Source organism: Nakamurella endophytica (assembly GCF_014646215.1).
Classification (GTDB): domain Bacteria; phylum Actinomycetota; class Actinomycetes; order Mycobacteriales; family Nakamurellaceae; genus Nakamurella; species Nakamurella endophytica.
In genome coordinates this window covers 1-57,671 of sequence record NZ_BMNA01000012.1, presented here as the reverse complement: position 1 = coordinate 57,671, position 57,671 = coordinate 1, and the positions used below count along the sequence as shown (strand labels likewise).

49 protein-coding genes and 4 tRNA genes (1 of these 53 running past the window's edge) are annotated in these 57,671 nt (G+C 74.3%); 25 read left to right on the top strand and 28 right to left on the bottom strand.

The window, feature by feature from the left end; all coding sequences use genetic code 11:
* The 8 genes from IEY37_RS18455 to IEY37_RS18420 form a co-directional block, all read right to left on the bottom strand.
* A protein-coding gene (locus IEY37_RS18455; protein ID WP_188944238.1) for a glycosyltransferase family 4 protein crosses the window boundary here: on the bottom strand, window positions 1–457 show its 5' end (the start). The gene continues 677 nt to the left of window position 1, outside the view; the window shows 457 of its 1,134 coding nt (coding positions 1–457); its start codon is at window positions 455–457; its stop codon lies off the left edge, out of view.
* On the bottom strand, window positions 454–1,539 hold the full coding sequence (locus tag IEY37_RS18450) for a phosphatidylinositol mannoside acyltransferase (RefSeq protein WP_188944236.1): 1,086 nt from the start codon (window positions 1,537–1,539) through the stop codon (window positions 454–456). The genes IEY37_RS18455 and IEY37_RS18450 overlap by 4 nt, the downstream gene beginning before the upstream one ends.
* The gene (pgsA, locus tag IEY37_RS18445; protein ID WP_188944234.1) at window positions 1,536–2,264 is read right to left on the bottom strand and encodes a phosphatidylinositol phosphate synthase; all 729 of its coding nucleotides are present in this window, start codon (window positions 2,262–2,264) and stop codon (window positions 1,536–1,538) included. Before pgsA ends, IEY37_RS18450 begins: the two co-directional genes overlap by 4 nt.
* Window positions 2,265–2,469: 205 nt before the next feature.
* Window positions 2,470–3,024 (bottom strand): HIT family protein, encoded by a 555-nt coding sequence (locus IEY37_RS18440; protein ID WP_188944304.1) that lies wholly within the window; start codon window positions 3,022–3,024, stop codon window positions 2,470–2,472.
* A 47-nt stretch (window positions 3,025–3,071) separates the two neighbouring features.
* Window positions 3,072–5,141 (bottom strand): threonine--tRNA ligase, encoded by a 2,070-nt coding sequence (thrS, locus tag IEY37_RS18435; protein ID WP_188944232.1) that lies wholly within the window; start codon window positions 5,139–5,141, stop codon window positions 3,072–3,074.
* Window positions 5,142–5,421: 280 nt separating this feature from the next.
* The gene (locus IEY37_RS18430) at window positions 5,422–6,186 is read right to left on the bottom strand and encodes a ferritin-like domain-containing protein (RefSeq protein WP_188944230.1); all 765 of its coding nucleotides are present in this window, start codon (window positions 6,184–6,186) and stop codon (window positions 5,422–5,424) included.
* A gap of 17 nt (window positions 6,187–6,203) precedes the next feature.
* A complete protein-coding gene (locus IEY37_RS18425; protein ID WP_188944228.1) occupies window positions 6,204–6,872 on the bottom strand; it encodes a ferritin-like domain-containing protein in 669 nt (222 codons plus the stop codon).
* A 639-nt stretch (window positions 6,873–7,511) separates the two neighbouring features.
* Window positions 7,512–7,586: transfer RNA gene (locus IEY37_RS18420), tRNA-Val, on the bottom strand.
* A 256-nt stretch (window positions 7,587–7,842) separates the two neighbouring features.
* On the opposite strand from IEY37_RS18420, the gene IEY37_RS18415 reads away from it, so the two are divergent.
* The 8 genes from IEY37_RS18415 to IEY37_RS18380 all read left to right on the top strand — a co-directional run bounded on the left by IEY37_RS18415 (window position 7,843) and on the right by IEY37_RS18380 (window position 14,420).
* A complete protein-coding gene (locus IEY37_RS18415; RefSeq protein WP_188944226.1) occupies window positions 7,843–8,289 on the top strand; it encodes an SsgA family sporulation/cell division regulator in 447 nt (148 codons plus the stop codon).
* A gap of 163 nt (window positions 8,290–8,452) precedes the next feature.
* Window positions 8,453–8,525: transfer RNA gene (locus IEY37_RS18410), tRNA-Gly, on the top strand.
* Window positions 8,526–8,564: 39 nt separating this feature from the next.
* Window positions 8,565–8,635: transfer RNA gene (locus tag IEY37_RS18405), tRNA-Cys, on the top strand.
* A gap of 25 nt (window positions 8,636–8,660) precedes the next feature.
* Window positions 8,661–8,735: transfer RNA gene (locus IEY37_RS18400), tRNA-Val, on the top strand.
* Window positions 8,736–9,685: 950 nt separating this feature from the next.
* Window positions 9,686–10,924: a mandelate racemase/muconate lactonizing enzyme family protein gene (locus IEY37_RS18395; protein WP_188944224.1), complete on the top strand. Its 1,239-nt coding sequence runs from the start codon at window positions 9,686–9,688 to the stop codon at window positions 10,922–10,924.
* A 232-nt stretch (window positions 10,925–11,156) separates the two neighbouring features.
* Window positions 11,157–12,629: an extracellular solute-binding protein gene (locus IEY37_RS18390; protein WP_188944222.1), complete on the top strand. Its 1,473-nt coding sequence runs from the start codon at window positions 11,157–11,159 to the stop codon at window positions 12,627–12,629.
* A gap of 28 nt (window positions 12,630–12,657) precedes the next feature.
* Window positions 12,658–13,590: a carbohydrate ABC transporter permease gene (locus IEY37_RS18385; protein WP_188944220.1), complete on the top strand. Its 933-nt coding sequence runs from the start codon at window positions 12,658–12,660 to the stop codon at window positions 13,588–13,590.
* A complete protein-coding gene (locus IEY37_RS18380) occupies window positions 13,587–14,420 on the top strand; it encodes a carbohydrate ABC transporter permease (protein ID WP_188944218.1) in 834 nt (277 codons plus the stop codon). The genes IEY37_RS18385 and IEY37_RS18380 overlap by 4 nt, the downstream gene beginning before the upstream one ends.
* A gap of 39 nt (window positions 14,421–14,459) precedes the next feature.
* Here IEY37_RS18380 and IEY37_RS18375 read toward each other — a convergent pair whose 3' ends face one another.
* Window positions 14,460–16,070: a DUF885 family protein gene (locus IEY37_RS18375; protein WP_229674627.1), complete on the bottom strand. Its 1,611-nt coding sequence runs from the start codon at window positions 16,068–16,070 to the stop codon at window positions 14,460–14,462.
* 148 nt (window positions 16,071–16,218) lie between these two features.
* Between IEY37_RS18375 and IEY37_RS18370 the strand changes: the two genes are divergently transcribed.
* The 9 genes from IEY37_RS18370 (at window position 16,219) to IEY37_RS18330 (ending at window position 25,006) form a co-directional block, all read left to right on the top strand.
* Window positions 16,219–17,235, top strand: a complete 1,017-nt coding sequence (locus tag IEY37_RS18370; RefSeq protein ID WP_188944214.1) for a LacI family DNA-binding transcriptional regulator — start codon at window positions 16,219–16,221, stop codon at window positions 17,233–17,235.
* Between the two features lie 142 nt (window positions 17,236–17,377).
* Window positions 17,378–19,045: an ABC transporter substrate-binding protein gene (locus IEY37_RS18365; RefSeq protein WP_188944212.1), complete on the top strand. Its 1,668-nt coding sequence runs from the start codon at window positions 17,378–17,380 to the stop codon at window positions 19,043–19,045.
* Complete coding sequence (locus tag IEY37_RS18360; RefSeq protein WP_229674626.1) at window positions 19,032–20,135, top strand: ABC transporter permease; 1,104 nt, start codon at window positions 19,032–19,034, stop codon at window positions 20,133–20,135. Before IEY37_RS18365 ends, IEY37_RS18360 begins: the two co-directional genes overlap by 14 nt.
* A complete protein-coding gene (locus IEY37_RS18355) occupies window positions 20,132–21,073 on the top strand; it encodes an ABC transporter permease (protein WP_229674625.1) in 942 nt (313 codons plus the stop codon). Before IEY37_RS18360 ends, IEY37_RS18355 begins: the two co-directional genes overlap by 4 nt.
* Window positions 21,073–22,080 (top strand): ABC transporter ATP-binding protein, encoded by a 1,008-nt coding sequence (locus tag IEY37_RS18350; protein WP_188944210.1) that lies wholly within the window; start codon window positions 21,073–21,075, stop codon window positions 22,078–22,080. The genes IEY37_RS18355 and IEY37_RS18350 overlap by 1 nt, the downstream gene beginning before the upstream one ends.
* Window positions 22,077–23,069: an oligopeptide/dipeptide ABC transporter ATP-binding protein gene (locus IEY37_RS18345; protein WP_188944208.1), complete on the top strand. Its 993-nt coding sequence runs from the start codon at window positions 22,077–22,079 to the stop codon at window positions 23,067–23,069. The genes IEY37_RS18350 and IEY37_RS18345 overlap by 4 nt, the downstream gene beginning before the upstream one ends.
* Entirely contained in the window at window positions 23,066–23,545 is a 480-nt protein-coding gene (locus tag IEY37_RS18340; protein ID WP_229674624.1) for a Rid family hydrolase, read from the top strand. The genes IEY37_RS18345 and IEY37_RS18340 overlap by 4 nt, the downstream gene beginning before the upstream one ends.
* Window positions 23,542–24,579 carry an LLM class flavin-dependent oxidoreductase gene (locus IEY37_RS18335; protein ID WP_188944206.1) on the top strand — a complete coding sequence of 346 codons (1,038 nt, stop codon included), beginning with the start codon at window positions 23,542–23,544 and terminating at the stop codon, window positions 24,577–24,579. Before IEY37_RS18340 ends, IEY37_RS18335 begins: the two co-directional genes overlap by 4 nt.
* Window positions 24,572–25,006: a Cif family virulence factor gene (locus tag IEY37_RS18330; protein ID WP_229674623.1), complete on the top strand. Its 435-nt coding sequence runs from the start codon at window positions 24,572–24,574 to the stop codon at window positions 25,004–25,006. The genes IEY37_RS18335 and IEY37_RS18330 overlap by 8 nt, the downstream gene beginning before the upstream one ends.
* Before the next feature lie 70 nt (window positions 25,007–25,076).
* Here the strand turns inward: IEY37_RS18330 and IEY37_RS18325 are convergent, their stop codons facing one another.
* The 13 genes from IEY37_RS18325 to IEY37_RS18265 form a co-directional block, all read right to left on the bottom strand.
* Entirely contained in the window at window positions 25,077–25,385 is a 309-nt protein-coding gene (locus tag IEY37_RS18325) for an ArsR/SmtB family transcription factor (protein ID WP_188944203.1), read from the bottom strand.
* The gene (locus tag IEY37_RS18320) at window positions 25,382–25,879 is read right to left on the bottom strand and encodes an SRPBCC domain-containing protein (protein ID WP_188944201.1); all 498 of its coding nucleotides are present in this window, start codon (window positions 25,877–25,879) and stop codon (window positions 25,382–25,384) included. Before IEY37_RS18320 ends, IEY37_RS18325 begins: the two co-directional genes overlap by 4 nt.
* Window positions 25,880–26,015: 136 nt before the next feature.
* On the bottom strand, window positions 26,016–26,873 hold the full coding sequence (locus IEY37_RS18315) for an HpcH/HpaI aldolase/citrate lyase family protein (RefSeq protein WP_188944199.1): 858 nt from the start codon (window positions 26,871–26,873) through the stop codon (window positions 26,016–26,018).
* Window positions 26,870–28,126, bottom strand: a complete 1,257-nt coding sequence (locus tag IEY37_RS18310) for a CaiB/BaiF CoA transferase family protein (RefSeq protein ID WP_188944294.1) — start codon at window positions 28,124–28,126, stop codon at window positions 26,870–26,872. The genes IEY37_RS18315 and IEY37_RS18310 overlap by 4 nt, the downstream gene beginning before the upstream one ends.
* A 52-nt stretch (window positions 28,127–28,178) precedes the next feature.
* Window positions 28,179–30,413, bottom strand: coding sequence for an SUMF1/EgtB/PvdO family nonheme iron enzyme (locus tag IEY37_RS18305; RefSeq protein ID WP_229674622.1), 2,235 nt, complete (start codon window positions 30,411–30,413; stop codon window positions 28,179–28,181).
* Window positions 30,410–31,774, bottom strand: coding sequence for an ADP-ribosylglycohydrolase family protein (locus IEY37_RS18300; protein WP_188944197.1), 1,365 nt, complete (start codon window positions 31,772–31,774; stop codon window positions 30,410–30,412). The genes IEY37_RS18305 and IEY37_RS18300 overlap by 4 nt, the downstream gene beginning before the upstream one ends.
* Window positions 31,771–32,934 carry an ADP-ribosylglycohydrolase family protein gene (locus IEY37_RS18295; protein WP_188944195.1) on the bottom strand — a complete coding sequence of 388 codons (1,164 nt, stop codon included), beginning with the start codon at window positions 32,932–32,934 and terminating at the stop codon, window positions 31,771–31,773. The genes IEY37_RS18300 and IEY37_RS18295 overlap by 4 nt, the downstream gene beginning before the upstream one ends.
* Window positions 32,935–33,023: 89 nt before the next feature.
* Window positions 33,024–34,439 (bottom strand): ABC transporter substrate-binding protein, encoded by a 1,416-nt coding sequence (locus IEY37_RS18290; RefSeq protein WP_188944193.1) that lies wholly within the window; start codon window positions 34,437–34,439, stop codon window positions 33,024–33,026.
* A gap of 92 nt (window positions 34,440–34,531) precedes the next feature.
* Window positions 34,532–35,368 (bottom strand): carbohydrate ABC transporter permease, encoded by an 837-nt coding sequence (locus tag IEY37_RS18285; RefSeq protein ID WP_188944191.1) that lies wholly within the window; start codon window positions 35,366–35,368, stop codon window positions 34,532–34,534.
* Window positions 35,365–36,306, bottom strand: coding sequence for a carbohydrate ABC transporter permease (locus IEY37_RS18280; RefSeq protein WP_229674621.1), 942 nt, complete (start codon window positions 36,304–36,306; stop codon window positions 35,365–35,367). The genes IEY37_RS18285 and IEY37_RS18280 overlap by 4 nt, the downstream gene beginning before the upstream one ends.
* The gene (locus IEY37_RS18275) at window positions 36,303–37,394 is read right to left on the bottom strand and encodes a LacI family DNA-binding transcriptional regulator (RefSeq protein WP_188944189.1); all 1,092 of its coding nucleotides are present in this window, start codon (window positions 37,392–37,394) and stop codon (window positions 36,303–36,305) included. Before IEY37_RS18275 ends, IEY37_RS18280 begins: the two co-directional genes overlap by 4 nt.
* A gap of 175 nt (window positions 37,395–37,569) precedes the next feature.
* Window positions 37,570–39,558 (bottom strand): ATP-binding protein, encoded by a 1,989-nt coding sequence (locus IEY37_RS18270; protein ID WP_188944188.1) that lies wholly within the window; start codon window positions 39,556–39,558, stop codon window positions 37,570–37,572.
* The gene (locus IEY37_RS18265; RefSeq protein ID WP_188944187.1) at window positions 39,555–40,454 is read right to left on the bottom strand and encodes an AfsR/SARP family transcriptional regulator; all 900 of its coding nucleotides are present in this window, start codon (window positions 40,452–40,454) and stop codon (window positions 39,555–39,557) included. The genes IEY37_RS18270 and IEY37_RS18265 overlap by 4 nt, the downstream gene beginning before the upstream one ends.
* A 269-nt stretch (window positions 40,455–40,723) precedes the next feature.
* Here IEY37_RS18265 and IEY37_RS18260 point away from each other — a divergent pair, with 269 nt between their 5' ends.
* The gene (locus IEY37_RS18260; protein WP_188944186.1) at window positions 40,724–41,860 is read left to right on the top strand and encodes an MBL fold metallo-hydrolase; all 1,137 of its coding nucleotides are present in this window, start codon (window positions 40,724–40,726) and stop codon (window positions 41,858–41,860) included.
* Between the two features lie 253 nt (window positions 41,861–42,113).
* A complete protein-coding gene (locus tag IEY37_RS18255) occupies window positions 42,114–43,202 on the top strand; it encodes a M15 family metallopeptidase (RefSeq protein ID WP_188944185.1) in 1,089 nt (362 codons plus the stop codon).
* A 4-nt stretch (window positions 43,203–43,206) separates the two neighbouring features.
* Here IEY37_RS18255 and IEY37_RS18250 read toward each other — a convergent pair whose 3' ends face one another.
* Together IEY37_RS18250 and IEY37_RS18245 are read right to left on the bottom strand one after the other, a co-directional pair.
* Window positions 43,207–44,034 carry an alpha/beta hydrolase gene (locus IEY37_RS18250; RefSeq protein ID WP_188944183.1) on the bottom strand — a complete coding sequence of 276 codons (828 nt, stop codon included), beginning with the start codon at window positions 44,032–44,034 and terminating at the stop codon, window positions 43,207–43,209.
* 76 nt (window positions 44,035–44,110) lie between these two features.
* Window positions 44,111–44,872: a GNAT family N-acetyltransferase gene (locus tag IEY37_RS18245; RefSeq protein ID WP_229674620.1), complete on the bottom strand. Its 762-nt coding sequence runs from the start codon at window positions 44,870–44,872 to the stop codon at window positions 44,111–44,113.
* A gap of 211 nt (window positions 44,873–45,083) precedes the next feature.
* Here IEY37_RS18245 and IEY37_RS18240 point away from each other — a divergent pair, with 211 nt between their 5' ends.
* Window positions 45,084–46,094 carry a helix-turn-helix transcriptional regulator gene (locus IEY37_RS18240; protein WP_188944181.1) on the top strand — a complete coding sequence of 337 codons (1,011 nt, stop codon included), beginning with the start codon at window positions 45,084–45,086 and terminating at the stop codon, window positions 46,092–46,094.
* Between the two features lie 142 nt (window positions 46,095–46,236).
* On the opposite strand, the gene IEY37_RS18235 is transcribed toward IEY37_RS18240, so the two are convergent.
* Window positions 46,237–47,553, bottom strand: a complete 1,317-nt coding sequence (locus IEY37_RS18235; protein WP_188944179.1) for a sensor domain-containing phosphodiesterase — start codon at window positions 47,551–47,553, stop codon at window positions 46,237–46,239.
* Window positions 47,554–47,767: 214 nt separating this feature from the next.
* Window positions 47,768–48,757: an HD domain-containing protein gene (locus tag IEY37_RS18230; protein WP_188944177.1), complete on the bottom strand. Its 990-nt coding sequence runs from the start codon at window positions 48,755–48,757 to the stop codon at window positions 47,768–47,770.
* A 278-nt stretch (window positions 48,758–49,035) separates the two neighbouring features.
* On the opposite strand from IEY37_RS18230, the gene IEY37_RS18225 reads away from it, so the two are divergent.
* Entirely contained in the window at window positions 49,036–49,548 is a 513-nt protein-coding gene (locus tag IEY37_RS18225) for a hypothetical protein (protein WP_188944175.1), read from the top strand.
* A gap of 141 nt (window positions 49,549–49,689) precedes the next feature.
* Entirely contained in the window at window positions 49,690–50,394 is a 705-nt protein-coding gene (locus IEY37_RS18220) for a GAF and ANTAR domain-containing protein (protein WP_188944173.1), read from the top strand.
* A 151-nt stretch (window positions 50,395–50,545) separates the two neighbouring features.
* Here the strand turns inward: IEY37_RS18220 and IEY37_RS18215 are convergent, their stop codons facing one another.
* The gene (locus IEY37_RS18215) at window positions 50,546–51,262 is read right to left on the bottom strand and encodes a GAF and ANTAR domain-containing protein (RefSeq protein WP_229674619.1); all 717 of its coding nucleotides are present in this window, start codon (window positions 51,260–51,262) and stop codon (window positions 50,546–50,548) included.
* A gap of 566 nt (window positions 51,263–51,828) precedes the next feature.
* Here IEY37_RS18215 and IEY37_RS18210 point away from each other — a divergent pair.
* The 3 genes from IEY37_RS18210 to IEY37_RS18200 all read left to right on the top strand — a co-directional run bounded on the left by IEY37_RS18210 (window position 51,829) and on the right by IEY37_RS18200 (window position 56,103).
* Window positions 51,829–52,788: an alpha/beta hydrolase gene (locus IEY37_RS18210; RefSeq protein ID WP_188944169.1), complete on the top strand. Its 960-nt coding sequence runs from the start codon at window positions 51,829–51,831 to the stop codon at window positions 52,786–52,788.
* A gap of 118 nt (window positions 52,789–52,906) precedes the next feature.
* On the top strand, window positions 52,907–53,623 hold the full coding sequence (locus tag IEY37_RS18205) for an alpha/beta fold hydrolase (protein ID WP_188944167.1): 717 nt from the start codon (window positions 52,907–52,909) through the stop codon (window positions 53,621–53,623).
* Between the two features lie 164 nt (window positions 53,624–53,787).
* Entirely contained in the window at window positions 53,788–56,103 is a 2,316-nt protein-coding gene (locus IEY37_RS18200; protein ID WP_188944165.1) for an ATP-binding protein, read from the top strand.
* Between the two features lie 95 nt (window positions 56,104–56,198).
* On the opposite strand, the gene IEY37_RS18195 is transcribed toward IEY37_RS18200, so the two are convergent.
* Window positions 56,199–57,566, bottom strand: a complete 1,368-nt coding sequence (locus IEY37_RS18195; RefSeq protein ID WP_188944163.1) for a glycosyltransferase 87 family protein — start codon at window positions 57,564–57,566, stop codon at window positions 56,199–56,201.
* Window positions 57,567–57,671 lie beyond the last annotated feature (105 nt).

The window sequence follows — 57,671 nt, the reverse complement described above, 5'->3', positions numbered from 1 at the left end:
GGGCCAGGTCGCTCACCGCGATCCGTCCGGTGATCTTCTCCAGGAACGGCCGCAGCACGCCCTGGAAGGCGGCCAGCATCCGGGACCGCGGGTTCGCGGTGTGGAAGGTGGCGACGATCGGCCCGTCGGCGACCATCAGGGCCAGCATGGACAGGCTCGGCGCGACGGGCTCGTGCACGTGCAGCACGTCGAACCGGCCGGCGCGGATCCACCGCCGCACCCGGGTGTAGGAGACCGGCCCGAACGACAGCCGGGCGACCGACCCGTTGTAGGGGATGCCCACGCTGCGGCCGGCGGCCTGCACGTAGTCGGGATAGTCGGCACCGTCCTCGTCGCCCGGGGCCAGCACCGAGACGTCGTGCCCCAGCGCGATCAGGGTCCGGGCCAGGTCCGCCACGTGGGCCTGCACGCCGCCGGGCACGTCCAGCGAGTACGGGCAGACCAGTCCCACCCTCACCGCGGCGATCCCGGCCCGGTGCCGGGGCGGGACGCCGGCCGCCGGGCGGGGTCCAGGTCGGCCAGCCAGAGCGGCTGGAGCATGTGCCAGTCGGCGGGGTGCTCCGCGATCCCCTGCGCGAAGGCGTCCGCGAGCAGCTGGGTGCCGCCGCGCACCTGCTCGGCCAGCCGCGTGCCCGGTAGCCGGAGCGGCGGGCGGACCACCTGCCGCCAGCCGCCCGGTGTGTAGCTCAGGTGCACCGGGAGGACGTCCGCGCCGGTGAGCGCGCCCAGCATCGCCGGGCCGGCCGGCATCCGGGTCTGCGCGCCGAAGAACCGGACCGGGATGCCGGCCGCGGACAGGTCCCGGTCGGCGAGCAGGCAGACGATGCCGCCCGCGCGCAGCCGGTCCTTGAGCGCCTGGGAGGCCGACGGTCCCCCGGTCAGCGGCAGGATCTCCATGCCCAGAGACTCGCGGTACCGGACGAACGCGTCGTAGAGCGACTCCGGCCGCAGCCGCTCGGCCACCGAGGTCAGCGAGCCGTACATCCGCGCCAGCATCAACCCGGCGATGTCCCAGTTCCCCGAGTGCGGCAGCGCCAGGACGATGCCCCGTCCGGCGTCCCGCGCTGCGGTCAGGTGCTCGAGGCCCTCGGTGCCGGCCAGCGCCCGGTCCGCCACCTCGGCGTGGTCCATGGCCGGCAGCCGGAACGTCTCGAGCCAGTACCGCGCGTAGGACCGCAGCCCAGCGCGGACCACCTCGGCAAGCTCCGCCGGCGTGGCGGCGCCGGGCAGCGCACCGCGCGAGGCGGCGGCCGGGTCCGCTGCGGGCGCCGCGGCCAGCGCGGCGGCACGCCCGTCGAGCACCCGCCGCAGGTTCCGGGCGAGCCGGACGACCGCCGGCCCGCGCCGGCGGTAGGCGCTGTCGGCCAGCAGGTCGGCGGCCCGCCGGGTGACCGGCTCGGGAAGCACCCGGACCCCGGCCCAGGCTGCCCGGTACCCGACACCGATCGCGGCCTCGGCCAGGCGGGCCGCGGCCCGCGGCGAGGAGCTCGGCAAATCCCGCGTCGCCGGGTCGGGACCCGCCGGGCCCGGGACGGTCATCGCCCGCTGGGCCGCCGCGCGGCCGCCCTGCGCCGGGTGCCCTCCGCGCGTTGCACCGGACGCGGCCGGCGCGATCCACCGCGCCGCACCGCGGCGGTCTCGGCCGCGGGCGGCCCGTCGCCGGCGGCCGTGGCGGCCGCCCGCACCTGGGCCAGCCGCTGCACGACGGTGACGACGCAGGCGGCGGCCAGCGCCCAGAGGCAGACCTGCATGGCCAGCGGCACGTGCAGCCCGGCGAGACCGCTGCCGACGAGCCCGAGCACGTTGCGCTCGGCCCGCTCGGCGATCGCGCCGCCGATCCGCAGGTCCACCGAGTCGGCCCTGGCCTTGACGTAGGAGACCACCTGGCCCGCCACCAGCACGAGCAGGCAGGCGACGCCGAGCGGCGGGTTGTGGTCGCCGACGAACGCCCAGTACGCCAGCGACCCGAACAGCGCGCCGTCGGCGATGCGGTCGCAGGACGCGTCCAGCACGAGCCCGAAGCGGGTGCCGTAGCCGCGGGCCCGGGCCATGGCTCCGTCGAACAGGTCGAACAGCACGAACGCGGTGACCACCAGCGTCCCGACGAACAGGTGACCGGTGCCGAGCAGCGTGACGGACCCGACCACCACCCCGACCGTGCCGAGGACGGTGACCAGGTCCGGTCCCAGCCCGGCCCGCAGCAGGGCGCGGCCGATGGGATCCGTGACCCGGGACACCGAGCCGCGGGCCAACGAGTTCAGCATCGGTCTCTTTCGGGGTCGTGCCAGGGGGCCGCGGTCCGACCCCGGCCGGCCGTCGGACGTCCGGCCGGACCACGATAACCGCCGGGCGGTGCGGGGTCGGGCGGCGGCGAGCCGTGACGGTTGGCACGCCCGCCCCGCACCCGGGTCCCGGTGGCCGTCCGCACGCCGCTCGGCCCGCCGGCCGGGACGGCCGCCCGGCGTCGCCTCACCAGGCGTCGGCCAGCAGCGCCCTGGTGTCGGTGAGCAGCTGCGGGAGGACCTTGGTCCCGCCGATCACCGTCATGAAGTTGGCGTCCCCGCTCCACCGCGGCACCACGTGCTGGTGCAGGTGCGCGGCGATGCCGGCGCCGGCCGGGCTCCCGGCGTTGATGCCGATGTTGAACCCGTGCGGGGCCGAGACCGAGCGGATGACGGCCAGCGCGTGCCGGGTCAGCTCGCTGAACTCGGCGAGCTCGTCCGGGTCGAGGTCGGTGTAGTCCGGGATGTGCCGGTACGGCACCACCATCAGGTGCCCGGGGTTGTACGGGTACAGGTTCAGCACCGCGAACACGTGCCGGCCGCGGCCGACAACGAGCCCGTCGGCGTCGGACATGGTGGGGATGCGACAGAACGGGCAGGCGGTGCGGCCGCCGGCGCCGCCCCCGGATGCGGCCGCTGTCCCCCGCGCCGCGGCGTCACCGGCCGGCCGGTCGTCGAGGGCGGCCGACGCCGGTTCCGACGCCGTGACGTACGCCATCCGGTGCGGCGTCCACAGCCGCATCAACCCGTCGGGAGCTCCGGCGGGCACGCTGCCCGGGCCGTAGCCGGTCACGTCCCGGCCACCGCCAGCAGGTCGGCGGTCGGCGACTCGTTGCGCCGCCCGCGCACCCACTCGGTGATCAGCCGGACCGCCTCGGCCACCGGCACGCCGTTGCGCTGCGTGCCGTCGCGGAACCGGAACGACACCGCGCCGGCCTCGACGTCCTTGGCGCCGGCCAGCAGCAGGAACGGCACCTTCTGCGCGGTGTGGTCGCGGATCTTCTTCTGCATGCGGTCGTCGGAGTGGTCGACCGAGACCCGCAGACCCTCCGCACGCAGCAGCTGCGCCACGGCGTCCAGATGCTCGCCGAACGCCCCGGCGACGGGGATGCCGACCACCTGGACGGGCGCCAGCCACGCCGGGAACGCGCCGGCGTAGTGCTCGGTCAGCACGGCGAAGAACCGCTCGATCGACCCGAACAGCGCCCGGTGGATCATCACCGGCCGCTGGCGGGTCCCGTCCGCGGCGGTGTACTCGAGTCCGAAGCGCTCCGGCAGGTTGAAGTCGACCTGGATGGTAGACATCTGCCAGGTCCGGCCGATCGCGTCCCGGGCCTGCACCGAGATCTTGGGGCCGTAGAACGCCGCCCCGCCCGGGTCGGGCACCAGGTCGAGCCCGGACTCGGTGGCCACCGACCGCAGGATCTCGGTGGCCTCCGCCCAGGTCTCGTCGCTGCCGACGTACTTGGCCTCGTTGCGGGTGGACAGCTCCAGGTAGAAGTCCGAGAGCCCGTAGTCCGCCAGGAGTTCCAGCACGAAGCGGAGCAGCGAGGCCAGCTCGTCGCGCATCTGCTCGCGGGTGCAGTAGATGTGCGCGTCGTCCTGCGTGAAGCCGCGCGCCCGGGTGAGACCGTGGATGACGCCGGACTTCTCGTACCGGTAGACGGTGCCGAACTCGAACAGCCGCAGCGGCAGCTCCCGGTAGGACCGGCCACGGGAGGCGAACACCAGGTTGTGCATCGGGCAGTTCATCGGCTTGAGGTAGTAGTCCTGCCCGGGCTTGCGCAGCACCACCTCGCCGTCCGCGGTCTCGCCGTACTCGGCGTCCAGGTGCATGGGCGGGAACATGCCGTCCGCGTACCAGTCCAGGTGGCCGGAGACCTCGAACAGCCGGGACTTGGTGATGTGCGGGGTGTTCACGAACTGGTACCCGGCCGCCAGGTGCCGGCGTCGCGAGTAGTCCTCCAGCTCCAGCCGGATGATGCCGCCCTTGGGGTGGAACACCGCCAGCCCCGACCCGATCTCGTCGGGGAAGCTGAACAGGTCGAGTTCGGTGCCCAGCCGCCGGTGGTCGCGACGCTCGGCCTCGGCCAGCGCGGTCAGGTGCGCCTGCAGCGCCTCCTCGGACTCCCAGGCGGTGCCGTAGATGCGCTGCAGCGCGGCGTTGGCCTGGTCGCCGCGCCAGTAGGCGGCCGAGGACCGGGTCAACCGGAACGCCAGGATGTGCCGGGTGGTGGGCAGGTGCGGCCCGCGGCACAGGTCCGTCCACACCCGCTCGCCGGTGTGGGCGTGCAGGTTGTCGTACATGGTCAGGCCACCGGACGGGTCCAGCTCCAGGACGTCCGCGTCGCCGGCCGCGGACTTGTCCTCGATCAGCTCCAGCTTGTACGGCTCCGCGGCGAGTTCCTGTCGGGCCTGCTCGAGCGAGTCGACCGGCCGGCGCGAGAACCGCTGCCCGGCCTTGACGATCTGCCGCATCCGACGCTCGAGACGCTCGAGGTCCTCCGGGGTGAAGGGCCGGGCGACGTCGAAGTCGTAGTAGAAGCCGTCCTTGATGAACGGGCCGATGCCGAGCCTGGTGCCGGGGAACTCCTGCTGCACGGCCTGCGCCAGCACGTGAGCGGCGGAGTGCCGGATGACGTCGCGGCCGTCCGGGCTGGCGGCGGGCACCGCCGCGACCTCGACGTCCGCGTCCGGCACCCACGACAGGTCCCGGAGCCGGCCGTCGGGGTCCCGCACGACGACGACGGCGTCGGCCCCGGACCGCGGCAGCCCGGCGTCGCCGACCGCCTGGGACGCCGTCGTCCCCGCCGGGATCCTCACGCGCGCAGCGGCGAGTGGGCGGGCGGGGGCGGACATGGCTGGCTCCTTCTGCCGGACGTGCGGCGGCACGGTGGACGCCGCGCCGGGCGGCGGGCGACTGCAGCGATGCTAGCCAAGCCGCACCCGCGGTCCGGACGCCTTTCCACCGCCCACCGCCGGGGCCCGGATCGCCGGTCCCCGGACACCCGCCCGGCACCGCGGACGACGACGGGGCGGCGACCCGTGGTCGCCGCCCCGTCGTCACCCCTCGGGTCCGGTCCGTCGCACGGACGGCGCCGGTACCGGCGCCGTCCGCCCGCACAGAGATCGGGACGACCTACTGCTCCTGCGGCGCCTCGTCGCGCTGCCGGCGGTGCAGCGCATAGGCCGCCGCCCCGGCCGCTCCCACGAGTGCGGCACCGCCCAGGCCGAACAGCCCGGACTCGTCGCGGGCCGCGGCGCTGCCGCCGCCGGTGTCCACCGACCCGCTGGGCATGGAGCCGCCCATCTGGCTGGACAGGAACGGCATGACGTCCTTGAGGACGGTCGCCTTGGCGATCGGGGTCTCGAAGGCGCCCATGTACACGCCGCCCTCGGCCTGCAGCCCGAGCAGGTTGCCGACGACCGCGGCGTGCCGCGCCTCGACACCGAAGATGCCGGCGGCGGCCTGCAGGATGGTCTTGTCCTTGATGTAGCCGGCGGCCCCGAGGTACGCGCCCACGCCCACGTTCTCGAAGGTGTGGCTGGTGGTCAGGAACGAATCGCGGCTGGCGAAGGCGTCACCGAAGTTGACCCCCGGCGCGGCGACCGGCGTGCCGCCCAGCTGCTTGATCACCCCGGTGAGCGCGGTGACGTGGTACTCCTCGTCGGACTGGATCTTCGCCAGGTAGGTCTGCTCGGTGCCGGACAGCAGCCCGGCCGAGTTGCCCTGCTGGTAGAACGCCGCCTCCAGGTACTCCAGCGTCAGCGCGTAGTTCAGCACGTCGACGTCGCTGGAGAAGTCGGCGGCCGAGGCCAGCGCCCAGCGGTTGTTGAGGGCGAACAGCGCCTGGGACGGACTGACCTGTCCCAGCTCGCCGCGGACGAATGCTTCTCTGCTCATGGTCTGGGTTCTCCTGCTCAGCTGATCAGCGGCTTGACGGCGGCGAGCACGGTGGACATGTCGGCGTGCTTCTCGATCGGGTTCGGGAACGGCTCCCCGCCGATCAGCGAGGCGATGACCGCTGCGTGCCGCGACTCGACACCGGCGATGGACGCGGCCGCGGCCAGGATGTCGGTGCTCTGCACCAGCGGGACCTGGCCGTGGTAGGCGGTGACACCCAGCTCCTCGAACGCCGACGCGGTCTTGAGGAAGCTGTCCCGGCTGGCGAAGGTGCCGTCCGGGTAGGTGATCTTCGGCTTCTCGACCGGCGTGCCGCCGAGCGCCTTGACCGCCGCGGTGACCGCCTCGACGTGCTGCTTCTCGTGGTCGCCGATCGGCGTGACGAGCTCGAGCTCCCGGCCGGACAGGAAGCCCTTGGCCAGGCCCGTGGCGTAGAAGTCGGACTCCAGGTACTCCAGCGTCAGTGCGTAGTTCAGGATGTCGACGTCGCCGCCGGCCTTGGCCGCGGCCTTGACGTCCCGCTTGATCTCGGCGGCCTGGGCCGCCGTCGGGGCGCCCAGCAGGCCTCCGGCGACGAACCCGGCGCCAACACCGACCAGACCCGCCCACTTCAGGAACGTCCTGCGGTCCGACCCGGTGCGGAACTGCAGCACAGGCCTCCCGTCGAACATCTGTTGCTCACCCATCGGTGATCCCTTCTCGTTGACCTGCGACCGGTCGGACCGAACCGCCGTCCCTCGTCGCACCGAGGGGGGCACCTGTGCGGGGCTGTGCGATCAACCAGAGCTCGTACTGCGGACGCGCAGGGATTCGGGCGAGGTATCGGGGTCGATTGGTCCGGGGCGACACGGATTTCCGGGCCGGGTGCGGAACGCCCGGTCGGTGCCGGTGGCCGATCCGGCCGCCGACCCGACGCCGGCGGTGGGCATCCGGGAGCGGGACGGAGGGGCGGCCTTCGGGCGATGACCTGCGGGGATCCGGTGGGACCGCAGAGCCGGGCGGTGCCGGCGCGGTCCTCGCAACTATCGGCGGGCCAGGCGGCAGGTCGCTGCCGCTCGGTGGACGCCAATCGGTGTGATGCAGGTCACAGCAGCACGGAGCGCGACGAAATCGGCTCGATTGCTACGGATGGTGACGGACAACTGCGGCGTCCAGGTCATCCCCCGACCACCGATGTTGATCTCTGCGCCGTTAGGGACGGCTCGGCCGGCCCCGCTGGAGACCCGGGACGCGGGCGGCGGGCAGCGACCGTCCGCCGGATCCGGTCGTGATCATGGGCGGCGAACCCGCCGCGGCCGCGGCGAAGGCCGCTGACCTGGACTTTCTGGTGGGCGATACTGGGATCGAACCAGTGACCTCTTCGGTGTGAACGAAGCGCTCTCCCGCTGAGCTAATCGCCCCGGCCGTCCGGCCGTGACCGGGTGGGGCGAGACGAGACAATACCCGATCGGACTCCACACCGAGACCGCCCTCGCCCCGAACCGAGATGTGCACGGCAACGCACTATTCCCGGTCGAACTGGGCTGAACGGGTGAACTCCAGGGTTCCGCGTGATGCTCCGGCGGTCGGGCCGTCCCCTCTACGACACGCCTCCCGGTCAGCACAGCGACAGTCCCGGTCGCCGACGGGTGGCACAGAACGGTAGGAACACCCGAGATGACTCCCCAGCCCGTCACCGCCCAGCGTCACCGCACCGTCGTCGCCACCACCGTCATGACGCTGGTCACCGACGGGGGCGACGTGCCCGTCGACGCGGACCTGCAGTTCCACACCCGCGACCCCTTCGCCGTCCGGATGGTGTTCTCGATCCCCGGCGCGGCGGGCGTGGAGTGGGTCTTCGGCCGCCAGCTGCTGGTGGACGGCGTCGACCGCCCGGCCGGCACCGGCGACGTGCAGCTGTTCCCGTGCGAGGACGTGGTGATCCTGGAGCTCGACTCCCCGGCCGGCCGCGCGCGGCTGCTGGCGGACCGGTCGGCGATGACCGCCTTCGTCCGCGACACCCTGGACGCGGTCGAGCTGGGCGCCGAGGACGTGTACTTCGACATCGACCGCGAGATCGACCGGCTGCTGGCGGAGTCGCTGCCCGGAACCGCCCTGAGCTGACCCCTCGCGCCGGCCCGCCCAGCGGTCCGGCCGGTCCCGCCGTCGGGGAGTCAGCGGGTCACCGCGCCAGGCAGTTTGGAACGCATCAGCCGGTCGGCTAGAGTCGACGATCGCACCGCAAGGACGGTTCGGGACGCAGGTTCCGGGCCTTCGGGCGGAGCACGCGGACGTAGCGCAGTTGGTAGCGCATCACCTTGCCAAGGTGAGGGTCGCGGGTTCGAATCCCGTCGTCCGCTCGGCACAGGCTCCGCCGGCCCTTCGGCGCACCCTGCCATGGTGGGATGGCCGAGAGGCGAGGCAGCGGCCTGCAAAGCCGTATACACGGGTTCGAATCCCGTTCCCACCTCGAGGTCGGTTCCACCGGCCGTCCCGGGCGATTAGCTCAGCGGGAGAGCGCTTCCCTGACACGGAAGAGGTCACTGGTTCAATCCCAGTATCGCCCACCAGTAGTTCCGCCCCACCGGCGCGCCCGCTCGGCGTGAGCCCACCCGGCCCGCCGCGCAGCGACCGCACCGTTGGATCGCCACTCCGGACGCCGGCCGCCCGTCCGCTGCTGTCCCAACCCCGGACGACAGGAATGTCCGGGCGGGCACACGGCCCGACGTCCGCACCCGCAAGGCCCGTGCGGGTCGCCCGCCCGCGGTGACCACGCGGAAGTGCGCGGTCGCCCCGTCGACGTCCGGCCGCATCCGGCCCGGGACGTCGCCCGACGGCCGTGGTCGCGAGGGCCACGCCCGGATGCCGGGCCGCGCGGGCCCGTGACCCTCGACCGATGGTCCTCACGCGACACCCGGGCTGGGACCCGACCGCGGAGCACTGCCCGACCACGGCCACGAGCCCGGTCCCAGGCCGTCCCTTCCGGCCGGGTCCCTCCGGTCGCAGACCCCCGCGGCGCGCCGGCCGGACCTCGTGGCGCGGCCGCACGGTGACGCGGGCCGCGCCCGTGCAGGTCGACCGACCGGTCCCCCGCCTCCGGTCGTCCGGTCCCGACGCCCCCGCCACCGCGAGGTCACATCGCAACCTCTTGATGCGGCGTCACCGGCGCGTTGGTGAGGACTCTCCGGCGCGTTGCTGCGGCCCCAGCGGCGCGCCGCGCTGCCCGCCGGGTCCGTGCCGGCCGACCGGCACGGACCGCCGACGATCGGGACGCCGGCGCGTTCCCCGCGCGCCCGGCCAGCACACCTGGTAATAATCTATTGTTAACAGTACGTCGCGGGACGCCGCCGGGTCGGTGCGGCCGGAGGCCCGGGGCACCACCCAGGCAGAGAGGCCGCAGGGCGATGCAGACCGAGCCGGTGCGGTGTGTCGGCGTCGCGGGCTGCGCCGGCGCGGGCCGGGCGGCGGCAGCCCTGCACCACCGCGGCGCCGCGCCAGCCGGCCGACCTCCGGGCGCCGTATGAAGGTCACCGCGGTCGAGACGGTCCGCATCCCGCGCCACCGGCAACAGCTGTGGGTGCAGGTGCACACCGACGAGGGGCCGATCGGTCTCGGCGAGACCTGCATCGGCCCGGCGACGGTGGAGGCGCACATCCACGAGACGGTCGCCCCGCACCTGCTGGGCACCGACCCGCTGCGCACCGGGCACCACTGGCGCCGGCTCTACGACACCTTCGTCGGGTACGGCGGCACCGGCGCCGAGACCCGCGGGCTGTCGGCCGTGGACCTCGCCCTGTGGGACATCCGTGGCCAGGCCGACGGTCGCCCGCTGTACGAGGTGCTGGGTGGCCGGGTCCGCGACGACATCCGCATCTACAACACCTGCGCCGGATACGGGTACGGGCGCGGCAACGCCGGCGCGCTGCTGGCCAGCGATCGCGCGACGCCCGGCGACCGGGGCCTGCCGACAGCGGACCGGCCCGGCCCGTACGAGGACCTCGAGGCGGCCATCCGCCGTCCGGGCGACCTGGCGTCGGACCTGCTCGGGCAGGGCATCACCGGTATGAAGCTGTGGCCGTTCGACGAGTACGCCGCCGCGACCGCAGGGCACGACATCTCCCCCGCCCAGCTGCGCGAGGGCACCGGCAAGCTCCGGGAGATCCGGGACGCCGTCGGGGACTCGATGGACGTCATGCTGGAGCTGCACGCCCTGTGGGACCTGCCGACGGCCCGGCGGATCGCCGAGGCGACGGCCGATCTCGGCCTGTACTGGATCGAGGACCCGCTCAAGGCGGACGATCTCGAGGCCGTCGCGCGCTTCGCGCGGTCCAGCCGGGTCCCGGTCGCCCTGGGCGAGACGCTGGGCACCCGCTGGTCGTTCGCGCAGCTGCTCGACCGGCAGGCCGCGGACGTCGTCATGTTCGACCTCGGCTGGGTCGGTGGCCTCAGCGAGGCCCAGCGGATCAGCGCCATGGCCGAGACGCGCCACCTGCCGGTGGCGCCGCACGACTGCACCGGACCGGTGGTACTCACCGCGTCCACCCACCTGGCGGTCCACGCACCCAACGCGGTCCTGCAGGAGACGGTGCGGGCGTACTACACCGGCTGGTACCGGGACGTCGTCACCGAACTCCCCCAAATCGCGGACGGGCGCATCGCCCCACCGGACACCCCGGGCCTGGGAACGGCTCTGCGTCCGGACGTGCTCGATCACCCGGACACCACCAGGACCGTCACCGCACTCGGGGATCTGCGGTGATGCACGACCGTGACCTCGCGCCGTTGCCGCCCTCGTCACCCCTGTGCCATGCTCCCGCTCACCCGGCCGCCGACTCCGGCCGCATGCAGCGTCCCCGCGCGGCGGCTGCGCCGCGCAGCCGTCACCGGCGGCGGGCCGACGTCCCGGTCACTGACGATCCTTCCGGGCACCGCGCACACCCAGCGCATCCGCGCCACCCCACCCCTCCCGGTTCGAGCTGATGGAGACACCGATGTCCCGCAGGCCACATCGCATCCCGCCCGTCGTCGCCGTGCTGGCGGTCGCCGGGCTCCTCACCGCCGCGTGCGGGTCCGGATCGGACTCGGGGAGCGGCTCCTCGTCCTCCGCGTCGTCCCAGTCCTCCTCCTCGTCGTCCGCCGGGTCGGGCTCCTCCGGCGGCGGCTCCGGCAGCGGGGGCGGCGGCTCCTACGACCCCAAGGCGTTCGCCGGGCAGACCATCACCGTCGAGACCTACTCCACCGTCGACGAGTTCGACTTCTACAAGACCAGGATGGGCGACTTCACGGAGAAGACCGGCATCAAGGTCAACTTCGTGCAGCTGCCCGTCGCGGCGATGGACCAGAAGATCCCGCTGCAGCTCAGCGCCAAGGACAAGGGCCTGGACGTCTTCTTCACCGGATCCGAGAAGATCACCGCGTTCGTCGGCAGCGGTGGCGCCGAGCCCCTGGATCCCTACATCGGTGATCCCCAGCAGACCGCCTCCGACTACGACTTCAAGGACATCGCACCGGATGTCGAGTCGGCGTGCCAGCAGGGCGGCAAGACCTACTGCATCGCCTCGCACACCGGTGGAGCGGTCCTCTACTACAACTCGAAGATGTTCGCCGACGCCGGGATCGCCAACCCGCCGACGACGCCCGCCGAGCTTCTGGCGGACGCCCAGAAGCTGACCACCGGGGACCACGCCGGGTTCTGCGTGCGGGCCGACAAGTCGCAGACGCTCTACTCGGGTTTCCAGCTGTGGAACTGGTTCGTGCCGTGGAACAACCCGGTGACCGGCACGTACTTCGACAAGAAGTGGAACTTCCTGATCGGCACGGAGCCGCAGGCCAGCCAGTTCGGAAACTTCTACCGCACCCTGCTGACCACCGCTGCACCCAAGGGCATCTCGACCTACCTGGTCACCAACTGTCTGCAGGACTTCCAGCAGGGTCGGGTGGCCATGTGGCAGGACGACTCCGGGACGATCCCGCAGGTGCTGGACCCCGACAAGTCCAAGGTCGCCGACGTGGCCAAGTTCGCGGCCATGCCGTGCCAGCCGGCCAACCCCGACCACTGCTCGCTGGTGCAGCCGTTCGGCGTGTGGATGAACGCGGCCTCCGAGCACAAGGGCGCGGCCTGGCAGTTGATCCAGTACCTGACCTCGCCGCAGATGCAGAAGGACGCGGTGGCGGCCAAGGCGCTGCTCACCCCGTCCCGCCTGGCGGTGGTCAAGGATCCGGCGACGTCGTCGGTGCTGCCGCCGAGCTTCGCCACCGCGCTGTCGTACATCCTGGCGCACCCGGACGTCGCGCTGCTGCCGTTCATCGACGAGGGTGTGGCGATCATCCCGCCGATCTCCACCGGCCTGTCGGACCTGGTCACCACGCAGACGCCGGTCGACCAGGTGATGGCCACCATGAAGCAGGGCGTCGACACCATCATGAAGTCCGCGGGCTACCCGAAGCCGTTCCCGGCCAGCTGATCCGGGCACCGTCACCGAGAGAGATCGAATGACCTCGACCGCACTCGCGGATCGGCGTGCCCCCGCGGTCCGCCGGGGCACGCCCGTCCGGGGCTTCCTCGACAAGCACTTCCTGCTGGCGGCGTCCTGGCCGTCCCTGCTGATCATGCTCGCGGTCACCGCCGTGCCGTTCGCCATCTCGATCGGCCTGGCGTTCACCGACTACGACCTGGTCAAGTCGAAGAACTGGAAGTTCGTCGGGCTGGCCAACTTCGACCGGCTGCTGCACGACCCGGAGATCCCGCGGATCATCTTCAACACCGCCTACCTGGTCATCGGCAGCACGGTGCTGACCACCGTCTTCGGGCTGGTGCTGGCGGTGCTGCTGGACTCCCGGATCCGCGGCGTCGGGTTCATCCGGGCGCTGTACATGCTGCCGATCATGACGGCGCCGATCGTCGTCGCGCTGACCTGGCGGGCCATGTTCAACAACGACGCCGGATGGATCAACTACTTCCTCGGGACCGTGCACCTGCCGCAGCCGCTGTGGCTCGGCAACCCGGCGCTGGCCATGCCGGCCGTGCTGATCTCCGACATGTGGACCGGCGTCCCGTTCCAGGCGGTGCTGCTGCTCGCCGGGCTGCTGGGCGTCTCGACACAGCTGAAGGAGGCGGCGGTCTCGGACGGCGCCAACATGTGGCAGGTCTTCTGGCACGTGACGTTGCCCGCGCTGCGACCGGTGCTGTTCATCGCCGTCGTGCTGCGCTTCATCGACGCCTTCCGGAAGTTCGAGGGCATCCAGGTGCTCACCACGGGCGGTCCCGGCATCGCCAGCACCCCGCTGAACCTGCAGATCTACAACACCGGGCTGTTCTACAACCAGGTCGGGTACGCGGCCGCGATGGGCGTGCTGCTCATCGTCCTGATCGCCGTGTCGGTCGGCCTGCTGTACCTGGTCGCCGGCCGGCGGAGCTGGCGATGACGGGCATCCGCGCCCGGCGGGTCCAGGTCGAGACCGTCCGGATGCTGCTGCTGGCGGTCGGGCTGGTGCTCATCGGCGTGCCGTTCCTGTGGATCCTGCTGACCGCCTTCAAGCGACCGGTCGACGCGTCGTCGGTGCCGCCGGAGATCTTCAGCCCGTTCACCACCCGCAACTTCCGGGACCTGAACCAGAACGGCTTCGTCGACTCGCTGGCGAACTCGGCGATCCTGACCGTCACCACGATGGTCTGCACGCTGGGGTTCGGCGTGCCGGCCGGCTACGCGTTCGCGCGCGGCCGATTCCGCGGCCGATGGTTCCTCGGCGGGTTCCTGCTGTTCAGCCGGATGGTGCCGCCGGTGGTCTTCATCATCCCGCTGTTCCTGTTCTTCAACGACTTCGGGCTGGTCGGGACCTACACCGGGCTGACCCTGGCGTACCTGACGGGCCTGCTGCCGTTCGCGGTGTGGATGAGCGCCTCCTACTTCCAGGACATCCCGATCGAGCTGGAGGAGGCGGCCAGGGTGGACGGCGCGTCCCGCGCCCAGGCGTTCTTCCGGATCGCGCTGCCGCTGGCGCTGCCCGGCGTGGTGTCCGTCGGGCTGCTCATCGCCATCGCCGCCTGGAGCGAGTACTTCATCCCGCTGATCCTGGCCGGCCCGTCCACCACGCCGGCGACCGTGGGCATCGTCAGCTTCGTCGGCGTCGACTCGATCAACTGGGGCGCGATGGCGGCCGGGGCACTGGCGCTCGTCGTCCCGGTGTTCCTGGCGACCCTGCTGGCGCAGCGCGGTCTGCTGCGCGGGCTGACCGCCGGCGCCGTCAAGGGCTGACCCGCCGGCCGGCGTCGGGGCGGCGACCGCCGGCGGGCCTCAGACCGGGACGCCGATCGCGGCCAGTTCGTCGGTCAGCCCGAGCAGCTCCCACCGCTGCAGGGCGATCGGGACGTTGCCGTTGCGCCACAGCGAGTCGTGCAGCGCGCGCAGGTCCGGGTCACCGTCGGGCCGGGACCGGACGGCGTCCGCCACCAGCGCCTGCACCTGCGTCTTGCCGACCTGGTAGGTCATGGCCTGGCCCGGCGTCTCGGCGAAGAACGCCGCCTCCTGGGCCGCCGTGGCCTCGTCCACGCCGACGTGCCGCCGCAGGAGGTCGGCCGCCTCGGGGATGGTGAGGTCACCGACCGCCAGGCCGACGTCCAGCTCGACGCGAAGAGCCCGCAGCCGCATGAAGTTCCACATCACCGTGCGGGTGTGCGGGGCGTCGTCGAACAGGCCGGCGGCCAGCAGCAGCTCCTCGTTGTAGAAGGCGATGCCCTCGTTCGCCGACGAGTCGTAGTAGTGCCGGCGCACGGGTCGCGGGTTCCGCCACGACAGCGCCAGCTGCTGGTAGTGCGCACCCTCGTGGACGATGCCGGCCCGCGGATCCCGCGCGTTGGCGGCGTAGAAGTACGGCAGGTCCGGCCCGGGCGCGGGGACGTAGCTCACCCCGTCCTCGTCGAGCCGGTCCGGCCCGGTGAGATCGTCGGTGACGCCGAGGAAGTGCAGCGCCTCGAGGTGGGCCGGCAGCGGCAGGTTGCGGTAGTGCCGCAGCGAGGGTGGCTGGCCCAGCAGGTCGGCGGCCTCGTAGAAGTCGCGCACCGACTGCTCGTCGCGGGCCTCCCGCTCGGCCTGCGCGGCCGCGTCCGCCGGCAGGTCCGGCAGCGGAACGGCGCGGGCGCGGCGCTTCTCCAGCAGTTCCCGGACGGCGGCCCGGTCCGCCTCCACCCGGCCGACGCGGCGGATCTCGTCCGCCGACAGCGGGATGCAGGCCACCTCGGCCAGGAACCGGTCGAACGCCCGCCGACCGACCGGCTCGACCGGTGGGAGGCCGGACTCCAGGTCCTGCAGCCGGTCCCGGTAGCGCACCAGCGCGGCGCCCGCCGCCTGGGCGGCCCGGGACAGCCCGCCGGCGTCCGCACCCGGCACCGCCGCCAACGCCGCGACCATCCGGTCCAGCCGGGCGTCCACGCCGACCAGCTCGTCGACGGCGAGCCGGGCGAACTCCCGGGCCGCGTGCTCGGGCACCACCTCGAGGGCGACGTCCACGACATCCGGGACGTGGGCCAGGTAGCGGGTCGCCTCGGCCACCCGGTCCGCGTCGACGCCCGGCCGCAGCAACGTGTCGAACACCGGCCCGATCGCCTGGTCGACGTAGAACCGCGGCTGCGTCCACATCCGGACGACGTCGTTCTCCCAGCCGACCCGGGCCAGCGCCGAGCGCAGCAACCGGTGGTCCACCCGGTCGGCCACCTCGACCGGTTCGATCGCCGCCAGCTCGGCGGCGAACGCGTCGCGCTCGGCGGTGCGCCGGCGCACGGTGTCCGGGCCGAGGTCCGGCAGCCACCCGGCGGGCCGGTCCAGCCGGACGATGTCGTCCCGGCTGCGCGGCTGCGACTGCGCGCGCCAGGCCCAGAACCGCTCCGCCAGCTCGTCGAGTTGCTGCACCTGTCCTCCACCGTTGCCGTCGGTCCCCGGGCTCCGGCGGGGTTGGTCGTGGCCGGACGCCGTGCCATCGTGGGGCCGGCGCGGGGTCTGCAATCGTTCCCGCACCGGTCCGCGCTGTCCAGACCGTACGGCCACCGCAGGGAGGGGCATGGAGGTCGACCTCCGCCGGGTCGCCGCGGCGTCCGGTGTCTCGGTCAGCACCGCGTCGCGGGCCCTGGCCGGTTCGTCCCGGGTGAGCAGCGGGACCGCGGAGCGGGTCCGGGCGGCGGCCGACGCGCTGGGGTACCGGCCCAACGCGACGGCCAGGGCGCTGCGCACGGCCCGCACCGACCTGGTCGGGCTGGTGGTGACCAACCTGGTGAACGCCAGCTTCCGGGTGATCGCCGAGGTGGTGCAGCAGGCGCTCGCCGAGCACGGGTTCCAGATGGTCCTCGCGGTGACCGGCGGCGATGCCGCGCAGGAGCGGGCGGCGCTGCACACCCTGATCGACCACAACGCCACCGGCGTCATCGTCGTCGGCCTGGACTCGGCCGCCACCCGGGACCTCGACCGGTCCGGGCTGCCGGTGGTGCACCTGGCCCGCCGTCCCGACGCGCCGGCCGGCGACTGCGTGCTCGGCGACGACCTGGCCGGGGCCCGCTCGGCCACCCGGCACCTGCTGGAGCTGGGGCACCGGCGCATCGGCGTGATCGCCGGGCCGGGCGACGTCACCTCCGGGCGGGAGCGGCTGCTGGGCCACCGCGTCGAGCTGGAGCGGGCCGGGATCCGCTACCGCGACGAGCTGGTGCACGTCGGCCCGTTCGCGCCGGACACCGGCACGGACGGTGTGGCCGCACTGCTCTCGCTGCCGCCGGGGCGCCGGCCCACGGCGCTGCTGGTGGCCAACCACGAGGCCTCGTTCGGTGCCCTCCCGGAGCTGCGGCGTCGCGGGGTCGACGTGCCCGGCGCGCTGAGCCTGCTGTGCTTCGAGGACGCCGAGCTGACCCGCTGGTGGCACCCGTCGGTCACCGTCGTGGACAACAACGCGGCCGAGATGGGCGCGCTGGCCGCGTGGCTGCTACTCGACCGCATCCGCGGCGACCGGGCCGCCGGACGGGAGTTCGTCGAGTTCCGGGTCGGCACCGCGCTGCGGGTCCGGGAGTCCTGCCGACCGCCGGCCGGGTAGGGACGCCGATGCTGTGCCGCAGGCTTTTCACGGTGGTAACAGGGCGAGCTTGACGGCCCCGACCGGCGGATGGGACGTTACGCCAATCGTTTGCACCCGAGGACCCGGAGGACTCATGCGTCGATCGCCAGCGGTGGGAGCCATGGTCGTGGCCGCGGCACTGCTCGTCTCGGCCTGCGGTGGCGGGGGCGGCTCGTCGTCGTCCTCGTCGTCGTCGTCCGCCTCGTCCTCGTCCGCCTCCACCTCCGCCGGGTCGTCGGGGTCCGGCGGCAGCACAAGTTCCGGCGGCAGCACCACCACCGCGGGCGGCGACACCGGCGGCGGCGCCGCGCCGTCGGGATCGATCGTGGTCGAGACGGCCTTCCAGCTCAAGACCGCCGACCCGGCGCGGATGTTCGAGCCCACCGGCCTGCTCATCGACCACGCGCTCTACGACACCTTGCTGACCTTCAAGGGCGGCGACGTCAAGACCCCGGTCCCGGACCTCGCGGAGTCGTACACCGCGTCCAAGGACGGCACGACGTTCACCTTCAAACTGCGCCAGGACGCGGTCTTCTCGGACGGCAGCCCGGTCACGTCGGCGGACGTGGTGTTCTCGCTGCAGCGCGTCGCCAACATCAAGGGCAACCCGTCGTTCCTGATGGCCGGCATCACGGTCTCCGCCCCGGATGCGCACACCGTGGTGCTGACCAGCAAGACGCCGAACCCGGCGATCCCCTACATCGTCCCGAACTCGGCGCTGGGGATCGTGAACTCCAAGGCCGTCAAGGCCGCCGGCGGGACCGACGCGGCCGGCGCGGACACCGCCGACAAGGCCGAGAACGCCCTGAACTCGGCGTCCGCCGGCAGCGGCCCGTACACCCTGACCAGCTACAGCACCACCAGCCAGGTCGTGCTGACGGCGAACCCCAAGTACTGGGGCACCAAGCCCAAGTACGAGAAGATCGTCATCCGCAACGTCCAGGCGAACGTCCAGAAGCTGGACGTGCTGAAGAACGCGGCGCAGATCGCCGTCGACCTGTCGCCCGCGCAGGCGCAGGGCGTCAGCAACGTGCAGGTGGTCAGCGGCGCCTCGCCGAACGTGTTCTTCCTCTTCAGCAACAACAACAGCGCCGTCTCGAAGGTGACGTCCAACAAGGACTTCCAGGAGGCCGTGCGGTACGGCATCGACTACGACGGCCTGGTCAAGCTCGCCGGCACCGGCGCCGTGCAGGCCGCCGGGATCATCCCGAGCACCTTCGTCGGCAGCCTCGCCGAGGGCTCCGGGGTCAAGCGCGACGTCGACCGCGCAAAGGCGGCGCTGGCCCGGTCCGGGCTCGGCAACCCGACGGTGACGCTGTCCTACCCGAGCGACATCCAGGTCAACGGGCTCAACTTCGGCGACCTGGCCAGCCGGGTCCAGCAGAACCTCAAGGACGTCGGCATCACCGTGATGCTGGCCGGGCAGTCGGTGTCCACAGCGCTGGACGCCTACCGCGCCGGCAAGAACCAGCTGGGCCTGTGGGAATGGGGCCCGGACTTCCCGGACCCCAGCGACTACCTGAACTTCCTGCCGGGCCAGCTGGTCGGCCTGCGGGCCGGGTGGGCCAAGGGCGCGGACCCGGCGTTGGAGGCGCTGGGCACCAAGGCCGGGACCACGCTGGACACCGCCGCGCGAACCACGCTGTACCAGCAGATCCAGACGTCGATGAACCAGTCCGGGCCGATCATGCCGCTGCTGCAGCCGGCGCAGATCCTGGTGGCCGCCAACTCCGTGAAGAACGTGCAGTCCAACGCACTCTGGCTGGTCAACCTCAGTGAGCTCCAGTAGTCCGCTGGAGGCCCCAGCGGCCCCTGCGTCGCCGCCCGCCCCGGCGCGGCGCAGGGCCCGGCCGGGCCGGCAGCGTCTCGGCCGGTTCCTGCTCAAGCGGATCGCCGCCGGCCTGCTGCTGTGCGTCGGCATCACCCTGGTCTCGTTCCTGCTGACGCAGCTGGTCCCCGGCGATCCGGTGACCGCGAACCTCGGGCAGCAGGCGTCCGCCGATCCGGCCGCGGTGGCCGCCTTCCGCCACCAGTACGGGCTCGACCGGCCGGTGCCGGTGCAGTACCTGGTGTACCTGGGCAACGTGCTGCACGGCGACTTCGGGATGTCGCAGCAGAGCCACCGCCCGGTGTCCACGGACCTCGCGGAGTACATCCCGGCCACCATGGAGCTGGCGTTGTTCGCCATCGTGGTGAGCATCGTGATCGGCGTGCCGCTGGGCATCCTGGCGGCGGTCTACCGCGACCGCTGGGTGGACCAGGTGCTGCGGGTGGTCAGCCTGGCCGGCGTCTCGATGCCGACCTTCTGGATCGCGCTGCTGGCCTTCTACTTGCTCTTCTTCAAGCTCGGAGTGCTGCCGGGCGGCGGCCGGCTGGACCCGACGGAGACGCCACCGACGCACACCACGGGCTTCTACACCGTCGACGCGCTGCTGCACGGGCAGTGGTCGCTGCTCGGGTCCGCACTGCTGCACCTGGTGCTGCCGGGCCTGGTGCTGGCGACGTACACCGTCGGCATGCTGCTCCGCTTCACCCGCGCCTCCGTGCTGGAGATCCTCGGCCTGGACTACGTGCGGGCGGCCAGGGCCAAGGGCCTCCCGGAGCGGGTGGTGGTGCTGCGGCACGTGCTGCGCCCGGCGTTGATCTCGATCATCACCGTCGCCGGGGTGGCGTTCGGCAGCCTGCTGTCCGGCACCGTGCTGGTCGAGAGCATCTTCAGCTGGCCGGGTCTGGGCCAGTACGCCTACAACAGCGCCAAGAACCTGGACCTGCCGGCCATCATGGGCGTCAGCGTCGTGGTCGCGGTCGTGTACATCGTGATCAACCTGCTCGTTGACGTGCTCTACGGCGTCATCGACCCGAGGATCCGGCTCTCGTGACCGTCGCCGAATCGCCGCTCGACCCGCCGGCTGGGGTGCCCGCCGGCGAGCGCCCCGACCCCGGCGCCGCGGCCGGCGGACCGGGCCGGACCGGCCGGGCCGGGCGCGGCAGCCGTCGCTCGCCGTGGCGGCAACCGCTGGCCGTCACGGGATTCGTCGTGCTGGCGCTGTGGACGCTGGTCGCCGTGTTCGCGCCGGCACTGGCGCCCTACGACCCGGACGCCCAGGCGTTCGACACGCTGCAGGCGCCGTCCGGGGCGCACCTGTTCGGCACCGACGAGGTGGGCCGCGACGTGCTGTCCCGGGTGCTGTTCGGCGCCCGGATCTCGTTGCCCTACGCGGTGATCCTGGTCGTCGCCGCCATGCTGATCGGCGCGGTGCTCGGCGGGCTCGCCGGGTACTTCGGCGGGTGGGTGGACGCGGTGGTCATGCGGCTGGCCGACCTGGTCTTCGCGTTCCCGGGCATCATCCTGGCCCTGGCCATCGCCGCGGCGCTCGGCCCGCAACTGCGCAACGCGGTGATCGCGGTGGTGGTGGTGTCCTGGCCGTCCTACGCCCGGCTGGTGCGCAGCCTGGTGCTGTCCGCACGCGGCGCGCAGTACGTGGTCTCCTCCCGGTTGCTGGGCGCCTCGGGGCTGCGCACGCTCGTCGTGGACATCCGCCCGAACAGCGCCGGGCCGGTGTTCGTCATGGCGGCGCTGGACGTCGGCAACGCCGTGCTGCTGCTGTCCGGCCTGTCGTTCCTCGGCCTGGGAGCCCAGCCGCCGACCGCCGAGTGGGGCGCCATGGTCGCGGCGGGCGCCCAGAACTTCGACCGGTGGTGGGTCGGCCTGTTCCCCGGCCTGGCCATCCTGACGGTCGTGCTGGCCTTCAACTTCGTCGGCGACACCCTGCGGGACGTGCTGGACCCGCGGACCGCGCGGGAGGTGCGCGCGTAGTGGCACCCCTGCTCGAGGTGCGCGGCCTGCGCGTCGCCCTGCCGACCCGGCGCGGCCCGCAGCTGGCCGTGGACGACGTGTCCTTCGACGTCGACGCCGGCGAGATCGTCGGCCTGGCCGGCGAGAGCGGCAGCGGCAAGACCATGACGGCGATGACCCTGCTCGGCCTGCTGCCGCCCGGCGCGCGCACCAGCGGGTCGGCCCACTTCGCCGGCACGGAGCTGGTCGGGCTTCGGCGGCGGGCCTTCCGCGACGTGCGCGGCCGGCGCATCGCCATGGTTTCGCAGGACCCGGCGACCGCGCTGCACCCGATCCTGACCATCGGCACCCAGCTCACCGAGCACATGCGGCACCACCTGGGCCTGTCGGCTGCCGCCGCTCGGGCCCGCGCGGTCGAGCTGCTGGCCGACGTCCGCATCCCCGACCCCGAGCAGGCCCTGCGGTCCTACCCCGGCCAGTTCTCCGGCGGCATGCGGCAGCGCATCGCCATCGCGGTCGCGCTGGCCGCCGAACCGCAGCTGCTGCTCGCCGACGAGCCCACCACCGCCCTGGACGTCACGGTGCAGGCGGGCATCCTGCGGCTGCTGGACCGGCTGCGCCGGGAGAAGGAGCTGGCCGTCGTGGTGATCACCCACGACCTCGGCGTGCTGTCCGCGGTGGCGTCCCGGGTGCACGTGCTGTACGGCGGGCGGCTGGCCGAGAGCGGACCGGCCGCGACGCTGCTCACCCGGCCCCGGCACCCGTACACCCGCGGGCTGCTCGACGCGCTGCCGCACCCCGAGGCGGCCGCCGCCCCGCTCCGGCCGATCCCCGGCGCGCCGCCCAGCCTGGGCGCGGTCCCGCCCGGTTGCCCGTTCCACCCGCGGTGCGCGTTCGCGCAGCCGTCGTGCCGCGTCGACCCGCGTCCCGAGGCCGTCCCGGTGGATCCCGGGCACCGGCTCGCCTGCCCCCCGGATCCGCTGCGCGGCCGTCCGGCGGAGCCTGTCGCGGCGGTGCGGACGTCATGACCGCTCCCCTGTTGCGGCTGCGCGACGTCGCCGTCGAGTACGGCCGGGGCGCGGCCCGGGTACGCGCCGTCGACGGGGTCGACCTGGACGTCCGGCCGGGCGAGATCCTCGGCCTGGTCGGCGAGTCCGGTTGCGGCAAGTCCACTCTCGGCCGTGCCGCGACCGGCCTCGAACCTCTGGCGCGCGGCACCGTCGAGTTCCTGGGACGGCCCGTCGAACCCGCGGGGCGGCGCCGGCGCGGCGCCGACCTGCGCCGGCTGCAGATGGTGTTCCAGGACCCCTACGCCTCGCTCAACCCGCGCCGCAAGGTCGGCGAGCTGATCGCGGACGGCGTCGTGCTCGGTGGCGGCCGCCGCGCCGACGGGCTGCGCCGGGCCCGGGAGCTGCTCGAGCGGGTCGGCCTGCCCGGCGACGCGGTGGGCAGCTACCCGCACGAGTTCAGCGGCGGGCAGCGGCAGCGGATCGCCATCGCCCGCACGCTGGCCGCCGACCCGGCGTGCATCGTCGCCGACGAGCCGATCAGCGCACTCGACGCCTCCGCCCAGGCGCAGGTGGCGAACCTGCTCTCCGAGCTGGTGGCCGAGGCGTCGCTGGGCATGGTGTTCGTCTCGCACGACCTGTCGGTGGTGCGACAGGTGGCGCACCGGGTGGCCGTCATGTACCTGGGCCGGATCGTCGAGATCGGCGACACCGCAACGGTCTGGTCCGACCCCCGGCACCCGTACACCGAGGCGCTGGTCGCCGCCATCCCCCGCGCCGACGGGGCCGGCACGCTGCCGGTCGACCTGCCCGGCGACGTCCCGGACCCGGCCGCACCGCCGTCCGGCTGCCACTTCCACCCGCGCTGCCCGCTGGTGCAGGACCGGTGCCGGGTGCAGGACCCGCGGCTGGAACCGGTGGCCGGACGCAGCGCCGCCTGCCTGGTCCGCGCCCCCGGGTCGGGAAATCGGGCCGGCGCGGTCCCGCTCACCGGACCGGGCCGCCCGTGACCCGGGCACACCCCGGCGACGCGCCACCCCCGGACGGCCAGGGCACGGTGCCCACCGACGTGCACGGCCCGGTGCCCACCGACGTGCACGGCACGGCACGGTTCCGGGACGCCACCGGCTGGCAGGAGGTCGGCGGGTACAGCCGCGCCGTCCGCCGCGGCGACACCGTGGTGGTCAGCGGCACCACGGCCACCGGCCCGGACGGCGCGGCGCTGCACCCCGGTGACACCTACGCGCAGACCGTGGAGTGCCTGGAGCGGGTGCTGGCCGCGGTGTCCGCGCTCGGCGGGACCGATCGCGACGTGGTGCGGACCAGGGTGCTGCTGGCGCCCGGTGCGTCGTGGCAGGAGGCCACCCGCGCCCACGGCGAGCGGATGGCGGCGGTGCTGCCGGCGAACACCACGGTCTACGTCGGCGGGCTGATCGGGGACGGCTTCCTGGTCGAGGTCGAGGCCGAGGCGGTGCTGGCGCCGTGAGGTTCTCGGTCCGGGTGAACAACGACCTGCCGGCGGACGAGCTGTTCCGGCTCGCCACGACGGCGCAGGAGCACGGGTTCGACCAGCTCTGGGTGTCCAACGACCTGCTGCTCCGGTCGGCGCCGGCGCTCGTCGGGGCGCTCGCCGTCCGCACCTCGACACTGCAGCTGGGCATCGGCGTGGTCAACCCGTACTCCGTCCACCCCGCCGAGCTGGCCATGGCGGCGGCGACGCTGCAGGAGCTGTCCGGCGGTCGCTTCCTGCTCGGCGTGGGTGCCGGGTCCGCGGAGTTCCTGTCCTGGGCCGGGATCCCGCGTCCCGAGCCGCTGGCCCGGACCCGGTCGGCGGTCGCCGCGCTCCGCGCCCTGCTCGGTCACCGCGACGTCGATGCGGGGGACCTGCCGGACTGGTACAAGTCGCAGAGCCGGCTGCGCTGGGACGTCGACCGCCCGGTGCCGGTGTACGTCGGCGCCATGGGACCGCGGATGCTGCGGATGGCCGGCGAGGTGGCCGACGGGGCGCTGCCGCTGCTGTACCCGCCGGAGCGGTTCCGCACGGCCGTCGACGCCGTGCAGGCCGGCCGCACCGCCGCCACCCACGCCGGGGGGACCGCCCGCCCGTTCGACCTGCCGGCGTGCTTCTGGGTGTCGGTGTCCGGCGACGGCACCGCGGGACGCGACGCCCTGGCCGAGAAGCTGGCCTACTACGGCCCGTCCATCTCGCCGGTGCTGCTGGCCGACGCCGGGCTGACCCCGGAGGACTTCCTGCCGGCGGCGGCGCTGGCCCAGTCCGGTCGGCCCGCGGCCCGGCTCGTCGACGACCGGATGCTGGCGCTCGGCATCGCCGGTGACCCGGCCGCGGTGGTGGCGCGGTGCCGGGCGCTGCAGGAGCGCGGCGCCACGCACCTGTCCTTCGGGCCACCGCTCGGCCCCGACCCGGTCGCCGCGCTGGCCCTGCTCGGCCGCGAGGTGCTGCCGGCACTGCGCGCCGTCACCGACCCCCGACCCGAATCCGCAGGGAGCCGCCATGGATGAGACAGCGCAACGGGTCTGGGACCGGATGCGGCAGGTGTACGCGGGGTTCCTCGCCGGTGACCCGGCCGCCGTGGACCGGCTGCTGGACCGGGACGTCACCCTGTGGGACTCCGAGGAGCCGCAGCTCGTCCGCGGGCTCGGCGAGCTCGCGGAGCTCCGCGGCCGGCGCCCGGCCGGCGACGACGGCCCGGCCGGCGAGGCCGGTTCCGGTGGTGCGAACCTCGAGGTGCCCCGGGTGGTCGACCTGCAGGCGTCCGACCCGGTGGTCGACGTCTGGGGCGACACGGCACTGCTGCGGCACCGGCTGCGCGTGGTGTTCTCCGGCGGACGACCGGACCAGTGGATCCGCAACACCAGCGTCTGGCGGCGCGTCGACGGCGAGTGGTTCGCGGTGCACAACCACGAGGACGTGCTCGCCGCCCCGTGACCGCACCGAAGGTGCCTCCCGTCGGCGCTGTCCGACCTGTCCGGTCGACCCGCCGGACGTCACCGGGGCGTCACAACGACTCGGCGACGGCCTTGATCGCGGCCAGCCGTCGGTCCCAGGTCCGCGCGATCTGCTCGAGTTCGCCGGCGAGGCGGGACAGCTCGGCGCCCGCGGCCCGGTACCGCAGTTCGCGGCCGACCCACGCCGGCTCCACGAGCCCCGTCTCCTGCAGCACGGACAGGTGCTTGGCGATCGCCTGCCGGGAGACCGGCAGCCGCTTGGCCAGGGCCGACGCCGACAGGTCCTGCTCCCCGACGAGCTGCAGGATGCGCCAGCGGGTGTCGTCGGCGAGCACGGCGAAGGTCCGGGTGAGCGTCACGTCGCGGCACCGGTCAGGTACTCGACCAGCTCGCCCAGCTCGAAGGCCCAGCCCTCGGTGTTCTTGCGCACCGTCTCGGTCGGGTCCACCGCCGTGAGCTCGGAGAACCCGGACTCGACGACCGTCAGCAGGGTGCCGGAGCCGTCGGGCCGCAGGGTGAACCGCACGAGCGTCGAGTTGCCGGCGTCCGGTTCGAGATCGGCGCGCAGCGCCCAGCGGAAGGCGAACACGCGGCCCTCCTCGAGCTCGGTGACGTCCGCGAGAAACGTGCCGTAGCAGTCCCTGTCCTCGGGCCGGACGTCCCGCGGGGTGTCCCAGTGCAGGGTCAACCGACCGCCGACACGGGCCTCCAGGGTCACCCGCTGCCCGAACCACCGGGCCAGCAGGTCGGCTCGGGTGAGTGCGGCCCACACCTTGTCGACCGTCGCGTCGATGCGCACGCTGCGCTCGATGCGGTCCAGCGACGGGTCGGCGGTGCGTTGTGGTGCGGTCATGGCGACCTCCTGGAGACGTGGGCTTGTGCAACTCGACGATTGCACGTCGCCGCCGGCAGCGCAATCCCGAGGTTGCAGGCGACCCGGGAAGACCGCGGCGGGCCGACCTGTCGGACGGCACCCCGCCGGGTGGGCGCTATCCCCCGGCGCCGTCCTCGTGGTCCGCGGCCAGCGCCAGCGTCGCCTCGGCCCACCCGCGCATGGCGGCGTCGACCATCGACCCGTCGGCGGTGCGGGCGGCACCGGCCGGGCCGTCCAGCGCCTCCAGCACCTCCCGGGCGGCCGCCAGCTCGCCGGCGGTCGGCCGGAACGCCCGGCGGATCACCGGGACCTGGCGCGGGTGGACGGCGCTGCGGCCGTGGCACCCGACCGCCCGGCCGGCCGCGCACGACCGGGCCAGACCGTCCAGGTCGTCGAGCGCGGGGTAGGCGGCCATGGCCGGCCGGCGCAGACCCGCCGCGGACGCGGCCACCGCCAGCTGCAGGCGGAGCGGCGCGAACGCGGCGTCGCCCTCGATGCCCAGGTCCGACCGGAGGTCCGCCTCCCCCAGGCCGACGGAGACCACGCCGGGGGCCGCGGCCACCTCCGGTGCGGCGAGCAGCCCGCGGGCCGACTCGATCAGCGCGGCGACCGGCACGTCGGCGGCCGCCCGCAGCGCGGCCACGTCCGCGGGCGACTCCGTCTTGGGCAGCCGGACCTCGGCCGGCCGGTGGCCGGCCCCGAGCAGCCTGCGCAGCAGCTCGAGGTCCTCGGCCCAGCCGACGGTGCCGCGGGCGTTCACCCGGATCGCCATGCCGACACCGGCCACCTCGGTGCCGATCTCCCCGACGAACGTCTCGACGGCTGTGCGCGCCAGGTCCTTCCGCTCCGCCGCCACGGCGTCCTCCAGGTCCAGCACCACCAGGTCCGCCCCGGAGGCCACCGCCTTGGCGAACCGCTCGGGGCGGTCCCCCGGCACGTACAGGGCGCAGACCGGCCCGGGTGCGGCCCTCACACCGCTCCCTCCGCGCGCAACGCCGCGATGTCCTCGGCGGTGAACCCGACATCGGCCAGTACGTCGTCGGTGTCGGCGCCGTGGGCCCGTCCGGTCCAGCGGATCGACCCTGCCGCGTGCTGCAGCCGGAACAGCACGTTCTGCATGGCCACGTGCCGGAAGTCCGGGTCCGGGACGTCGACCACCGTGCCGCGGTGCCGGACCTGCGGGTCGGCGACCAAGCCGTCGACGGTGTAGACCGGGGCGACCGACGCCGACACCGCGTCGAAGGCGGACACCACCTCCGCGGCCGTGCGCCGGCCGATCCAGTCCCCCACCGCGGCATCGATCTCGTCGACGTGCTCGGCCCGCCCGGCGCCGGTGGCGAACCACGACCGGTGGACCAGGTCCTCGCGGCCGACCAGCGTCAGCACCCGCTCGGCGACCGAGGTGGCGCTGGAGGAGACCGCGAGGAAGACGTGGTCGGCGGACTCGTAGACGTTGCGCGGCGCGTTGTTCACCGAGCGGTTGCCGCTGCGCGGCTGGATGAGGCCCAGCTGGTCCCACGCGGTGATCTGCGGGCCCATCATCATCAGGATCGGCTCCAGGATGCTCAGGTCCACCACGTCGCCGCGGCCCGTCCGGTCCCGCTCGGTCAGCGCCACCATCGTCGCGAAAGCCGCTGCCAGTGCCGCGATCCCGTCGGCCAGCGCGAACGGCGGCAGCAGCGGCGGACCGTCCGGCTCGCCGTTCGCCCCGGCGAACCCGCTCATCGCCTCGGCCAGCGACCCGAAGCCGGGACGGTGGGCGTACGGGCCGGTCTGACCGAACGTGGTGACCCGGCAGACGACCAGCCGCGGGTTGTGCCGCCACAGCACGTCGGGCCCCAGTCCCCAGCGTTCCAGCGTCCCGGGCCGGAAGTTCTCGACCAGCACGTCGGCGTCGGCGAGCAGGGCCAGCAGCACGCGCCGGCCACCGTCGGTGTGCAGGTCGGCGGTGACGGTCCGCTTGTTCCGGCCGATGGTCTTCCACCACAGCCCGATGCCGTCCTTGCTGACGCCGTGCCGCCGGCTGCCGTCGGGATGCTGCGGGTGCTCCACCTTGACCACGTCGGCCCCGAAGTCGGCGAGATAGGTGGCGGCCAGCGGGCCGGCGAACAGCGTCGCGACCTCCACAACCTTGAGCCCGTGCAGCGGCGCGCCGCCCGGCTCGGCGGCATCCGACCGCCCGGCGTCGCCGTGGTCCGCCTCCGCGCGGCCGCTGTCGTCCTGCATCAACACGTCTCGCCTCCGTCGCAGCCCGGTCGGTCCCGTCGGGCCATCGGTCTCAGTAGTCGATCGGGCGGCCGGGCGCGACGATCCGCTCCGGCCCGAGCCGGGTCTCCGGTTCCGGACCCCAGGCCACGGTGAAGCCGACCGTCGCCGACCGGCCCACCCCGCGGCCCTGGTCGAGCGCCTTGGCGATCCAGCCGGGCGGTTGCGGTCCGGAGTCGAAGTACCACCCGGAACCCTCCCGTGGGCGATCCGTGCCGCCGACGAGCACCGTCCAACGGGTCGGCCCCTCCTGGTAGCGGTCCGCCGTCCGGAGCCAGACACCCGGTGCTGCCGCGCCTGTCCCGCTCGCGGCCAGCACCCACTCACCGGCGGTCGGCAGCCGCCCGCCGGCCCAGGCGCACCACGCCGCGGCATCGGCGGCGTCGACGAAGGTGACCGGAGCGCCGGCGTCCGCATCGCCGACGGCCGGAGCGCCGGAGGCCGCACCGTCGGCGGCCGCACCGTCCGGTGCCAGGAACCGGTACGGCACGGCCGGCCGGTAGCCGGTGTCGCGCAGGAACTCGAGGTACTCGCCGCGGGTGACCGGCGCGGTGCGCACCCGCGTGCCGCCCGCCGGCACCGTCACCACGCAGTCCTGCTCCATCACCGCATGCAGGTCCGGGGCCAGCGGTTTCCAGGCGTCGACCCACCAGGCACCGGAGAACATGCCGGTCTCCCGGCGGCGGAACCGCAGCACCAGCGGGTGTTCCCCCGCGGGCAGCGGGACGGCCCGACCGGCGGTCGCCGGCACGGCCCGGCCGGCGGCCGCCGCGCCGTGATCGGGCACCGCACGGTCCGCTCCGGCCGCGGGGCCGGCGCGGCCGGTACTCGGGACGCGCGGCGCCGGGGAGCCCAGCCGGCGCAGCGGCCGCTCCGGGAAGGCGGTCCCGGCCGCGGGAGCGGTTTCCGGCCCGGGCACCGCTCCGGCGGGCGGTGGTCCGGCCAGCGCGGCGCCCAGCCCGCGGGCCGGGACGGTGACCCGCCCCGCCGGCCCGGCCGGCGCACCCGTGGCGAACAGGTCCACCGCGGGCTCGGGCAGGTCGACGGTGGCGTCCGTGCCGGTCCTGTTGACCAGCAGGTAGAGGCGTCGGCCGGCGTCGGCGAACCGCGACGCGTAGATGCCCGCCGCGTCGGCCGCGGGACCCAGATCCACCAGCGGCGTCCAGTCGCCGTTCTCGAGCAGGTCGCCGAACCAGCGGTGCACGTGCCGCATCCGCCGGTGCCCGGCCCGGTCCCGCTCGTTCCACCCGACCCAGCTGCCGAACACGTTGTCCCACAGCAGCACCCCGCAGCCGTTCAGCCACGCGGACTGCAGCTCGTCGCTGTGGTCGCGGTTCCAGCGCCGGGTGTGGTGCTGCACGTGCCGCCGGTCCAGCCAGTGCGCGCGGAGCACGCCGGGCACCCGGCTGTCGGCGAACCACTGCGCCCAGGACAGCTGGTGGGTCCGCATCGCCGGGACGCTGATCCGGGACTCGCTCTCCAGCACCCGGTGCGTGCCCACCGTGGCGACCAGCTCGACGGCCGCCTCGCGCAGGGTGTCCAGGAACAGCCCGTCCGCCCGGAGCCGGTCCAGGGTGTCCCGCACGGCGGCCGCGTCGCCGGCGGGCGGTCGCCGGGTGGCGGTGTCCCACGGGTTGTAGTCGAGGAACACCCGGACGCCGCGGCGGTGCAGGCGGTCGACGACCTCGGGCAGGCCCGGCACGTCGTAGAAGTCGAACTGGTTCCGCTCGTCCAGGCCGATGACCGGGTACGCGTGCCAGAGCACCACCGCGTCGACGCCGCCGAACTCCCGGTCCAGGTGGTCCAGCAGGCGTTCCGGCTCCCAGCGGTCGAGATCCCAGTCGTACAGCCGGTCGTCCCAGAGCCAGGCGACGAACACCGTGCGGCACCGGGCGGCCCACGGCTGCGGCTCCGGACCCGGGATCCCGCCCGGCGGGACCCGCGCCGCGGCCTCGTCGCGCCAGCGGGCCAGCCGGCGCCGCCAGCGCGGCCGGTCGGCCGGGTCCGCGGGTCCCGCGAAGATCTTAGCGGCGTCCATGTCCGTGGTCGACGGCGGGCGGCCGTCCAGCCGGGACAGCGGCGCCAGCCCGCGGACCGGTTCGCCGTCCACGCCGCCGAGGTCCACGGTGACCGGCCCGTCCAGCGGCCGCGGATGGAGCAGGTCCCGGCCCGCCAGCACGTCGACGCCGTCCCGCAGGTCCTCGGCGTCGTCCTGGTCCGAGCGGGCGGCGTGACGGGTGACGCTCACGACGGCTGCCCGGCCAGCTCGACGGTGCGCCGCACCAGGTCCGGCACGCGGGCGTCGGCGAAGCCGGGCAGGCTGCTGGCCACCCGGCCGCCGATCGGGTCGGTCCACCGGTCGGCGATCCCTTCCGGCCCGACGACGGCGCCCACCAGCCCGCCGACGGTCGCGCCGGTGGAGTCGGTGTCCCACCCCGACACCGCGGTCAGCGCCACGGCCCGGTCGAAGTCCGTGCCGTGCCGGGCCACCGCGTAGCAGACCAGCGCCGCGTTGTTCACGGCGTGCACCCAGTGCAGGTGGCCGAACCGCTCGTACAGGGCGCCCAGACCCTGCTCGTCCGTCAGGCCGCGGTGGCCGAGGTCGACGGCCGTGTCGATGGCGGCGGCCAGGGTGCTGCGCGGCGGCACGACCGAGCGGCCGGCCTCGAGGACCGCGTCGGGGCCGGCCCCGGCGACCGCCGCGGCCGCCATGGCGGCGTTGGCCATGGCCGAGTAGAGCCCGCTGCCGGTGTGGCTGAGGCGCCCGTCGCGCCAGGCCAGCTCCGCGGCCTCGGCGGGCCTGCCCGGGCAGACCCAGCCGTAGACGTCGGTGCGGATCGCCGCGCCGATCCACTCGCGGAACGGGTTGGCGGTGACCGGCACCTGCTCCACCGGCAGGGCGTCCAGCAGGTTGCGGTAGGCGGCCCGCTCGGCCGTGAAGACGAGCGCGGCCGGCAGGTTGCGCAACCAGGAGTCGGCAACGTCCTCGGTGGTCAGCGCGCGACCGCGCCGCTCGACCAGCGCCAGCGCGAGCAACGAGTAGTTGATGTCGTCGTCCTCCGGCATGCCGTCGATGTTCTCGGCCATGCTGTGCACCCGGCTCGCCCGGTTCCACGGGTAGCGCTCGCTCACCTCGGCCGGGACCCCGGCGGCCGTGATGTAGCCCCGCAGCGGCCACTGGCCCGAGCTGCGCAGCAGGGCCTCGATGCCCGCCCGCGGCACCTTCTCGACGACCTTGCCGACCAGGCAGCCGACCAGCCGGCCGGTCCAGGCGCCGGCGGTCCGCCGGGCGAGCTCGGCGGCGCCGGGCACGGGCAGGGCGGCCGGGGGCGTCGCCAGCGTCGCCAGGATCGCGGCCAGGTCGCGCGGCTCGGCGGCGGCGTAGGCGGCGGCGACCGGGCGGGCGTCGAGCTCCGCCAGCAGCCGGCGGGCCAGCGCCACCAGCTCCGGCGCCGGCGGCTCGGGGGTGGCGCCGTTGCGGCCGATCGCCGGCGCCCCACCCGCGTCCAGCCAGCGCCGGCGCAGGTCCTCCACCTCTTTGCCCTCGTGCGCCGCCTGCTCGAACTCGTGGAGCAGGCTGTCCTCCGGCTGGACCCAGGTCAGCCTCACGACCCGGCCACGGCGACGCTGGCCTCGCGCCGGCGCCACCGCTGCTCGAGCCGGGCCCGGTCGTCCTCGGCGATCTTCCGGGCGACCGCGGCGAGGGTGCGGCCAGGCGCCCGCAGGTCGGTGCGGCTGGCCTCCTCGATGGCGTCCGCCCACTCCGCGGGCACGGCCGCCGTCCCGCCCAACGCCCCGGCCAGGCTGCCCACCATGCCGGCGATCGAGTCGCTGTCCCGGCCGTAGTTGACCGCGCCGAGCACGCCGCGCCGGAAGTCCCCGCCGGTCGCCACGAGGTAGCCGAGCGCGATCGGCAGTTCCTCGATGGCCTTGGTGCGGCTCGGCTTGCGGCTGTCGAGGGCGGGCTGCCGGTACACCGGGCCGACGGTGTCGTACGGCAGCACCGACTCCCGCAGGGCCCGGGCGAAGGCGAACGCGTCGGCCTGCACCTCCGGGCCGATGTCGCGAGCGGCCGCCACCACGGCGGCCACCGCGTCGCGGGTGCCGTCCTTGGCCAGTTCCTGCGCCACCGCGACCACCGAGTCGACGGTGGCCCCGGTGGCCATGGCCTCGGCGACCGCGGCGGCCAGCACGCCGGCAGCCTCCCGGCCGTAGGAGGACTGGTGCGCCCCGGCCATGTCGATCGCCTCGGCGTAGGCGCCCTCCGGGTCGCCGGCGTTCACCACGCCCACCGGCGCGATGTACATGGCGGCGCCGCAGTTGACCAGGTTCCCGACGCCGGCCTCGCGCGGGTCGTTGTGCCCGTACCGCAGTCGCAGCACCAGCCACTTCTCGGCGAGGAAGACCCGCTGCAGCAGGACGGTCTCGGTCTCCAGCTCCGGGATCCAGTGCCGCTCGTCGACCATCTCGGGGACCAGGTCCGAGTCGACGGCGTACGCGTCCAGGTGCCGCGCCAGCCGGTCGTACACCCGGACCAGCGCGTGGGTCATGAGGGTGTCGTCGGTGATGTGCCCGTCGCCCTTGTGGTACGGCGACATCGGCCGGGCGGTCCGCCAGTCCTGGTGGTAGGGACCGACGATGCCGGTGACCGGTCCGCCCCACCGCTGCTCGATCTGCTCGTGCGTCCAGCCCTCGGTGGCACCACCCAGGGCGTCGCCGACGGCGCCGCCCACCAGGGTCGCGACGGCGCGGTCCTCGAACTCGTCCATGTCCTCTTCTCTCTCGTGCTCGTCGGTGTCCGGTCGGACCGGGTCCCCGGCGGCGTCGCGCCACCGGGGACCCGGGATGCGGCACCGGGTCAGCCGACGGCCGACCAGCCCTGCTTCAGGGCGTCGACGAGTCCCTGGTCGTCCAGCGAACCCGCGAAGTACTTCTGCAGCGACGGGATCATCGTCTGCGTCTTCCACTTCGGGTAGCCGTTCGCGGTCTGGAACGGCGCCGGCACCAGCTCGGTGGCGGTGGCCAGGATGTTGGTCCACCCGTCGGCACCCTTGGTCTGCGCCAGGATCTCGTCCCTGGCCGCCTGGGAGGACGGGATGAGCCAGTCGCCCTGGCCGACCGCGGCGAGGTTCTTGGCCGACAGGAAGTAGTTGATGAACTCGGCGGCCTCCTTCTGGTGCTGCGACTGCTGGGTCACCGACAGGGTCTGCGGGTCGGCGCCCTGGTGCGCGGAGGAGCTCCCGGCCAGCGGCGGCAGCACGGTCCAGTGCAGGTCCGCGGGACCGGAGTTCTTGATCGTCTGGGCGATGTAGTCGCCGCCGACCACCATCGCGTACTTGCCGGCGAAGAAGCCCGGCAGCGTGTCGGAGCCGCCCTGGGTGACGCTGGTGGCGTCCAGGTTCTTGTCCGTGATCATCTTCTTGATCCGCTGCGGCACCTGCAGCTCGTTGGCGCCGACGTCGAACGACGGGCTGTTCGGGTCGCCGGAGAAGAACGTCCCGTCGAAGCCCAGGCTCAGGTTGAGCACCGTCGCTGCCGGCGACTTGAGGCCCCAGCCGAGCCCGGCGTGGCCGCCGGTGGTCAGCTTGGCGGCCAGGGCCTGGAAGTCGTCCCAGCTCAGGCTCTTGCCGGTGGGAACGGGGACGCCGGCGGCCTTGAACTGGTCGGTGTTGGCGAACACCACGTACGACTGCAGCAGGGTGGGTTCGGCGTAGACCTTGCCGTCCACCGTCACCGTGTCCCAAATCGCCTGCGGGATGGACGCCTTCACCTGCGGGTCGATGTACTGCGAGATGTCGGCGAGGTAGCCCTGCTTGATGTAGTCGGTGATCAGGGACGCCTGGAAGTCCATGATGTCGGGCGCGGTGCCGCCCTGCAGCTGCGTCGTGTACTGGTCGCCGGCGCTGTCCGCGCTGCCCTGCTGCAGCGTCACCTGGATGTCCGGGTGGGACGAGTTCCAGTCGGCGACGATCTTCTTGACCGCCGCGACGGTCGGCGGCTGGAACGCCAGGCTCTCGAACGTCAGCGTGACCGGCGCCCCGCCGGATCCACCCGACCCCGACGAGGACGAGGCCTCGGACGTGGCGGCCGCCGAGCCGCCGGACGCGGCGCCCCCGGTGGAGCTGCCGGTCGCCGACGAGGACGTGCCGGCGGCGCCGCTGGACCCGCTGCTGGTGAAGATCGAGGATCCGCTGTTGCCGGACCCGCACGCGGTCAGCACCAGCGCGATGCCGCCGAGCAGGGCCACGGCGGCGGTGGACGAAGGGATACGCATGCGTTCTCCTCTGGGTTCCGGCAGCTCTGCCGGGTGGACGGACACGACGACGGGACAGGACGGTTCGGGACGGACGGGAGCGGCTGGACGGGTCAGCCCTTGACGGCGCCGGCGAGCAGTCCACCGGAGAGCCGCTTCTGCAGGAACAGGAAGAACACCAGGCTCGGTACGGTGGCCAGCACCGACCCGGCGGCCAGCGGGCCGAGCTGCAACTGACCCTCGGAGCCGACGTACTTGGCAAGCGTCAGGGCCAGCGTGCGCTTCTCGGTGGTGCTGATGAGCACCAGCGCGAAGAAGAACTCGTTCCACGCGGAGATGAAGGCGAACATGGCGGTCGCCACGATGCCGGGCGTCAGCAGCGGCAGCACGACGCTGAACACCACGCGGAACCGGCCGGCTCCGTCGACGGCGGCGGCCTCCTCGACCTCCTGCGGCACGGAGGCCATGTACCCCATCAGCATCCAGAGCGCGAAGGGCAGCGTCCAGACGACGTAGACGACGGTCAGCCCCGGCAGCGAGTCCAGCAGCCCGAACGACTTGAGCAGCAGGAACAGCGGGATGACGATGAGGATCGTCGGGAAGACCTGGCTGATCAGGATCCACAGCGTGGCCGCGGTGCGGGCACCGTTACGGAACCGGGTGAGCGCGTAGGCGGCCGGCACCGACACCACGATCACGATCACGGTGGCGCCCACGGAGGTGAGCACGGAGTTCAGCGCGGACCGCAACAGCCCCTGGTCGGTGAGCGCGATCCGGTAGTTGTCCCACACCAGCGACCGCGGGATCAGGCTCGGGTGGATGGACGCCAGTTCCCGGGCGCCCTTGAGCGAGATCGACACCAACCACAGCAAGGGGTACCCGAGGAAGAGCAGGTAGGCCAGCAGGGCCAGGTACTGGCCGGCCCGGGTCAGCGGTCGCGTGCGGTTCACCGTGACCTCCGCAGCCGGCTCGGCAGGTACGCCAGCATGATCAGCAGGATGAGCACGACCATCACGTCGGCCATCGCCGAGGCGTAGCCGAAGTTCCCGTACCCGAAGGCCTCGTGGTAGGCGAACAGCATGGGCAGCATGGTGTTCCCGCCCGGGCCGCCCGCGGTCAGCACGTACACCAGCCCGAACGAGTTGAAGTTCCAGATGAAGTCGAGCGAGGTGATGGCCGCGATGATCGGGTACAGCTGCGGCAGCGTGACGCTGACGAACCTGCGCCAGGTGCCGGCGCCGTCCACCGCGGCCGCCTCGTGCAGCGTCGGCGAGATGGACTGCAGCCCGGCCAGCAGGGTGACGGTGGTCTGCGGCATGCCGACCCAGACGCCGATGACGATCACCGTCGGCAGCGCGGAGTTGGCCTGCCCGAGCAGGTTCAGAGTGCCCTCGCCCAGGTGCAGCAGCCGGATGGACTCGTTCAGGCTGCCCACCGTGGGATCCAGCAGCAGCCGCCACATGATCGCCACGATGACCGGCGGCATCGCCCACGGCACCAGCGCGAGGGTCCGGGCCAGCCAGCGCAGCCGCAGGTCGGCGTTGAGCAGCAGGGCGAGCCCGAGCGCGGCGAGGAACTGCAGCACCGTGACGCTGACCGCCCACACCAGCCCGATCCGGAACGACTGCCAGAACAGGGCGTTGTGCGCCAGCTTGGCGAACTGGTCGAAGCCGACGAAGTTCGTGGTGACCCGGTAGCCGGCCCGGGCGTCGGTGAAGCCCAGGTAGATGCCGCGCACCAGCGGGAACACCGACAGCAGCAGGATCGGCACGGCGGCCGGCAGCAGCAGGAAGAGGCCGGAGCCGCTGCGGTACAGCCATCGCTGGAAACGCCCGGCGCCGCGCGGCGGCGGGGTGGGCGGCGCGGAGAGCGTCATCGCGGAGGTCATCGGTGCTCCTGCTCGGCGGGGCCGGCGTGGGGGTCGGCGGCGGCGGTCGAGGGCTGTGCGGTGGGATGGCCGGCGCCGACCGGCTCCGCGGAGCCGGTGGTCGACTCCCGCACCTGCAGGCGCGGGACCTCCCGCAGGCGCCGCAGCGGCGCCTCGGGGTCGGCGAGCCGGCGCAGCAGCAGCCGCGCCGCCATCGCCCCCCGACGCTGGGCGCCGAGGGCGACGCTGGTCAGGGTCGGCGTGCTGAACGCGGTCACCTCGGAGTCGTCCACCCCGACGACGGCCACGTCCTGCGGCACCCGGCGCCCGCGCCGGTGCAGCGTGTGCATGGCCGCGATGGCCAACACGTCGTTGGCCGCGAGCAGGGCGTCGAAGTCCGTGCGACCCAGCAGCCGGTCGAACGCGGTGAGCGCGGCCTCGTAGGTCCACGCGTCGGTGACCGACTCGAGCTCCGGGTCTCCGGGCAGCCCCAGAGCGCGGGCCGCGGTGCGGAATCCGGCGAGCCGGCGGGTGCCGGGATTGGTGTCGACCGGCCCGCCCAGGAAGGCGACCCGACGACGCCCGAGCCCGTGCAGGTGCTCCAGCGCGAGCCGGACGCCGGACGACGAGTCGACCGTGACGTTGTCGAGCCGGGCACCGCGGGGCAGCGTGCCGATGACCACCACCGGGATCGGCGAGGCCTCCAGCACCTGGACGAGCTCGGCGTTGATCCGGAGCGGGCAGATGATCAGGCCGTCGGCGTACCCGCGGGAGACGGTGTGCAGGGCGGTCGAGGTCCCGAGGTCGGCGTCCGAGCCGATGGCCGAGATCTGCAGCCGGTAGCCCGCGTCCCGCAGCACCCGCTCCACGCCGCGCATCATGTCGATGTAGGCGGGGTTGCCGAGGTCGTCGACGACGAGCGAGACCTGTTCCGTGCGGCGCATCTTCAGTGACCGGGCGGCCAGGTCCGGCAGGTATCCCAGCTCGGCGGCAGCCTTGCGGATGCGGTCGGCCGTACCCGGCCGCGCCGGGTGACCGTTCAGGACGCGCGACACCGACGCGACGGAGACGCCCGCCTCGCGGGCCACGTCGGCCAATGTCGACCTCATCGTCGTCCTGCCTGGAAACGTTTACGAGAACGTTTGCAGCATGATGGTCGCGGCCGGAGGTGTCAAGCGGCACCGGTGCGGTGGCGCTGCGGGCCGTCGCAGCGGATCGGGCCGAGGCGGTGGTTCCGACCGTGGGGGACCATCGGAAGCCGTGCCGGGGGGACGGCCGGACCGCCTAGAGCCAGTCCTCGACCCGGATGCCGTCGGCGGCGGACACGATCCGCTCCCCCGCCGCCCAGGCAGCGGCGAACGACACGTCGGACAGCCGCCGGCGGGCACCGTCCAGCAGCTCAGCGGTGCCGGGATGCCCGGGCCACGGCGCCCCGGTCCGCCGGGCGCGGGTGGCCGACGCAGCCAGACAGCGCACGGCATCGGCCGGTCGGCCCGCGGCGGACAGGTGGGCGGCCCGCTGCTCCAGCACACCGCCCGTGTTGAGCGCGCCGATGGCATCGCTTTGCCGGAGCGCCTCGGCCGTCCAGTGCAGCCCCGCCTCGACGTCGTGCAGGAACAGCGCGGCGATGCCCGCGGTCGCGCAGACGAACAGCAGGGCCTGGCCGTTCTCCCGGATGCCGTCGCGGCGCAGCAGCTGCTCGGCGCGATCCAGCGCGCGCTCCGGCGGCCCGGCGAAGAGCGCTGCGGCCGCCAGCACCGCCTCGGCGATCAGCGCCTCGTAATCCGCGCCGGCCGCGACGCAGCGGTCCAGTGCCACGCCGGCGACCCGGGCGGCGTAGGCCCAGTCGTCGCCGACCCAGCCGGCGGACGCGACGTCGACGAGCAGGCCGGCCGCCTCGGCGGCACGCTCACCGGTCACCGCCGCGAGCACCGGCACGCTGCGCTCCAGGTGCGGCCGCGCGTCGCCGGGCCGGCGGGCGATGGACAGCACCGCGCCCAGGGCGGCCGCCGCGGCCGCGGCGGGGAACGGCGAGCAGCCGGGATGGGCGACGGCGGCCGCCAATCGGCGGCGGCCCTCGACACTGCGGTTGCGGTCGTACCAGTAGCCGACCATCCGGCTCGCCAGCAGTGCCCCCCGGTCGCCGGCCGGGGCCGCGAACATGCTGTCCGCGGCCGCGGCGACGGTGGCGGCGTCGCGGTCCAGTGCCTCGTAGTGCTCCCGCTGGCCGGGCCGGCCGCGGCGCGGCCCGGTCGCCACCAGCCGGCTGACCCACCGGTCGCGGCGGTCGAGCGCCGCGGCCTCGTCTCCGGCGGCCCGCAGCCGCTCGGTCGCATCCGCCCGGACCGGGACGAGCTGCCGGAAGCGGGTCCGGCCGGTGGATGTGCGCTCCGTCGAGGTGGGGTCGGCGTCGGTGTGGTCGACGGAGAGCATCGACCGGTGCACCAGCCCGCCGAGGGCGTCCATGACGCCGCCGGGTGACAGCGGCGGCGTGCCGGCCACCGCCTGGGCGGCGGCCAGGGTGAAAGGCCCGGCGAGGACCGCGATCCGGCGGTGGACGACCTGCTCCGCGTCCCCGCACAGCCGGTGGCTGGCGTCGACGGCGTCGGCCAGGGTCCGGTCGCGCCGGTCGCTGCGCGCGTCCCGGGTCAGCCCCCGGGGATCGTCCGCGACGCTGTCGGCGATCTCGGACAGCGAGAAGGCCCGCGCCCGGCGGGCGGCGAGCTCGATGCCCAGCGGCAGGCCCCCGACGGAAGCGCAGATGCGGCAGATGTCGACCACCGCGGCGGGGTCGGGATCCGCCCCGGCTCCGGGGCCGGTCCCGCGACGCCAGCGCTCCACGAACAGGCGGACGGCGGGCAGTGCGGCCGCGTCCGGTCGGTCCCCCGGTGCCACCTCCAGCGGCGCGAGCCGGTGCACGGCCTCCAGGTCCAGGTCGAGCGGCTCCCGGCTGGTGGCCAGGACCGTCACCCCGGGACACCGGGCGGCGACCCGGCTCACCAGCGCGGCGACCCCCGGCACGACCTGCTCGCAGTTGTCCAGCACCAGCAGCACGGTCCGCGGTGACAGGGCACGGACGACGGCGTCCACGGGATCGGCACCGGCCATCTGCACGCCCAGCGCGGACGCGACGGCCACCGGCACGCCGTCGTCGACGGTGACCGACGTCAGGTCCACCCAGCCGGCGCCGTCCGGATGGCGCTGCCGGCGGTTCCAGGCTGCCGCAGCGGCCACCGCGGTCTTACCGACACCCACCGGCCCGGTGAGCGTCACGATCGGGACCCGGTCCAGCAGGTCGTGGACGTGCGCGAGATCGTCGTCGCGGCCCCACAGCCGGCCACCCGGGGCGGCAGGCGCACAGGGCCGGCGAGCCCGCCGCCGGACGCCACGGCCTGCGCTCCCGACCCCTGCAGCACCGGGTCCTGCGCCAGCACGGCGGCGTGCACGCCGGTCAACTCCGGACCCGGTCGTACGCCCAGCTCCGCGGCGAGCAGGGCCCTGGCATCGGCGAAGGTCGCAAGCGCGTCGGCCTGCCGCCCGGCCCGGTAGAGACCGAGCATGCGCTGTGCCCACAACCGCTCCCGGAACGGATGGTCGCGGAGGAGGGGCAGCACGTCGGACGCCGCCTGCTCCGGACGCCCGAGGTCGAGCAGTGCCTGGATCCGGGTCTCGCGCACGTCCAGGCGGACGGAGTCCATCCGGTGCCGGACCGAGGCCACCCAGGGCGCGTCGGCGATGCCGTCGAACGGGACCCCGCGCCAGCGCTCCAGTGCGCGGTCCGCCGCCTCCAGGGCCGCGCCGGGATCCCCGGCCCGCAGCGCCGAGGCCGAACCGGCCGCTCCGGCGGCGAAGGCGCGGGAGTCGACCTCCCGGTCACCCGCCACGATCCGGTAACCACCGGGCTCGGTCCGCAGCACCTCGCCCGGTCCCCGCGCCTCCCGATCCGGGTCCAGGATCCGGCGCAGCCGCCACAGCAGCGAGTCCAGCGCCGCCTCGGCGCGGACCGGCGGCGACCCGGTCCACGTGGCCTCGACCAGCCGGTCCACCGGGACGGCGTCACCGGCGTGGGCGACCAGCACCGCCAGCAGCGTGGACAACCGCCGCCCGGCGATCCGGAGCGGGACACCGTCACTCTCGACCCGCAACGGACCGAGATCGCGGAACTGCACGGCGCGACGGTAGCCTCCGCGCGGCCGCTCCCGGAAGGTCACCGGCGGCGGACACGGCGCCGACGCGGTGGAAGTGCTGCACGCCCACGGCTCACCTCGGCTGCCGGCCGGTCCGGGTCGACACCGGACGTCGGGACGACCGTGCCGGAGGGCACTCACCCGACGCTCGCACGTGCCCCGTCGAGGCGTGAGAGCGCGCGGTGAGTCGTCGCCCTAGCGTCGGGAACGACAGCCCGCGACGGCCGGGCGGCGAGCGGAGGGGCCAGGACATGGCACTGGGCGACACCATCGGGATCGACGACCGCACGGTGCTGGTACTGGGTCAGGAGCTCGACGTCGAGGGTGGGCAGCCGGACGTCGCGAACGCCCTGCTGCACCGGGTCGACGACACCTTGTTCCTGGTCGACACCGGCGTGACCGAACGGTTCCGGGACGCGGTGACCGCCGCGGTCGACCGGGTCGGACCCTGGCAGCGCCTGGTCGTCCTGACGACGCACGGGCACGTCGACCACGTCGGCAACAACGACCTGGCCGACGACCTGGCACAGCAGCGCGGCGTCCCGGTCGAGCACCACCTTCCCGCGCGGGACCTGCCGCAGCTGCTCGACCCCGAGTCCTACTGGGTGCAGTCGTTCTCCCGCATCGCCGGCGTGGTGCCGCTGCCGGCTCCGCCGCGCCTGGTCGGGGACCGGGTCGTCTCGCTCTTCCAGCCGCTGCGGCCGTTCGGCCTGTCGACGCGGACCTACGAGCAGCGGCCCCTCGAGCGCATCCGCGTCGGTTCCCAGCGGATGACCGGATGGACCTTCGCCGACGGTGCCGTGCGGGTGCTGCGCACCCAGGGCCACTGCGCCGGGCACGTCGTCGTGCACCTGCGCGACAACCGCCTGCTGCACCTGTCCGACGAGGGCAACGGCCCGTGCGGCGTCATGCACGACGCCGACCAGTTCAAGCTGCAGGCCGCACTGGGTGCGGTGGCCGCCATGGTCGACGAGGGCGAGGTCACCACGCTGACCGACGGTCACAGCTTCGAGGTCGCGGATGCCCGGCAGGCGGCGGACCGGGTGGACGCCCTGCTGGAGCAGGCGATGATCCTGCAGGAGCGGGCGCTGACCCTGCTCCCGGACCGGGGCCCCGTGCACCCCGGCGAGTGGGTCGAGGGCTACGCCGGAGCCGTCGCCGAGCTCGAGGTGGGCGGAGCGAACCCGAACGCCTACTTCACCGGCATGATGGCCGTCAACCAGCTCCGCGAGCTGGGTCTGCGACCGGACGACGACGGCGCCCACGCGGCGTGGCGCCGACCCGACCTGGTCACGCCGCGGCCGCCGGCCGGGACGCCGCGGGGTCTGGCGCTGGTCCCGGCAGCGGTGTCGATGGCGGCCTGGAAGATCCGGCGGCGCGACCGCTGACCCGGGCCGCGGCCCGCGGACCGGCGCGGACCGGCGCGGACCGGCGGCTGTCACGGAGCGTGACCCCGCTCGGCGTCCTGATGAACCCCGTGGTGGATCCGGTGATCCCGCCGGCGCACGGTTCCCCGCGTGGCGCAGCGCTTTTACCATGACAGGTATCCGGCAACGGCCAGGCGGACATCCGTGTCGCCGGTCCTGCATGACGGCCGGCAGCAGATCACCTGTGTCCGTTCGCCTGTGGAGGAAGCCTGTCGTGGGAGATCCCCGTCTGTCCGGAGTGTCGCGACGCACCCTGATCCGCGTCGGCGGGGTCGGGCTGGGTGGAGCCCTTCTCGGTGCCGGGCTGGCGCTGCCCGCGTCGGCGGACCCGTCGGCACCGACCGCGCACGGTGCCGACGGAGCCCCGGCGGGCGATCCGCGGGTCGCGGGCCGTGCCACCGGCACCACCACGGCCGGCGCGGCGCCGGCGGCGACCCCGATGACCTCCTACAACGGCTGGACCGTCGGCACGCCGGGGTCGAGCATCGGCATCGCGCCGTACGCGGTACCGGGCACCTCGCTGACCCTGCAGCTGCGCTCCGGCGACGTCGGCACCGTGCTGTCCTACTTCGCCGGCCGGTTCCACACCGAGGTCGAGAAACTGCAGCCGTGGCAGTGCGGCGGCTACGAGTACCGCAGGAACGTCAACAACCCCACGGTCTGGTCGAACCACGCCTCCGGCACGGCGATCGACCTGAACTGGGAGCTGCACCCGAACACCAAGGCGGGCACCTTCTCCCCCGCGCAGCTCGCCGCGCTGCGCCGGATCCTGGAGTACACCGGCAAGGTCGTGTACTGGGGCGGCGACTACAGCCGCACCAAGGACGAGATGCACTTTGAGATCAACGTCGGCCCGGGCAGTGCGGCGCTCGCGGAGCTGGTGGCGAAGATCCGGTCGGACGCCCGGGGCACCGTCGTCAGCCTGCGCGCGCAGATCAACGACCGCCTGGTCACCGCCGAGAACCGGGGAGCCGACCCCTTGATCGCGAACCGGACGGCCGCCGGCCCGTGGGAGAAGTTCGACATGCTCTTGCTCGGATCGGGCCGGGTCGCCCTGCGGGCGCACGCGAACGGCCGGTTCGTCTGCGCCGAGTCGCGGGGCACCGAACCCCTGATCGCCAACCGCACGACGGTGGGCCCGTGGGAGACCTTCGTCCTGGTGCGCAACTCGGACGGCACCGTCTCGCTCCGAGCGGTGATCAACGGCCGCTACGTGACCGCCGAGTCGCACGGCCGCGCGGCGCTGATCGCGAACCGGACCGCCATCGGGCCGTGGGAGCGCTTCGCCCCGATCGGCTTCTGAGCCGTCAGCTCTCCCCGCAGCCGGCGGCGTCCGCCACTGCCCGCACCAGCGCCGGCCCGTCGGCCAGCACCGGGTCGTCGTGCCCGGCACCGGCCACCTCCACCAGTGTCCCGTCCGGGGCCGCGGCAGCGACCTCGCGACTCTGCGCCGGGTCGACCAGCGTGTCCCGCGTCCCCAGGACGACGGTCACCGGCACGCCGATGCCCCGCACCGTGGCCAGCAGCGGGAACCGGTCCCGCAACAGGAGCCGGACCGGGAGGAACGGGTAGGCGTCGGCGGCCACGGCGGCGAGGTCGGTGAACGGCGAGCGCAGCACCAGTGCGCGCGGCGGGTGCCGAGCGGCCAGCTCGGTGACCACCGCGCCGCCGAGGCTCTCCCCCAGGTACACCAGGTCGGCGTCGGCGAAGCCCCGGCCGGCCAGGAAGCGGCGCGCCGCCAGCGCATCGGCGGCCAGGCCGCTCTCCGACGGTGCACCGGGATTGCCGCCGTAGCCGCGGTAGTCCAGCAGCAGCACGCCGAGCCCCGCGGCGGACAGGGCGCGCAGCAGCGGCGCCCGTCCGGAGCGGTTGCCCCCGTTCCCCGGCGCCACGAGGACGGCCGTGCCGCACCCTTCGCGCGGCGCGACGTACCAGGCGCCCAGCGCCAGGCCGTCGTCGGTGGTCAGGGTGACGTCCGCGGCGCCCGGCACCAGGGTGCGTGCGGGCGGCACAGGCGAGCGGTCGGCCGGGAAGACCAGCCGGCGCTGGAGGATCCACAGCAGTGCCAGCAGGACGGCGAGCAGGACGACGACGACCAGGACGACGCGCAGCGCGGTCCCCGCGGCACGCGGCATGCCCACCACCACCCCGTCGGTGCGACGCCGCCCGTCGTCCGGGGCGGCTGGCCCCATGGTGCCCGCCGGGCCCGGGTCAGCAGCCGACCACCGGGCTGCCGCCTCTGCCCGCACCGAAGTCCATCCGCAGGACCACCCGGCGCGGCGTCGGGTGGGTGACCTCCCGGAAGCCGGCCTCCTCGAACACCTGGCGGGCACCGACGTGCAGCTCTCCCCAGGTGACCGGCCGGCCGGGACGGGTCACCATCCCGTAGGCCTCGACGGCCCGAGCGCCGTGGGCGCGGGCGTGGTCGGCCGCCGCCCGCGCCAGCACGTAGGTCAGTCCGCGGCCGCGGTGCCCGGTCCGCACCACCAGGCAGGTCACCGCCCACACCCCGTCGTCGTCCGGGTCGGTGTCCCGGCCGGCCCAGGGGATGCGGGACGACCGCAACTTCGGATACGCCGTCCGCGGCTCGACGGCGACCCAGCCCGCCGGCTCGCCGTCGACGTAGCCGACGAGCCCGCTGGTCGGTCCGGGTCCTCCACGGTCACAGCCGGTCTGCTCGCGGAGCGCTGCCGTGCGTTCGGCGAGCGTGGTGTCCCGCCAGATCCAGCCCGGCACCTTGAACCGCTGACACAGGCAGCGACCGGCGTCGCTGCGGCACAGCACCGCCAGGATGTCCGCCCAGGACGCCTGGTCGGCCGGCACCACGGTCACCTCCGCGGCGGTCAGCGGCGGGTGCCCGCTCGGGTTCACCGGCAGCCCGTCCCGCCGTCGCCCGGCGTCACCGGCGGATCCGGGCAGGCGCCACCGACCGCCACCGCTGCGACCCGCACCGGGGACCACACCGGGGACCACGGAGGCACCGTCACTGTCGCCGGCATCGTCGTCACCTGTCTCTCTGGGTCGTTTCCCTCCGGCCGCACCGCGCGGCACGGTGGGGTCCGGGGCGGGATCCGCACGCAGCTCCCGGCTGCGGAGCACCGCCGCGCCGGTCGCAAGGCCTGCCGGCCCGCCGACCAGGTTAGGGTCGCTTCCGGACGACCTGCTTCCGGATGGGCGGATCCCTGTGACGGCCGATGCCAGCCCCACCTCCCGCGCGCTGATGGTGCTGGAACTGCTGCAGGGCAGTCCCGGGATCACCGCGGACCGCCTCGCGGAGCGGCTGGGGGTCACCGGCCGTGCCGCGCGGCGCTACGTCGCCGTGCTGCGCGAGGCCGGGATCCCGGTGGAGTCGGTGCGCGGCCCGTACGGCGGGTACCGGCTGGGCCGCGGCCTGCGGCTGCCGCCGCTGGTGTTCACCTCGACGGAGGCGCTGGGGCTGGTGATGGCCGTCCTGGACGGGCACCACCAGGCCGGCGCGACGACCGACCCGGTGGGCAGCGCGCTCGGCAAGATCATGCGCGCGCTGCCGGCGGCGGTGGCGGCACAGGCCGAGGCGGTCCGGCGGATCACCGCTGCGGCACCGGACCGGGCAGCGGTGCGACCGGACCCGACGACGACGGCCGCCCTGGTGCAGGCGTGCGCCGACCGGCGGAGGGTGCGGCTCGGATACCGGTCGGAGGCGGGTACGGAGTGGGTCACCGACGTGGACCCGTGGGCCGTCGTCGTCCGGCACGGCCGCTGGTACCTGGTGTGCCGCTCCTGCCGGGCGGATGCGGTCCGGGCCTACCGGGTGGACCGGGTGCGGTCCGTGGAGGGCGTCGACGCGGTGTTCGACGTGCCCGAGGACCTGGATGCCGTGGCGCTGCTGGAGGAGAACCTGGCCGAGGGCTGGGAGTTCACCGCCGACGTGCTGATCCAGGCGCCGACGGCGGAGGTGGTGCAGCGGTTGCCGCGCTCGCTCGGCAGGGTGCAGCCGGTGGACGACGACACCTGCCGGCTGGTCGGCACCACCAGCAACCCGTGGTGGTACGTCGAGCAACTGGCCGCGATCCCCGTGCCGTTCCGGATCCTGGGGGGACGCGAGATCCGCCACGCTGCAGCGGCCGTCGGGGAGCGACTGACCGCCGCGGCCGGGCAGCCCGCGGGTGCCCCGGCCGAGCCGCCCGGGGATCGCGCGGCACCGCCGCACGTCTGACACCGCGGCGCGGTCAGAGGTTCGGACACCGCGGCCCCGCCGCAACATCGGACACCGCGGCCCCGCCGCAATATCGGACACCGCGGCCCCGCCGCAACATCGGACACCGCGGCCCCGCTGCACATCGGACACCGCGGCGGGGTCACCGTCCGGCGCCGTCGCCGGAGTCCGTGGCCGACCGGTGCAGCCGGACGGGCAGGAACGGGTAGCGGACCATGCGCTGCACGACCTCCGGCGGCCGCGGCGCCGACCACAGGTACCCCTGGCCGTGTTCGCAGCCGAGCCGGTGCGCCTCCGTTGCCTGGGCCGGCGTCTCGATGCCCTGCAGCGCCACCCGGACGCCGAGGTCGGAGGCGAACCGGGCCAGCGCCCGGATCCTCGCCGACCCCGCCGGCGTGCCGAGCCCGGCCGCCAGGCTCCGGTCGATCTTGATCCCGTCGACGGCACCGTGCAGCAGCAGTGGAAGGGGCGACTCCTCGCCTCCGACGTTGTCCGACCACACCCGGTAGCCCAGTCGCCGGAACCGTTGCACGGACTCCGCTTCCAGCTCCGGCGCGCGGCCCGTGCCGGTGAACTCCAGGTCCAGGGCCGCCGGCTGGACGCCCAGCGACGTCGCCACCTCGTGGACCGCGACGGCCGCGCCGGGGTCGCGCAGGTGCCGGCCCGACAGGTTGACGGTCAACCGCAGGGCGGGACGCCACCGGCGCCAGCGCAGGACGTCCGCCAACGCCGCCCGCAGCACGGCCAGGTCCAGCTCCACGACGAGGTCGCTGTCCTGTGCGGCGGGCAGGAACGAGCGCGGGGTCCGGACCACGCCGGAGGGCTGTGTCCACCGCGCCAAGGCCTCGTAGGCGACCGTCCGCCGGCTGCCCAGGTCGACGATCGGCTGGTACCAGGGGCGGATTTCGCCGGCCCGGACCGCCGACAGCACCTCGGCCGCCGTGGCGGACGCGGCGCCGGTGGGGTCCCGGCGGCGCAGCAGGTCCCACTGGTCCTCCAGGACCGCCGCGGCGTGCACCAGTTGACCGACGAGACCGTCGGCGACGGCCCGGGGTCGTGCGTCCACGACGCAGACCGACCCGACGACGTAGGACTCGCGGCTGCGGATCGGCGCGCCGGCGAAAGACCCGACCCAGCCGTTGCGGACGTGCGGGAACTCCCGGAAGCGGCGATCCGCCCGGGTGTCGGCGACGGCGAGCGGGCGCCCGGTACGGACCACCGTGTCGCAGATGGCCTGCGCGCGCGGCATCGTCGGGACGTCGTCGACGCCGACGGCGCTCACCGTGTACTGGTCGGTCTCCTCGAGCAGGTTCACCATCGCCACCGGGAAGGCGGTGGCGTCCGCGGTGAGCTGCAGGGTCGACCGGAACCGATCGGGATCGGCGTCCGCCCGGTAGCGGCGCGCGGTCCGGGCGCGGCCGGAGTCGTCCCCGGCGCACCCCGCTGCGGACCCCGCCATCTGCCTCGTCCCGTCGTCCCTGCCCGACCCGGCCGCGGCGACGCCCGGCGGTGTGCTGCGGGCGTCGCGTTGCGGACACCGTCCGCCGCACGTACCTCTACGGAGGGTAGTAGCCCGCACCCCTGCCGGCGCGATTCCGCCGGTCGGCCACGCCGGTGCCGGCCGCGCGAGGGCGGAGCCGGTCCAGGGCATCGGGCGGGTGGCGGACGTCGGGTCAGTCCCGGGCGTCGTCCTCCGTGTCACGCGGGTCTGCGTCGTGCGCCTCCTGGCAGTGCTCGGCGAGTGCGTCGTGCAGGGCGGGCCAGGCGGGCGGCGGGCCGGGTACCCACCACTGCTCCAGGCGCTCCCGCACCGCTGCCGGTGGATCCACGGCGACCACCGGGACCGCCGCAGGGTCGGCCGGAACGGGGCCGGTGACGGCCGCCGACAGCACCCGAACCCCGTCCTGGTCGCAGCGGGTGAGCAGCGCGAGGTCGCAGACGGCGGCGTGTGGCCGGCGGTCGAGGACGTCGCGCAGCACCGCCGTCGCCTGCTCCGCGCTGCTCTCGTCGAGGACGCCCTGGAAGCGGACCAGGGTCGTGAAGCCCAGCTGCACCGGCGTGACGGCGAGCCGGCCGGGCCGGGGGCGGGCGTCATCGGCCCGCCGCAGCGTCCGCACCACGGCGGCGTAGGTGTCGATGCGTGATTCGCCGCGCGACCGGGCGACCACACTGTCAGCCCCGTGCCGGTCCAGGATCTCCTCGAAACGCGGTCCCGGGTCTACACTCTCGCCGGTCGGTCCGGACGTGGCATCGGCGTAGTCCAGGGCGTCCGCCACGGCACCGTGGGGCCGGGCGAACCGGGCCAGCCGGTCGGTGAGCCCGCGGTGGCGGGCTTCCACCGCCGCGCCGGAGTGGTGGGCGACGAGCCGCGCGAGTTCGTCGGCGCCCTGCTCCGCCAGGTGCCGGGCACCGTCCAGTGGGTGGAACCCGGTCACCGCCAGGGCCCGGCTGTAGCCGATGTCGTGCAGGTAGGCCGCGGCGATCAGCAGCGGGCGGTCGGCGAGGTCGACGCCCACCGCGGCCCACCGGGCGCTGTCCGCGACCTGCCGGGTGTGCGCCCAGCGGTCGGGCAGTGCGGCCAGCAACCGGGCCGCCTCGGCGGCCGCGCGCTCGACGATCGCGGGGTCGGCGGGTGGCGGCCAGCGTGGGGACGGGACGGGCACCGGGCGATGCTGCACCGGCCCGGCGAACAGGACGTGAACTGCAGGCCAGCAGGAAGCGGCGGCGGACGGGCCGCGCCGGTGTCCGCGTGGGGGCGGCGGTCCGGCGGCCGGCACGGCGGTCCCCGGCCGGTCCGGTATCAGCCGCAGCGCAGGGGTGCTCCATCACGGCACCGGCGCGCGCGGGCCCACATCACGGATCCCGGTGGGGACGGCCCGCCCGGATCCTCCACGGCGACCGGTGCCGGCACCGGTCCCCACCACACAGAGAGGTGATCCTGATGGACATCACGGCACCCGTCGGACTCGGCGGCTCGGAACTGCACCAGGCCGTCCGCGCCGAGGCCGACCGCATCGTCCGGGAGACCAAGGGCGACGTCGCCGCCCAGACCGCTGTGCTCTACGGCATGCTGCGTCGGCGCGGCCTGCTCCAGGACGACGAGGTCGAGACGCTGTCGGCACTGGCCCGGCTCGGCGCCGGAACCGCTGACGGCGACGGCGACGCGCGCACGGCCTTCTTCCGGGCGCGCGACGTGCACAGCGCCCTGCTGGCGAGCGGGACGGCGAGTCCGGTGGCGCTGGCCCTGGCGTCGTCGGCCGTCGGCTCGTACTCGGTGGAACCGGCGCCGGGCGGTTCCGGCGTGACCGTCTACGCCAAGAACCAGGGCGAGTGGGAGAAGCGCGGAGCAGCCCTCGGCGCGCTGATCGGGGCCGACTGGGGCGCGGGTGGTGCGGCGATCGGCGGCCTGATCGGCGGTGCGGTGGGGGCGGCCGTCGACAAGTGCGTGTCCTGAAGCCTGGGTCGAGGCGTACGACACTCACAGCGCGACGCCCCCCGTCCCGGTAGGCCCGAGGACGCTCGACGCCGGTCGGGAGGACGGGCCGACGACCGGGAGTACACTCCGCTCTGCCTTCCGCCACCTGAGGAGACCTGCGTGAGCGACGATCGTCGGTTCAGCGAGATGATCGCCACCGTCGCCCGCGACCTCGCCGCGGAGCCGGACCTGCAGCACACCCTGCAACGGGTGGTGGACCTGGCCGCGGAGCACCTGGGCAACGACGCCTACGTCGGCGTGTCGATCGTCCACAAGCGGGGCCGGGTGGACACGCCGGCGAGCAGCGACGACCGCGCGGCCCGCGCCGACCAGCTGCAGTACGAGCTCGGCGAGGGCCCGTGCCTGGATGCCATCTGGGAGCGGGAGACCTTCGGGATCGGGGACCTGCTGCACGAGGACCGCTACCCCCGCTGGGCGCACCGGGTCGCCGAGGAGACCGGGATTCGCAGCAGCCTGTCCTTTCAGCTGTTCACGTCCGAGGACACCCTCGGGGCGCTCAACGTCTACTCGCCCCACCCGGCCGGATTCGCCGACCGGGGACGCGAGGAGGGGCAGGTCTTCGCCGCCCAGGCCGCGATCGCGCTGCAGAGCGCCAGGACCGAGGACAACCTGCGCACGGCCTTGGCGACCCGCACGCTCATCGGCCAGGCACAGGGCATCCTGATGGAGCGCTACCGGATGACCGCCGACCAGGCGTTCGACGTGCTGCGGCTGGCCTCCCAGCGCAGCAACGTCCTGCTGCGCGATGTCGCCGACCGCCTGGTGCAGACCGGCGAGACGCCGGCGGTGGAACCGAGCGACTGACTGTCCGTCCACGCACGGCCGGCCGGTTCGGGCGGTTCGGGCGGCCCGCTGCAGGACCGCCCGAACCTGGACCGTGCAGTGCCCCGGGACTCCGCGCCGTCTGCAGCGTCCGGTACCCCGCACCGGTCGGAACAATCGCCGGCCACCGTGGTCAGGTCCCGGGCAGGGTCCCGGTGGAGACCAGCTGCCGGGCTACGTCCCGCAGCTTGGTGTTGGCACGCTGCGAAGCCCGGGTGAGCACGGTGAACGCCTCGTCCGCGGTGATCCCGTTGCGCTCCATGAGGATGCCCTTGGCCTGCTCGATGACGGCCCGGGAGGCCATGGCGGCCCGCATCCCGGCCAGGTCCTGCCCGGCCTGCACGCCCAGCCGGGCGTGCCCGACGGCGAGCGCCACCCAGGACGCGACCTCCTGGCCGAACTCGACGTCCGTGTCGCCGAAGGCCTCGGGACGCGTCGCGTAGTTGTTCACCGCGCCGATCACCGCGTCCTGGAAGGGCAGCGGCACGGACAGCGAGCTGCGTACGCCGATCGCTGCCGTGTGCCGGGCGTAGTCCGGCCAGCGTTGCTCGGTCCGCATGTCGTCGACGACGAAGATCTGGCCGGCCCGCCCGGCGTCCAGGCACGGTCCGTGGCCGCGCTCGTACTGCAACTCGTCGGCGTCGATGGCCAGCTGACCGTCGAAGGCGGCGGTGTGGGCGTCGTCGCCGCGCACCAGCGTGATGGACGTGGCCTCCGCCCCGGGCATCGCACGACGCGCGATGCCGGTGATCTCGGTGAGCACGACGGACAGGTCGCGGCCGACGACGACGACGCGCGCCAGTTCCTCGTGCAGGGCGGTGAGGTCCGCCATCGATCCGGTGTCCTCCATCGAACGGTGAAGCTGCAACATACCGGGCGACGCCGCCGGCGCACCCGTGGCGACGGCCGGCACCGGGACCCCGGCGGCGGTGCGGCCCGCGGACGGTGCGGCGGGCCATGGGACGCCGGCCGCCCGGCCGCCGGCGTCCGACGTCCGGCGCGGCGATCCTGCCGGGGGTCGTGACAAACCGGCGGGAGTGATCTACGGTATGCGCACCCCACGGGGGACGCGCCTCTGGGGCGCCTTGCCAGGTTCGATTCCTGGGTCCTCCACCACCGGCCGCGCGAGCCGACACCGGTCGAGTCACCCGGACTGCTGGCTCTGCCCACCGCCTCGCCCCGGCTCCGCCCTGCACCATCGGCGTTCCGCGCGGCTGCCCGAGGCCGATCCGACCGGACGCCCGGCCGCCGCAGACACCCGAAATCCCGCTCGCTCGACGTCGGCGGGCGCCGCTGCCGTCCCCGGCGCGGGTCGGTCGCCGGTTCTTCCTGCTGTTCTGCATGGTCCGCCGGGCGCCCTGCTGGTCGGATCGGGCGGGGACCACCCCGGTCCCGACCCCGAGGAGCAGGAGACCCATGACCGACGTCGTCCCCGTCCTGGAACCGGCCGCGCAGGAGTTCGCCGACGCGACCGACGCACCTCCGTACCTGTTCGACCTGCCGATCGAGGAGGGCCGCCGCACCGTCGACTCGGTGCAGGACGGCGACATCCCCGCGCCGGCCGTCGACGTCACCGACGTGACCGTCCCCGGCGGCCCGTCCGGCCAGGTGTCCGTGCGCATCTACCGCCCGGCCGGCAGCACGGGACCCCTGCCGGTGGTGCTGTACACGCACGGTGCCGGCTGGGTCTTCGGCAACGCACACACCCACGACCGGCTCGTGCGGGAGCTGACGGTGCGGGCGCAGGCGGCGACCGTGTTCACCGAGTACAGCCTGTCCCCCGAGGCGCGCTACCCCACCGCGATCGAGGAGATCTACGCGGCGTTGCAGTGGATCGCCGGCTCCGGCGCCGAGCACGACCTGGACCCCGCGCGGATCGCCGTCGCCGGGGACTCTGTCGGCGGCAACATGTCGGCGGCGGTCACCCTGCTGGCCAAGCAGCGGGGCGGCCCGCGGCTCACCGCGCAGCTGCTCTACTACCCGGTCACCGACGCGGACTTCGACACCGGTTCCTACCGGCAGTTCGCCGAGCACTACTGGTTGCGACGCGATGCCATGCAGTGGTTCTGGGACCAGTACATCGCAGATCCCGCGCAGCGCAGGGAGATCACCGCCTCACCGCTGCGGGCGAGCACCGACGACCTGGCCGGCCTGCCGCCGGCGCTGGTCGTCACCGGTGAGGCGGACGTGCTGCGGGACGAGGGCGAGGCCTACGCCGCCAAGCTGCGGACCGCAGGGGTCCCGGTGACCGCGGTCCGCTATCTGGGCGCCATCCACGACTTCGTGATGGTCAACGGCATGCGTGACACCCACGCCGCCCGGGCGGCGACGGCACAGGGCGGCGAGTTCCTCCGCGCCGCGCTGCACGACCGGTGATCCGGCCCCGCCGGGCCCCGGCCGCCCGGCTCGCCACCGTGACTCCCGGGGGCCTTGGAACGACCGTCACCGCCACCACCGGCACCACTGCCATCCCCCGCCCGAACAGGAGCACACCGTGACCCCCTCCCCCACCGTCGTGCTGGTGCACGGCGCCTTCGCCGACGCGAGCAGCTTCTCCGCCGTCGTGCCGCAGCTGCTCGGCGACGGGCTGCGCGTCGTCGTCCCGGCCGTCCCCAACCGCAGCCTGGTGGGCGACTCCGCCTACGTGGCCTCGGTCGTCCGGCAGATCGACGGTCCGGTGCTGCTCGTCGGGCACTCCTACGGCGGAGCGGTCATCACCGTGGCCGGCGCCGAGCCGAACGTCGTCGGACTGGTCTACCTGGCCGGGTACGCCCTGGAGGAGGGCGAGAGCCTCGGTGAGCTGCAGGGCGGCTTCCCGGACTCCGACCTGGCGGCCGCGCTGGTCTACCGGCCGTACCCGGTCGACGGCGGCACCGACGGGACCGACGTGTACGTCGACGTCGACGCCTTCCCCGCCATCTTCGCGGCCGGCGTCGACCCGGATCTCGCCGCGGTGCTGGCCGTGTCGCAGCGGCCGCTGGCCGGCGCCGCCTTCGCCGAGAAGGCACCGGTCGCGGCCTGGAAGACCAGGCCGGCCTGGGGGCTGGTGGCCGCCGCCGACCGGACCATCAATCCCGAGGTCGAGCGCTTCGGGTACCGGAGGGCCGGCATGACCGTCACCGAGGTCGACTCCTCGCACCTGGTGATGCTGGCCCATCCGGACGAGGTGGTGCGGCTGATCCGCGACGCGGTGCGCAGCACCACCGGCTGACCCGCCGGGACGCCGGGAGCCCGGGTCGCCGGCTCCCGGCGTCGGCCCCGGAGCGGGCACGTCGCCGCTCGGCGCGACCCGGCCACCATCCCGCTGCCGCTACTGTCCACGCATGTCCGGCAGGCCAGCAGGCGTTCCCGCGCCCGGACCGGCGGTGCCGAGTCGTGGGCGCTGACCTGGGCGCGCTGCTGCGCCGCCACCGGCAGGCGGCGCGGCTGACCCTCGAGGCGCTCGCCGAGCGGTCCGGCGTGAGCGCCAGGGCGATCAGCGACATGGAACGCGGCCGGGCCAGGGGCCCGCAGGCCAGGACGATCGCCGCGCTCGCCGATGCACTGCGGCTGGCCGGGGCGCCCAGGGAGGCGCTGCTGACGGCGGCCCGGGACGGCCGGCTGCGCCGCTGGCCCGACCTGCCCGGTGCCCGCGACCTGCCACCGCGCGCGCCGGACTTCGTCGGCCGGCACGCCGAGCTGGCCGACCTCGAGCTGCTCGCCGACCCGTCGACGCGCTCCCCGCTGGTGGTGATCGCCGGAGCCGGCGGGCTGGGCAAGTCGGCGCTGGCGGTCGAGGCGGCGCACCGGGTGGCGCCGGGCTACCCGGGCGGCGTGCTGCACCTGGACCTGCGCGGGCTGGACCCGCACCCGGCCGAACCCGGCGACCTGCTGGGTCGGGCACTGTCCGGCCTGGGCGTCCGGGACGTCCCGTCGGGCGTGCCGGACCGTGCCGCCGCGTACCGCCGCGCACTGGCCGAGCACCCCGTCCTGGTGGTGCTCGACAACGCCAGGGCGGAGGCACAGGTGCGTCCGCTGCTGGCCGGCGAGGGCCGGAGCACCGTGGTGATCACCTCGCGCCGGTTGCTGACCGGTCTGGCGCACGCCCGGCGCACCGCCCTGCTACCCATGCCGGAGGACGACGCCGTCGCCCTGCTCGCCCTGGCCTCCGGCGGCGCCACCGCCGCGGGGCCCGAGCACGACGACGCACTGCGGCAGGTGGCCCGACTGTGCGGCCGGTACCCGCTGGCGCTGCGCATCGCCGCCAATCGGCTGTCGACGCGCCCGGCGTGGACCGCCGCCGACCTGGCAGCCCGGCTGGGCCGCAGCGAACGGCGCCTGGCCCAGCTGGTGGCCGGGGACGTCGAGGTGGCCGGCGTCCTCGCCCTGTCCTACGACCAGCTCGACGCCGACGCCCGCCGGCTCTTCCGCCGGCTGTCCCTGATCGCGGCCGGCGCCGACCCGGAGACCGCCGCGGTGGCCGCCGATCTGCCCGTCGGCGAGGTCGAGCTGCTGATCGACGAGCTGGTCGAGCTGAGCCTGCTGCACGCCCTGCCGGGTGACCGCGCAGGTTTCCACGATCTCGTCGCCGTCTACGCGGCCGAGCGGCTGGCCGCCGAGGAGCCGCCCGAGGACGTCCGGGCGGCGACGCTGGCCGTGCGGTCGTGGTTGCTGAACACCGCCTGCGCCGCCGGCCGGCTGTTCGAGCCGGATCCGGTGGCTTCGGTGCCCCCGCAACCTCGCCGCACGTTCCGCGACCTGTCCGCGGCCGAGCGCTGGCTCACCGTCGAGGCGGACAACTGGCTGGCCGCGTTCCGGGCCACCGCGGACGAGGGGGACCACCGGACCGTCGTCGCCGTCGCCGAGTCCATGCACTGGTACTCCGACCGGCGCTCGCACTGGAGCGGGTGGCTCGAGGTGTACGGCCGGTCCGCGCGGGCCGCGGAGCAGCTCGGCGACCGCCGACTGGAGGCGGTGCACCGGAACTACCTGGCGTGGGCCCTGGTGGTGCACAAGCGGTACCAGGAGGCGACCGAGACCGTGGCACTGGCTGCGGCTCTCGCCCGCGAGGCCGGCGACGTCCGGCAGGAGGCGTGGGCGCGCCGGTACGCGGCCGAGCTCCGCGAGCGCCGCGACCTGATGGACGCGGAGACCGAGGAGCACCACCGCCGTGCCGCCGAGCTGTTCGAGCGGGCCGGCGATGTCGAGGGCTCGCTCGGATCGCTCGGCGGCGTGGCCCGGCTGCTCGGGGCGGCCGGCCGGCACCGGGAGGCGCTCGCCCTCGGCGACCAGGTGCTCGAACGCATCGCGGCGCACCGGACACGGATCCCCGACCACATCCTGGACTGGGAGGCCAGCACGGCGCTGCGGGACAAGGCCGAACTACTGCTGCGGCTGGGGGACCTGCCGGCCGCGGAGTCCGTGGCGCGCGAGACCGTCGCGGTCGCCGAGCGGCTCGGCGTCCCGTTCCACCACGGCGGCGCCCTGCGGGTGCTGGCCCACGTCCTGCGGACGCGCGGCGACGTCACCCAGGCCCGCGCCGCGTTGCTGCGGGCCCGGGAGCTGTTCGACGCGGGCGGGCGACCCTTACGGGTGGCCGAGGTGGACCGCGACCTGGCCGACCTCGACCGGACACCGTCCGGACCGCCGGCTGCAGTCGCCGAAGGACCGCCCCGCACCACCGAGGTCGGCCCGGCTGACGGCAACCCGTGAGTGCGGCGACCCTCCCTACAAGGACATCGACGTGGTGATGCGGGACGCCGCGGACCTGGTGGAGATCGACCACACGCTGCGGCAGCTGGTCAACGTCAAGGGCGACTGACCGTTCGGCCGCCGGAGGGTGCCGAGTCGGGCGGCAGCGCACCCGGCGAGCCGTCCGGCGGCGCCAGCCGGGCGGCGGCGGTCGTCCGGGAGCCGGGACGGTCGCCGTCCGTCTGCCGTTCCGGCGGCCCCGTGCGGTCGGCAGGCTCCGTGGCCGCCCCGACCGTGCCGCCGTCCGGCAGCTGCGGCGCGTCGAACAGCCGCGTGACGGGCCGGCCGCTCGCCGCCCGGAACTGCTCGAGCAGCGCGACGCCCAGCAGCGCCCACGGCAGCCAGGACAGCCAGCGCAGCAACTCCACGTGCGGCGCCTCCGGCAGCAGATAGGCGAGGGCCGCCCACCCGCCGGCGACGACGGCGTACCCCAGCCGCACCGGCCCGGACAGCGCGAACATCCACGGCAGCACCCACATCAGGTACTGCGTCCCGAACCCGGCCGTGCAGACCAGGGCGGCGCACAGCACCCCGAGGGCCCGCACCTCGGGCGGCCGGCGGCGCAGCAGGTAGAGCGTCGCGGCCACCCCGGCGAGGAGCAGCAGGGAACCCACGGGACCCAGCGGGGACTGGTAACCACCCTTGACGGCGAGCAGCTGGACCGCCGCGGCCGACCAGGTCCACAGCGACACGTAGGACGAGTAGCTGGTCATGTGCAGCACGTCCGGCACGGGGTCGGTGTCCAGGAAGAGCACGCCGGAGAGCAGGCAGAGCACCGGCACCACCGCGGCGCCGGCGACGATCGATCCTGCCCGGCGCAGGTTCCGCACCGGCAGCACCGCCACCAGGATGACCACCGGCCAGGTCTTCGCCGCGACCGCCGCCCCGAGCAGCACGCCGCCGAGCACCGGATGGCGCCGGCGCAGCACCAGGACGCCGCCGACGGCCAGGGCCAGCGCGATCGGCTCGACCTGGCCGTGCAGCGAGACCACCAGCAGCGACAGCGGATTCACCGCGTACTGCAGGGCGCGCAGCCGGTGCCGGCTCGGCGCGATCCGGGACACCAGCCAGATCAGCACCAGGTCGGCCAGGATCGGGACGATCTTGACGGCGTACACCCAGGGCAGGCCGGTCCGGTACTCCACGGCGTGGATCCACGGCATGAACTCGAGGAAGTTCCACTGCCGGCCGGGCAGGTTGTGCACCGGATCCCGGCCTTCGAGCACCAGGCGCGCGGTGTCCCGGAAGTACGCGGCCACGTCGTGCGGGGTGTACGCGAACGAGGTGCCGGCGGCGTAGCCGACGCGCAACACCCCGCCCACCGCGATCGACACGGCGACGGTCGGCGCGGTCCGCAGGCGCCCGACGAGCAGCATGGCGGCGGCAGCGGCCGCCGGCAGGATCCAGGCCAGGACGGCCACCACGACGGCGTGCCTACGCCGTGGCGACCGCGGGCAGCACCGTGACGGGGATGGGTCGGCGGCGGCGTTCGCGGGTCAGGATCCACAGCGCCTCGACGCCGTCGCGCC

Coding starts and splice junctions, on each gene's coding strand:
- IEY37_RS18450 (WP_188944236.1), bottom strand. CDS start 1,539: ATGACCGTCCCGGGCCCGGCGGGTCCCGACCCGGCGACGCGGGATTTG.
- pgsA (WP_188944234.1), bottom strand. CDS start 2,264: ATGCTGAACTCGTTGGCCCGCGGCTCGGTGTCCCGGGTCACGGATCCC.
- IEY37_RS18440 (WP_188944304.1), bottom strand. CDS start 3,024: ATGCGGCTGTGGACGCCGCACCGGATGGCGTACGTCACGGCGTCGGAA.
- thrS (WP_188944232.1), bottom strand. CDS start 5,141: ATGTCCGCCCCCGCCCGCCCACTCGCCGCTGCGCGCGTGAGGATCCCG.
- IEY37_RS18430 (WP_188944230.1), bottom strand. CDS start 6,186: ATGAGCAGAGAAGCATTCGTCCGCGGCGAGCTGGGACAGGTCAGTCCG.
- IEY37_RS18425 (WP_188944228.1), bottom strand. CDS start 6,872: ATGGGTGAGCAACAGATGTTCGACGGGAGGCCTGTGCTGCAGTTCCGC.
- IEY37_RS18415 (WP_188944226.1), top strand. CDS start 7,843: ATGACTCCCCAGCCCGTCACCGCCCAGCGTCACCGCACCGTCGTCGCC.
- IEY37_RS18395 (WP_188944224.1), top strand. CDS start 9,686: ATGAAGGTCACCGCGGTCGAGACGGTCCGCATCCCGCGCCACCGGCAA.
- IEY37_RS18390 (WP_188944222.1), top strand. CDS start 11,157: ATGTCCCGCAGGCCACATCGCATCCCGCCCGTCGTCGCCGTGCTGGCG.
- IEY37_RS18385 (WP_188944220.1), top strand. CDS start 12,658: ATGACCTCGACCGCACTCGCGGATCGGCGTGCCCCCGCGGTCCGCCGG.
- IEY37_RS18380 (WP_188944218.1), top strand. CDS start 13,587: ATGACGGGCATCCGCGCCCGGCGGGTCCAGGTCGAGACCGTCCGGATG.
- IEY37_RS18370 (WP_188944214.1), top strand. CDS start 16,219: ATGGAGGTCGACCTCCGCCGGGTCGCCGCGGCGTCCGGTGTCTCGGTC.
- IEY37_RS18365 (WP_188944212.1), top strand. CDS start 17,378: ATGGTCGTGGCCGCGGCACTGCTCGTCTCGGCCTGCGGTGGCGGGGGC.
- IEY37_RS18345 (WP_188944208.1), top strand. CDS start 22,077: ATGACCGCTCCCCTGTTGCGGCTGCGCGACGTCGCCGTCGAGTACGGC.
- IEY37_RS18330 (WP_229674623.1), top strand. CDS start 24,572: ATGGATGAGACAGCGCAACGGGTCTGGGACCGGATGCGGCAGGTGTAC.
- IEY37_RS18320 (WP_188944201.1), bottom strand. CDS start 25,879: ATGACCGCACCACAACGCACCGCCGACCCGTCGCTGGACCGCATCGAG.
- IEY37_RS18310 (WP_188944294.1), bottom strand. CDS start 28,126: ATGCAGGACGACAGCGGCCGCGCGGAGGCGGACCACGGCGACGCCGGG.
- IEY37_RS18295 (WP_188944195.1), bottom strand. CDS start 32,934: ATGGACGAGTTCGAGGACCGCGCCGTCGCGACCCTGGTGGGCGGCGCC.
- IEY37_RS18290 (WP_188944193.1), bottom strand. CDS start 34,439: ATGCGTATCCCTTCGTCCACCGCCGCCGTGGCCCTGCTCGGCGGCATC.
- IEY37_RS18280 (WP_229674621.1), bottom strand. CDS start 36,306: ATGACCTCCGCGATGACGCTCTCCGCGCCGCCCACCCCGCCGCCGCGC.
- IEY37_RS18275 (WP_188944189.1), bottom strand. CDS start 37,394: ATGAGGTCGACATTGGCCGACGTGGCCCGCGAGGCGGGCGTCTCCGTC.
- IEY37_RS18260 (WP_188944186.1), top strand. CDS start 40,724: ATGGCACTGGGCGACACCATCGGGATCGACGACCGCACGGTGCTGGTA.
- IEY37_RS18250 (WP_188944183.1), bottom strand. CDS start 44,034: ATGCCGCGTGCCGCGGGGACCGCGCTGCGCGTCGTCCTGGTCGTCGTC.
- IEY37_RS18235 (WP_188944179.1), bottom strand. CDS start 47,553: ATGGCGGGGTCCGCAGCGGGGTGCGCCGGGGACGACTCCGGCCGCGCC.
- IEY37_RS18225 (WP_188944175.1), top strand. CDS start 49,036: ATGGACATCACGGCACCCGTCGGACTCGGCGGCTCGGAACTGCACCAG.
- IEY37_RS18215 (WP_229674619.1), bottom strand. CDS start 51,262: ATGGAGGACACCGGATCGATGGCGGACCTCACCGCCCTGCACGAGGAA.
- IEY37_RS18210 (WP_188944169.1), top strand. CDS start 51,829: ATGACCGACGTCGTCCCCGTCCTGGAACCGGCCGCGCAGGAGTTCGCC.